This is a genomic window from Paraburkholderia sp. JHI869 (genome assembly GCF_038900775.1).
Taxonomy (GTDB): domain Bacteria; phylum Pseudomonadota; class Gammaproteobacteria; order Burkholderiales; family Burkholderiaceae; genus Paraburkholderia.
Window position 1 is genome coordinate 1 of the sequence record NZ_JAYMSC010000030.1, and the last position, 55,810, is coordinate 55,810.

Genomic DNA, 55,810 nt, shown 5'->3' on the forward strand with positions numbered 1-55,810 from the left:
ACCACCGCCCGCCCCTCCCCCACAGGCGCCGAAGCGCCGCCGGCTCGGCCCGCTCATTCTCGCCATCGTCGTGATCCTGCTGATCGTGCTCGTGGTCGTGCACATCATGCGCAACAAGAAGACGGAGCATGGCGCGGCGCCGCAAGTCGTGACCGTGGCCGCCGCCACGCTCGGGCCCATGCCCGTTACGCTCAACGCGCTCGGCACCGTCACGCCGATCGCCACTGTCACGGTTCTGCCGCAAATCAGCGGCTACCTCACCGAGGTGGGCTACAAGGAAGGCCAGGATGTCGTGAAGGGGCAGTTCCTCGCGCAGATCGACCCGCGCCAGTATGAGATCAGCAAGGAACAGGCGCAGGCGCAGCTCGCCAAGGACCAGGCCTTGCTCGCCCAGGCGCGTGCCGACCTCGCGCGCTACACGCAGTTGAACGAAAAGCGGTCGATCGCCGAGCAGACCTACACGGACCAGAAGTTTCTTGTCATGCAGTACGAGGCCGCGGTGAAGGCCGATCAGGCCAACGTCAGGCTGTTCGAACTCGATCTCATCTATTGCCGCATCACCGCGCCGGTGTCGGGGCGCGTGGGCCTGCGGCTCGTCGATCCGGGCAACTACGTGACCTCGTCCAGTTCCACGGGCATTGCCGTCATCACGACGATCAAGCCGACCACCGTGCAGTTCGCCATACCGCAGACCTCGCTCGGCAGCGTGCTCGATCGTGTCAACGCCGGCGCGAAGCTGCCGATCACCGTGTTCAGCAGCGACAACACGCGCCAGATCGCCACCGGCACGCTCTTCGCGCTCAGCAACCAGATGGCCACGGCCACCGGCACGGTCACGCTGCGCGCAAGCGTGCCCAACGACAACGAGGCGCTCTTTCCCAACGAGTTCGTCAACGTGAGGCTGCTCGTCGACACGCTGCAGAACGCGGTGCTCGTGCCCACGCCCGCGGTCCAGACCGGCGCGCCCGGCGACTACGTGTATCTCGTGAACACCGACAACACCGTGTCGGTCCACAAGGTCACGCTCGGGCCGAGCGACGGCCGCAACACCGTGATCTCCGCGGGGTTACAGCAGGGTCAGCGTGTCGTGACCGACGGCCTCGACCGCCTCAACGACGGCGCGAAGATCCAGCCCGCAGGGCCCAGGCCCGCCACGCACGCGGGCGCAGCCAGTGCTGCGCACCATGGCAGCGCGCCCAGCGCGTCGAGCGCCCCTGGCGCCACGGCGCCGAACGCCTCCGACGCGAGCGCCGCGGCCTCGCAAGCCGGTTAAGCCCCAGACCCAGCGCCGATGAATATTTCGCGTCTCTTCATCCTGCGGCCGGTCGCGACTTCGCTCCTGATGATCGCGATGGTGCTGATCGGCCTCGTCGCGATGAAGTTCCTGCCGGTTTCCTCGCTGCCCGCGGTGGACTACCCCACCATCCAGGTGCAGACCTTCTATCCGGGCGCAAGCCCGAACGTGATGGCGACCACCGTCACGGCGCCGCTCGAAGTGCAGCTCGGTGAAATCCCGGGCCTGCAGCAGATGATCTCGTACAGCTCCGAGGGCGCCTCGGTCATCACGCTGCAGTTCGACCTCTCGCTGAGCCTGGATGTGGCCGAGCAGAACGTGCAGCAGGCCATCAACGCAGCCAACAGCTTCCTGCCGAGCGGCCTGCCCGCGCCGCCGACCTACGCCAAGGTCAACCCGGCCGATCAGCCCATCCTCACGCTCGCGATCACGTCGAAGTCGATGTCGCTCACGCAGTTGCAGGACGCGGCCAACAACCGACTCGCCACGAAGATTTCCGAAGTGCCGGGCGTGGGCCTCGTCACCACGGCGGGCGGCAACGTGCCCGCCGTGCGCGTGGAGGCCGACCCGCAAAAGCTCGCCGCCTACGGCCTGAATCTCGACGACCTGCGCACGCTCCTCGCCAACGTGAACGTGAGCAACCCGAAGGGCAATTTCGACGGCCCCGAGCTCAACTACACGATCAATTCGAACGACCAGATCTCGGACCCGAAGGACTACGAAGACACCGTCGTCGCCTACCAGAACGGCTCGCCCGTGTTCATGCGCGACGTCGCGCGCGTGTCCACCGCCGCGCAGGACGTGGAGCGCGGCGCCTGGTACAACAAGGCGCCCGCCATCGTGCTGAACGTGCAGCGCCAGCCGGGCGCGAACGTGATCGCCACGGTCAACCAGATCATGAAGCAGTTGCCGCAGCTCGAAGCGGCGCTGCCGGCGGGCATGCAGGTCACCGTGGTGTCGAACAGCGTGGGCGTGATCCGCGCTTCGGTGAGCGACGCGGCCTTCGAACTCGTGCTCGCCGTGGCGCTCGTGGTGGCCGTGATCTTCGTGTTCCTGCGCAATCTGCCCGCCACCATCATTCCGAGCATATCGGTGCCGGTCTCGCTGATCGGCACGCTCGCGATCATGTACGAGCTGGGCTACTCGATCGACAACCTCTCGCTCATGGCGCTCATCATCGCCACGGGCTTCGTCGTGGACGACTCGATCGTGATGATCGAGAACATCGTGCGCTACCTGGAGGAAGGCGACAAACCGTTGCAGGCGGCGTTAAAAGGCGCGGGGCAGATCGGCTTCACGATTCTCTCGCTGACCATTTCGCTCATTGCCGTGCTGATTCCGCTGCTCTTCATGGGCGGCGTGATCGGACGGCTCTTCAGCGAGTTCGCCGTCACGCTCGCGGTGACCATCGTGCTTTCCGCTGTGGTCTCGCTCACCGTCGTGCCGATGATGTGCGCGCGCATCCTCCGTGCTCAGGCCGAGCGCCACCCCAGCCGTTTCGAGCGCATCAGCGAAGGGCTGTTCAACAAGACGCTCAACGCCTATGAGCGCGGCCTGCGCTGGGTGCTCGACCACCAGTTGCTCACGCTCATCGTATTCCTGGTGACGGTGGTGCTCACCGGGCTGCTTTACGTCGTGATTCCGAAGGGCCTTTTTCCGGTGCAGGACGTGGGCGTGCTGCAAGGCATCAGCGTGGCCGACAACTCCATCTCCTACCAGGCGATGGTGCGGCGCCAGTCCGCGCTCGCCGAGGAAATTCTCAAGGACCCCGATGTCGTTTCGCTCACTTCGTACGTGGGCATCGACGGCATCAACAACACGCTCAACAACGGGCGCTTCCTCATCAACCTGAAGCCGCACGACGACCGCTCCGAAACCGCCGACGAGATCGGGCGGCGCATTCAGCAGTCGGTGGCGAAGGTGGCGGGCGTGCGCCTTTACATTCAGCCCGAGCAGGACCTCACGCTCGACACCACGGTCTCGCGCAACCAGTACAACTTCGTGCTGCGCGGGCCGAGCCAGGAGGCGTTCGACCAGTACGTGCCCCAGCTGCTTGCGCGCATGAAGCAGATCCCGTCGATCCGCGACGTCACGAGCGATCTCAACACGGATGGGCTTTCCGTCAATGTCGAAGTGAACCGCCAGCTAGCGGCGCGTTACGGCATCACGGCCGCAACCATCGACAACGCGCTTTATGACGCGCTGGGCCAGCGCATCGTTTCCACCATCTTCCAGCAGTCGGACCAGTACCGCGTGATTCTCGTGGCGAAGCCCGAGGCGCTGCCCACGGTCGAATCGCTCGGCGACCTCTATCTGCCGAGCCAGACGAGCAGCGAAGGCCAGGTGCCGCTCAAGGGCATTGCGAAGATCAGCATCACGCGCTCGCCGCTCATGATCAGCCACCTCGCGCAGTTCCCGTCGGTGACGATCTCGTTCAATCTCGCCGACGGCGCCTCGCTCTCCGCCGCCGTGCGCGACGTACGCAAGGCCGAGGCCGCCGTAAGCCTGCCGCCCTCGATCACCTCGTCGTTCCAGGGCGCGGCGCAGGCGTTCGAGGATTCGCTCTCCAGCGAGGTGTATCTGCTGATCGCGGCGCTCGTGGCCGTGTATATCGTGCTGGGCGTGCTTTACGAGAGCTATGTGCACCCGGTCACGATCCTGTCGACGCTGCCTTCGGCCGGTATTGGCGCGCTGCTCGCGCTGATGATCGCGGGCAAGGATCTCGACGTGATCGGCATTATCGGCATCGTGCTCCTGATCGGCATCGTCAAGAAGAACGCCATCATGATGGTGGACTTCGCGCTCGAAGCCGAACGCGTGCAAGGCAAGCCGGCGCGCGAGGCGATTTTCGAAGCGTCGCTCTTGCGTTTCCGGCCGATTCTCATGACCACACTCGCGGCCATGCTCGGCGCGCTGCCCATGCTGCTCGGCAGCGGCACGGGCTCGGAGCTGCGCCGCCCGCTGGGTCTTGCGATCATCGGCGGCCTCACGCTTTCGCAGATGCTCACGCTCTTCACGACGCCCGTGATCTATCTGTACTTCGACCGCCTGGCCGAACGCTTTGGCCGCAAGCGCAAGCCGGAAAGCAATGTGGACGGTGACGCGCCAACCGCGCCCGAGGGCACGCCGTGAACCTCTCGGCGCTCTTCATCCGGCGGCCGGTCGCGACCTCTCTCCTCGCGATCGCGATCCTCATTTCGGGGGCGCTCGCCTTTTTCCGGCTGCCGGTCGCGCCGCTGCCCAACATCGCCTACCCGGTGATCGTGGTGCAGGCCAACATGGCGGGCGCGAGCCCGGACATCATGGCGTCCACCGTGGCCGAGCCGCTGGAGCGGCGCCTCGGCACGATCGCCGATGTGAGCCAGCTCACGTCGATCAGCAACACCGGCACGGCGATCATCGTGGTGGTGTTCGGCCTGAACCGCGACATCAACGGCGCGGCGCGCGATGTGGAAGCGGCCATTCAAGCCGCGCGCGCCGACTTGCCCACCACGCTGCGCAGCAACCCGACCTATCGCCAGTACAACCCCGCGAGCGCGCCGATCATGGTGCTCGCGCTCACGTCGGACACGCTCACCAAGGCGCAGCTTTACGACTCCGCCGATTCGGTCATCCAGCAGCAGCTCTCGCAGGTGGACGGCGTGGGCCAGATCACACTGGGCGGCGGCGCGCTGCCCTCGGTACGCGTGGAGTTGGAGCCGAGCAAGCTCAACAGTTACGGCATTGGCCTCGAAGACGTGCGCGCGGCCATTGGCGCGGCCAACGCGAACAGCGCGAAAGGCCATATCGACCAGGGCAACCAGCGCTATACGGTGCTCTCAAACGACCAGATCAGCAAGGCCGCGCCGTTTCGCGACGTGGTGATTGCCTATCGCAACGGCTCGCCCGTGTTCCTTCGCGACGTGGCTTCGGTCATCGACTCCAACGAAAACATCCGCAACGCGGGCCTCTACAACGGCAAGTCCGCCGTGCTCGTGATCGTCTACCCGATGCCGGGCAGCAACGTCGTGAAGACGGTGCAGCAGATCCGCGCGCGCCTGCCCTCCATCGAGGCCGCGCTGCCCGCCACGATCAAGGTGAACGTGGCGATCGACCGCTCCGAGTCCGTACGCGCCTCCGTGGCCGACACCGAACGCACGCTCTTCATCGCCGTGCTGCTCGTGATCGGCGTGGTGTTCGTGTTCCTGCTCTCGCCGCGCGCCACGCTCATTCCGGCCGTAGCGCTGCCGCTTTCCATCGTCGGCACGTTCGGGCCCATGTACCTGCTCGGCTACAGCATCGACAATCTTTCGCTCATGGCGCTCACCATCGGCACGGGCTTCGTGGTGGACGACGCCGTGGTGGTGCTGGAGAACATCGTGCGCCATATCGAGGCCGGCATGGACCCGAAGGAAGCGGCGCTCAAAGGCGCGGGCGAAGTGGGCTTCACGGTGCTTTCCATGAGCCTTTCGCTCATCGCCGTATTCCTGCCCATTCTGCTCATGCCCGGCATCGTGGGCCTGCTGTTTCACGAGTTCGCGATGACGCTCTCCATCGCGATCCTCATCTCGCTTGTGATCTCGCTCACCGTCACGCCCACCATGTGCGCCTACGTCCTCAAGCGCGAAGCGCTGCACCGCAAGCCCTCGCGCGCGGCCGTGTGGATCGACGCGCAGTTCGAGCGCTTCAAGCAGTTCTACTCGCGCACGCTCGACGTGGCGCTCAATCACGCGCGGCTCACGATCTTCATCCTGTTCGCGCTGCTGATCGGCAATGTGTTTCTCGCGCGGCTGCTTTCCGGCACGTTCTTCCCCGAGCAGGACACGGGCATTCTGATCGGGCAGATCATCGCGGACCAGAGCATTTCGTTCACGGCGATGGAGAAGAAGCTCGCGCAATTGCAGGCCATCGTGAAAGCCGATCCCGCCGTGCAATCCGTGGCGGGCTTCACGGGCGGACGCGCGCTCAATTCGGCCACGGTGTTCGTCGAGTTGAAGCCGATCGGCGAACGCCGCCTGTCTGCCACCGAAGTCGTGAACCGCCTGCGCCCCAAGCTCAACGCGGTTTCGGGTGCGCGGCTTTTCATGCAGGCGCAGCAGGACCTGCAGATCGGCGGGCGGCAGTCGGCGGCCGAGTATCAGTACACGCTCACGAGCGACGACGCCGACGCCCTCTTCACCTGGGTACCGCGTCTCGTGGACGAACTGAACAAGCACCGCGGCCAGATGTCGGATGTGAACTCGGACCTTCAGCAAAACGGTCTGGAGGCCTACATGACGGTGCAGCGCACGACCGCCAAGCGCTACGGTTTCGATCCGAACCAGGTGGACAACGTGCTCTACGACGCCTTCGGCCAGCGCACCGTTTCGACCATCTACAACGCGATCAACCAGTACTTCGTCGTGATGGAAGTGGCGCCGCAATACTGGCAGTTTCCGCAGTCGTTTCAGGATATCTGGCTGAGCACGGCGGCGGGCAATGCGAGCGGCGCCGCGCAAACGCAGATGCCGTCGAGCGTCATCTCGGGCGTCACGCCTTTTACTGCCGTGACCACGACCAGCAACACGAGCAGCAACACCAACGAGCGCAACGCCAACGCGGTCGCCAACCAGCAGAACAATGCGATCGCCAACAGCAAGGGCGGCAGTTCCAGCGGCAGCGCGGACAGCACGGCCGCTGAGACCATGGTGCCGCTCATGGCGCTCATGGACTGGAAAACGCGCCATACGGCCACGCAGGTCAATCACCAGGGCACGGAAGTGGCGGGCACGATCTCGTTCAACCTGCCCCAAGGCGGCTCGCTTTCCGAGGCCGGCACGATCATCGAGCAGGCCGAGCGCGACATCGGCATGCCCGCCTCCATTCACGGCGCGTTCGCGGGCGCGGCGCAGGCTTACGCGCAGTCGATGGGCGTCGTGCCGCTGCTCATTGTCGCCGCGCTCGCCGTGGTCTATATCGTGCTGGGCGTGCTGTACGAAAACACCATCCACCCGCTCACGATCCTTTCCACGCTGCCCTCGGCCGGCATCGGCGCTATTCTCGCCATGCTGATCTTCGGCACGCCGTTCTCGGTGATCGCGATGATCGGCATCATCCTGCTCATCGGTATCGTGAAGAAGAACGGCATCATGATGGTCGACGTCGCCATCCAGTTGCAGCGCAACGAAGGCATGGAGGCGCGCCGCGCGATTCACGAAGCCGCCGTGGTGCGCCTGCGCCCGATCATGATGACGACCTTCGCCGCCGTGCTTGGCGCGCTGCCGCTCGCCATCGGTATCGGCCAGGGCGCTTCGCTGCGCCAGCCGCTCGGCGTGACGGTGATGGGCGGCCTGCTCCTGAGCCAGGTCTTTACCCTCTACACCACACCAGTGATTTACCTGTTCCTCGACCGCCTGCGCGCGCGCCTCGCGCGCTGGGCCGCGCGCCTGCCGTGGAATCGCCAGGCCGATGAGAGCGCATCATGATGAAGACTTCCCTGACCCGATCGCTCACGCGAATGTTGATTTCCGCCGCTTCCAGAAACACGAGTACGCGCACGCGTCTGCTGCCGCTAAGCCCCCTCGCTGCTGCGCTGCTGCTCGCGGGCTGCATGGTCGGGCCGGATTACCACCGGCCCGAGGTCGCCACGCCCGCCACCTGGAAGGAGCTGCCCGGCTGGACCCAGGCCGAGCCCGAAGCGGCCCAGGGCCCCAAGGGCGAATGGTGGACCGCGTTCAATGACCCGCTGCTCGATGAACTGGAGCCGCTCGTCGAGGTATCGAACCAGACCGTGCGGCAAAGCTACGCGAACTACCAGGAAGCGCTCGCCGAAGTGCGTGTCGCGCGTGCGAGCCTCTTCCCGACCATCGGCGTTACCGGCTCGCTCGCGCGCGAGCGCTCCTCCACCGGCACGCTCAGCAGCGTGAGCAGCATCACTTCGACGCCGAGCGGCGCGCGCATCGTCAACGGCGGCACGCTCGAAGCGAACGCGAGCTGGGACATCGACCTGTGGGGCCAGGTGCGCCGCCAGATCGAGGAACAGTCGGCCACGGCACAGGCAAGCGAAGCGACGCTCGCCAACGCTACGTTATCCGAACAAATCGCACTGGCGAACGCGGTGATCAATCTGCGTATCGCTGACGCGGATATCGACCTGCTCACGAACACCGTTAAGGCGTACACGGACTTCCTGCGCGTGGTGGCCAACCAGGACCAGGCGGGCACCGTCCCGCCGTCCGACCTGATTTCCGCGCGCACGCAGCTCGAATCCGCACGCGCGAGCCTGATCGCGCTGGGCGTGGCGCGCGCGCAATACGAGCACGCCATTGCGGTGCTTGTGGGCCGCAACCCCGAAGAGGTCGATATCCCGCACAGCACGCAGCTTCCCGCGCTGCCCGCCATTCCTGCCGGCGTGCCCTCCACGCTGCTGCAACGCCGCCCGGACATCTCGACCGCCGAACGCCAGATGGCGTCGGCCAACGCGGCGATAGGCGTGGCAGTGGCCGCGTACTATCCGTCGATCTCACTCACCGCCCTCGACGGGTTCACGCAGTCGCCGCTTTCGGGCCTGCTGCATATCAGCAACTATGTCTGGTCGCTAGGCGCGAGCGCGACCCAGACGATCTTCGACGGCGGCCTGCGCAGCGGCCAGGTGGCGGCGGCACGCGCGAGCTATGACGCCGCGGTGGCCAACTATCGCGGCACGGTGCTCACGGCGTTCCAGGGTGTGGAGAACGATCTGTCGGGGCTGCGCATCCTCGCGCAGCAGGCTGAAGTGCTCGACGCCGCCGTGCGCGACGCCACGCACGGCGCGCAGATCGCGCAAAACGAATACGAAGCGGGCACCGTGGACTACACGACGGTCGCCACGGCGCTCGCCACGCAGGTGACCAATCAGCAGAGCGCGCTCAACGTGCACCAGCAGCGGCTGCTCGATACGGCTTCGCTGATCGGCGACCTGGGCGGCGGCTGGTCCGGGCAACTGCACGATGCGCAGCATCCGGCGCGGGCGGTGACGCCGGCTTCCGATGCGGCTGCGACGGGCGCGAGTGCGAGCGGCCCAGCAAACGTGGAAGCGAGCCGTACGCAGGGTGCTGCTGCGAGTCCCTGATCGAGAGAGCGAAAGCGCCCGCGCTACGCGCGCGGCTCCGCCTCCGAAGCGGTCGTCACCGGCATGGCGGAGGCCGGCAGGCCGAACACGGCATCGAAAATCAGGTTGTAGATGTAGTTGTAGACGAGAAAGAACACCGAGAGGCCGATATCCATCGCGAACGCCTCGATCAACGTGACTTGCAGCGTGAGCGCGATCATCGGCACGAGCAGCACCACGAGGCCGCCCTCGAAGCCGACCGCGTGCGCAATGCGGCGCGCGACACTGCGGCCGCGTTTCGTCTGGCGCGCTTCCCAGCGCTCGAACAGCAGGTTGTAGACGAAGTTCCAGCCCACCGCAACCAGCGACGAAAACACCGCCGCTGCGCCCGCGCGGTTCATGCCGCTGCCCGAGAGCGAAGAGAAGCTCGTGCCGGTAATCAGGATCGCGATGCCCTCGAACAACGTGACGTACACGATCCGGCGTTTGATTCCCTGCATGGACGAATGCTCCTGATGCGGCTGCCGCGTGGCTTCGGGCGACGTCAATCGCCGCGATTCTCACGAATGCGGCGCGATGCTTCGCCTCTCAACCGAGATCGGTGAATACCGAAGCCGCGGTCAAACGCGACTTGGGCAGCTTCGCGTTGAAGTCATCGGTGCTGCGGTAGCCGAGGCCGACCACCACGAGCGCCGTGAGGCCTTGCTCGCACAGGCCCAGTTCCTCGTCGAGCGCCTTTGCGTCGAAGCCTTCCATCGGGCAGGCGTCGATTTCGAGCGTCGATGCGCCGATCAGCAGCGTGCCGAGCGCGAGATACGCCTGCTTCTCCATCCACGCCGGCAGGTCGTTGCGCTCGCGATGCAGGTTCACGTAGAACGAGCGCGTCTTTTCCTGACCCGCCTTCGCTTCGGCGTTCGCGAAACGGCCGTCCGCTTCTTCCTGCGCGAGCACTTCGGCGAGGTGGGCTTCGTCCATGTCGGTGCGCACGCACAACACCACGACGTGCGAGGCGCGCGTGACCTTCGGTTCGTTGTACGCGAAACCTTCCATGCCCTTGGCGATACGCGCGCGCGCAGCGTCGCTTTCCGCCAGCACGAAGTGCCACGGCTGCGAATTCACCGACGAGGGGCTGAAGCGGATCAGCTCCTTGAGTTCGTCGATGACAGCGGCGGGAATCTTGCGGGCGGGATCGAACGCCTTGGTGGCGTGGCGGGCTTTCGCGAAGCGGGTGAGGTTCAAGCGGTTTTCTCCTTCGTATCGATCTATGGCCGAGGTTTGATCGGCAAGGCCGACATCGTACCAGCATCGCACGCGAGCAGCGGGAGCGCTCTGCGCGCCGGGCGCGCCTGCGCTATGCTTAAAGGCTGCAATCGCCGCGACGGCTCACTAGCTGCGCGCCGCCGCCCGCCAGGAGAATAACGATCATGCGCCAGGCTATCCATCATCTGCCGGTGAGCACGCGCACGCGCGGGCTCGTCGAAATCAGCCATGAGGTGCGCGCTTTCGTGCGCGAGCAGCGCATCGCCACCGGTTTGCTCACCGTCTTTTGCCGCCACACTTCGGCGTCGCTCGTGATCCAGGAAAACGCCGATCCCTCGGTGCGCCGCGATCTCGAACGTTACTTCGAGCAGCTCGCCCCCGAAGATCCGCAGCGCTACGAACACGACACCGAAGGCCCCGACGACATGCCCGCGCATTTGCGCTCGGCGCTCACGCACACGCAGCTCTCCATTCCGGTCGAGCACGGCGGTCCCGTGCTGGGCACGTGGCAAGGCATCTATGTATTCGAACATCGCCGCGCGGCGCACACGCGCGATATCGTGCTGCATCTGATCGGTGAATGAGCCCGTCATGAGCACCGTCAGGTGCATACACACAAATCCCGTGAGCAAGCGCTATGCTTGCGTCTTTCGTTCAACCGATTCACCGAGGGTTGCCCCAAATGAAACAGTCCGCCGGTTCCATGATTTCCTTTACCCGCCCTGACGGCCAGTCGCTCCAGGGTTATCTCGCCAAGCCGGAAAAGACCGAAGGCGCGCCCGCCATCGTCGTGATCCAGGAGTGGTGGGGCTTGAACGACCAGATTCGCGGCGTGGCCGACCGGCTCGCGCAGGCGGGCTACCTCGCGCTCGTGCCCGACCTCTATCGCGGCAAGATGACGGTCGAACAGGAGGAAGCCCATCACCTGATGACGGGCCTCGACTTCGCGGACGCGGCCTCGCAGGACGTATTCGGTGCGGTCAATTACCTGAAGACGCTCACGGACCGTGTAGGCGTGACGGGCTACTGCATGGGCGGCGCGCTCACGCTGCTCGCGGCGACCATGATCCCGGGCCTGTCGGGCGCCGTAGTGTGGTACGGCTTCCCGCCGCTCGAATATATCGACGCGAGCAAGATCACTGCGCCGATCCTCGGCCACTTCGCGACCCAGGACCAGGCGTTCAGCATCGAAACCGTGGCGGAGCTCGAAACGAAGCTCAAGGGCGCCAACGTCGACGTCGAATTCCATCGCTATCTCGCGCACCACGCGTTCGCGAACGAGACCGCGGTGGGCCCGACCCGCATCGCCATCACGCAGTACGACCCGATCTGGGCGCAACTCGCGTGGGACCGCTCGCTGACGTTCTGGGGCCGCACGCTGTGGCCGCAACGCGCGGCGAAGTGAAGCGCTGACAGCGGCGCGCGTTCACGCGCGGTTCTGTCGTAGAATCGGCGTCGCCCCGCCTCGCGCGGGCGACGCCGATTTGCATTGCAGCGCCTTCGTCCCTCTCACGCCCTTGCGGAGACTCCATGACGCCGCTCATCCTTCAGCGCCCCGCGCTTCTGTTCGTCTTCCTGATTCTGGTGCTGCCGCTTGCCGCCGCGCTGGGCGCGAGCGTGCTGCACCGATACTTCCCGCTCGCCGAGGAGGCGCGCGAGAACTACAAGATCGTGCAGGGCGCGACGCTCACGCTGCTCGCGCTCTTGATCGGCTTCACGCTTTCGATGGCCGTGAGCCGCTATGACCAGCGCAAGAACCTGGAGGAAGAGGAAGCCAATGCGATCGGCACGGAGTACCTGCGCGCCGACCTGCTCGGCGGCGAGGCGGCGGCCAAAACCCAGGCGCTGCTCGCGCGCTACCTTCAGGCGCGCGTCCAGTTTTACGTAGTGCACGAACCCGGCGCACTCGACCAGATCAACCGCAACACCAGCGAGCTACAGACGCAGCTCTGGGCGAGCGTGCGCGACGCCGCAAAGGCGCAGCCGAATCCGATCATGGCGCTCGTCGTCGGCGGCATGAACGACGTCATCAATTCGCAGGGCTACACGCAGGCCGCGTGGATCAATCGCATTCCCGTCGCCGCGTGGGCGCTGATGATCGTCATCGCCATCTTCAGCAACCTGATGCAGGGCTACGGCGCGCACGGCCAGGTCGGCAGGCGCGTGCTGCTGCTCGTGCTGCCCATTACGGTGACACTGTCGCTCACGCTCATCGCCGATATCGACAGCCCGCGCGGCGGCTTGATTCGCGTCGCGCCGCTCAATCTGATGAGCCTGGCTCAATCCATCCCTGCGACTCCTTGAGCGCCAGGTACTGCAATGAAAGTCATCCGCTCGAAAACCTTCACCGCCAGCCGCCCCTGGGGCGCGCTCGACATCGCCAACATGAACGGCACCACGGTGCGCCTGCACTGGACCGACCAGCCGTACAAATGGCACGTCAACGACGGCGAGGAAGTGTTCGCCGTGCTCGGCGGCGTGGTCGACATGCATTACCGCGAAGACGGCGCTGAGCAGGTCGTGGTGCTCGAAGCGGGCGACGTGTTCTTCGCGGGCGTGGGCTGCGAGCATGTCGCGCATCCGCGCGGCGAGGCGCGCATTCTCGTGGTCGAGCGTGAAGGCAGCGTGTAAGCCTCGAAGTTCACGCAATGTGGTCAAAAGACGGCGCACGCCATTTCCACTAAACTTGGCGGCCTGACTCCACTCCCGCCTCTCGATCTGGCCGCGGCGCGCCTTCCAGCGCCCTCGTCCCGCCGCCGAAGGCCTTCCAGGACCTCGCATGAACGACCTTTCCGCGTTTCCCATCACCCGCAAGTGGCCGGCGCTTCATCCCGAGCGCATCCAGCTCTATTCGCTGCCCACGCCCAATGGCGTCAAGGTCTCGATCATGCTGGAGGAAAGCGGCCTGCCCTACGAGCCGCATCTGGTGCGCTTCGACACGAACGACCAGATGTCGCCGGAATTCCTCTCGCTGAGCCCCAATAACAAGATTCCCGCGATCCTCGATCCGAACGGCCCGGGCGGCGCGCCGCTCGCGCTCTTCGAGTCGGGCGCGATCCTCATTTATCTCGCCGACAAGTGCGGCCGCTTCCTCGCACGCGAAGGCGCGGCGCGCTACGAGACGATCCAGTGGGTCATGTTCCAGATGGGCGGCATCGGCCCGATGTTCGGCCAAGTGGGCTTCTTCCACAAGTTCGCGGGCAAGGAGTACGAGGACAAGCGTCCGCGCGACCGCTACGTCGCCGAATCGCGGCGCCTGCTCGCCGTGCTCGACCAGCGTCTTGAAGGGCGCAAGTGGATCATGGGCGACGAGTACACCATCGCCGACATCGCCACGTTTGGTTGGGTGCGCAACCTTGTTGGCTTTTACGAAGCCGGCGACCTCGTGGGTTATGCCGACTTCAAGAACGTTGCGCGCGTGCTCGCGGCATTCGTCGCACGGCCGGCGGTCGAGCGCGGGCTCAACATTCCGCCGCGCGGCTAATCACGCTGGACACTCGCGGCGTCATTGCGGCGCCGCTTTCACGCGCGCCGCGACCGAGTCGGCCACTTCGGCTGCCGCGCGGTCCACGTTCTTGCGGTCGTCGGCGCGCGCGAGCACGAATTTGGCCGCGGCCACATAGGGATTGAGCTTGATCGCCGCGCCGGCGCCCGGCTTCGCGTGGCTCGACTCGCTGTCGATCACCTGATACAGCGGTTGCGGCGCTTGGGTGGCGAGGTCGTCCACGGCCACCGCCAGTTCGATCTGGCTCGCACCCGAGCCGAAGCCCACCACCGCCCGCCGCATGCTGTTGCCTTCGTCCACGCTCAGGAATACGCCGCGCACCAGCCAGCCCTGCGCGGGCAGCGGCGCGCCAGCAGGCAGGCGGCGCGCGTCGAGGCCCTTCGCGCGCAGGTCGCTCACCAGCGCATCGGCCATTTTCGTGACGACCTGACCGGCTTGCTGCTGCGGGTCCCGGTGGCGCAGGAACGGTCTTGGCAGCAGCCCGCCCGCGTGCTCGCGCGCACTCTCCACAGGATTCGAATCCTGCTTGACGTTGGCCGCGTCGAGTTCAAAATCCGTCACGTAGACGAGCGGCGCGCCGGGCTGTTGCGCCGGGGCGAGCGGCGCGAACGCACACAGCCAGAGCGCCGCGACCAGGTTCCAGTGCCATTGCATCTTCATCACAAGCTCCCGTATGTTCGTCATCAACCGTCGATCAACCCGAGGCGCGCAAGATCCTGCGCGAGCGTGCCGGCCTCGATGAAGTGGCACGCCTGCAAACCCGCGTCGAGCGCGCCCGTGACGTTCGCTTCGCTGTCGTCGATGAAAAGCGTTTCCTGCGGCTGCGCGCCAAGCTGCGCCACGCAGCCAAGATAGGTCTGCGCAGCGGGCTTGACCGCGCCGAACGTCGCCGACGAATAGATCTGCGAACCGAAAAGCCGCGCAACCGGCGGATTCAGATAGTCGAGGTGATGCGTGACAAGCGAGCAGTTGTTGGTCAGCACGGCAATGCGGCACCGCGCGGCCACGCGGTGCGCGAGCGCTAGCGCCGCCTCGTTCGGCGTGATCGAGGCACGCCGCGAAGCGAGCCAGACGTCGCGCCCCACCTCGCAGCCGAGCAAGGCGCCAAGTGCGCGCAGATAGGCGTCTGGGTCGAGTTCACCCGCGTCGGCGCGCGCTTCGAGGCCCGAGCCCCAGATCGCGTGACGCACGGCTGCGGGCTGCGCGCCGGTGGCCGCCGCGAGGCTCGCCACACGCGCGTCGCGGTCGTAGTGGGAGAGCACGCCTTCCATGTCGAACAGGACTACGCCGATCGCCGCCATCTGCCGCTCCCGCCACGCAATGTCCAACCACGGTCCGCCCGCATCCGCAGCCGATCATACCGCCGGCCCGCGCCAGGCGGCGCAAAAGCAGGCACAAGCCCGGCACGCGATGATCGCGCCCCCAAACCGTCAATCGATTTTGGGTAAACTGGAACGCATGGACACCTGCCGTTACTGCGGAAAACTGCGCGACGAATGGGATTGCCACGGGCCAGCGTGCCGCCAGGCGATCGCGCAGGCGCTGCGCCGCCAGCGCAAGGGGCTGCCGATGGTCGCGAACGTGATTCGCAACGAAATCCCCGCCGACGCCACCACCGGCCAGATCATCACCGTGCTTTCGCGCCAGCGCCAGCGTGCGCGGCGCGGTAACGAGGAACGGCGCGAGCGCAAGGCGCTCGATATCCCCGAAAGCGAGTAAGGCACCCGCTGAACCTCGTTAGCGCCCGCTCTCGTCCTCGCCGCTCTCGTTTGGCGGCGCGGAAATGCCGATGCGCGCGAACGTTTCCTCCAGATGATTCACGCACACGCGCACTTTCGCGGACTGCGCGAGCCGCGCCGGGTACACCGCCCAGACATTGGCCGGCTGCGTGACGCCGGGCAGCACGCGCTGCAAGCGCCCGCTTTCCAGCAAGGGCGCGACATCCCACATCGAGCGCAGCACGATGCCGCGGCCCGCCAGCGCCCATTGCACGGCCACTTCACCATGATTGGTGGAGAGCGGCCCCGCCACCTTGACCGAGACCGTTTCGCCGTGCACGTTCAAACGCCACATGCCGAACGGATGATCCCGCTCCTTGATCGCGAGACACGCGTGCTCAGCGAGATCGGCGACCTCCTGAGGCGCGCCGCGCCGCGCGAGATACGCGGGCGCTGCGCATAGCACGCGATAGTTCGCGGCGAGACGCCGCGCGATCAGATGGCCGGGGATCTCGTCGCCGATCCGCACGTCGAGATCGAAGCCCTCGCCTGCCACGTCGACGAGCCGGTCGAACAATTCGAGCCGCACGTTCAGCTGCGGATACCGCTCTGAAAGCCCCGCGAGCGCAGGCGCGACGAAGTTGCGGCCAAAGCCAAAACTGCTCGACACGCGCAGCGTGCCGCGCGGGATGCGCCGCGTGGTGGAGACGTCGTCCACGAGCCGCTCGACGTCATCGAGAATCTTGCCCGCCGACGCATAGACGCGCTCGCCCGCCTCGGTCATCGCGACGCGCCGCGTGGAGCGGTGCAGCAGGCGCGTGCCGAGGCGCGCCTCGAGCACGCCCACGCGCTTGCTCACATACGCCGGCGACGCCGAAAGTGCTTCGGCCGCCGCGCTGAAGCTCGCCTTGCGCGCGACCATGCAGAACACGCGCAAGTCGTCGAGCTCAGGCGACGCTAAAGATTTTGGCGCTTTCGGCGCGTCCGGCATTTTCGTCACAGCGCGGCGGCGACCGCTTCGCCCAACACGGTGGTGTTCGCCGTGCCGCCCATGTCGGGCGTGCGCGGGCCTTCCACGAGCACCTTCTCGATGGCCTGCATGATCGCGTCGTGCGCGGCCTTGTATTGCGCGTCGCCGTTGCCGAGGAAGTCGAGCATCATCGCGCCCGACCAGATCATCGCGATGGGGTTGGCGATCTTCTTGCCGAAGATGTCGGGCGCGGAGCCGTGCACCGGCTCGAAGAGCGATGGAAACTTGCGCTCGGGATTCAGGTTCGCCGAAGCCGCCAGGCCGATCGTGCCCGTGCACGCAGGACCGAGGTCCGAAAGAATGTCGCCGAAAAGGTTGGAGGCCACGACCACGTCGAAGCGGTCCGGTTGCAGCACGAAGCGCGCACAAAGAATATCGATGTGCTGCTTGTCCCACTTCACGTCGGGATACGCCTCGCCCATCGCGGCCACGCGCTCGTCCCAGTACGGCATGCTGATCGAAATGCCGTTGGACTTCGTGGCCGCCGTGAGCTTCTTGCGCCCGCGCTGGTTCGCGAGTTCGAACGCGTACTTGAGGATGCGGTCCACGCCGTGACGCGTGAACACCGACTCCTGCAGCACGAATTCGCGCTCGGTGCCTTCGAACATCTTGCCGCCCACCGAGCTGTACTCGCCCTCGGTGTTCTCGCGCACCACGAGAAAGTCGATGTCGCCGGGCTTGCGGTTGGCGAGCGGGCACGGCACGCCGGGCAACAAACGCACCGGACGCAGGTTCACGTACTGGTCGAACTCGCGGCGGAACTTCAGCAACGAGCCCCACAGCGAAATGTGATCGGGCACCTTGTCGGGCCAGCCGACCGCGCCGAAATAGATCGCGTCGAAACCCTTGAGCGTGGCGAACCAGTCGTCGGGCATCATCTTGCCGTGCTGCAGGTAGTAGTCGCAGCTCGCCCAGTCGAAATGCGTGAATTCGAGCTTCAGGCCGAACTTCGCTGCCGCCGCCTCGACGACGCGCACGCCCTCGGGCATCACTTCCTGGCCAATGCCGTCGCCGGCAATGGCGGCGATTCTGAATATCTTGCTCATGACGCGTTCTCCGTTTCTGTCTGTCCTGATGCGCCAGCATGCCTGAAAACCCGCCAGCAACCAGCCCCGCAGGCGTGGATAGATTCAACACGAAACGTGAATAATCGCACGCCGGCGCGCTACGGTCCATGCAAGAGCCGTATTCCGCGCCCGGCGTTTTTCCTGCCCATGCCCAATCTCGCCTAAACTCACGGTTGGCTCCACCGCGCCTTTCGCTGTACCGGCGCATATCCTGATCGACCGACTTATGTTCTCGCTTTCCGACACCCTCCCCTCCGACAAACCCGCCCTCTACGCATCGCTCGCCGCGCAGGCGCGCTCGCTGATCGAAGGCGAAACCGACGTTATCGCGAACGCGGCCAACTTCGCTTCGCTCGTGTTTCATTCGCTCGAAGGCCTGAACTGGGCGGGCTTCTATTCGTTCGACGGCACCGAACTCGTGGTCGGTCCGTTCCAGGGCAAACCGGCGTGTGTGCGCATTCCCATCGGCCGGGGCGTATGCGGCACGGCGGCGGCCACACGGCAAACGCAGGTCGTGCCCGACGTGCACGCGTTCGCGGGTCACATTGCGTGCGATTCGGCTTCGCAGTCGGAAATCGTCGTGCCGCTCGTCACGCCGGAGGGCGAACTGATCGGCGTATGGGACGTGGACAGCCCGCATCTCGCGCGCTTCGACGAAGAGGACGCGAAAGGCATGGAATTGCTGTGCCGCACGTTTATCCAGTACGGCATGAAGCGCGCCTAAAAGGCACCCTTTGGCGCGTTGCCCGATGTCTGCGGCAACGCGCCGTGGTTGAACCCATGCAGGATCGCCAGCAAGGCGAGCACACCCACAAAAGTCCAGGCGCCGCGCGCCCGCTATACTGCGACAACTGAGCCACTTGTTCAGGATACCGAATCGTCTTGTGCATTCTCTTTGACGAAATCGACGAACGCCCGCAGCGGCGCCGGCAGGTGCCGCCGCCCCGGATAGTAGAGAAACGGCCCCGGAAACGACACGTCCCAGTCGTCGAGCAGGCGCACGAGCGCACCGCTGCGGATATGCGGCAGCAACATCTCTTCAAACAGATACACGACGCCGACGCCGTCGAGCGCCATGTTGATCAGCAGGTCGAGCGCGGCGCCGGGACGCACGACGAGCGGCGTGGGCGGGTCGAGGCGCAGCACTTCGCCGTCGCGCTCGAAGTACCACAGCGGTATCGCGCCGCCCGCGAACTGCACGCGCAGGCAGGCGTGCCCCATCAGATCGCGCGGATGTTCAGGCCGCCCGCGCGCCGCGAGATAAGCGGGCGAAGCGACCGTCGCGAAACGTTCCACGCGCGGGCCGATGGGAATCGCGATCATGTCCTGCTCCAGCCGCTCGTCGTAGCGGATACCGGCGTCGCAGCCGATCTGCAGCACGTCGACGAAGCCGTCTTCCACCACCACTTCCACGCGGATCTCGGGATACGCGCGATGAAAGGGCGCGAGCACGCCGGGCAGGATGGTGCGCGCCGCGCTCGCGGGCACGTTGAGCTTGAGCGTGCCCGCGGGCTTTTCGCGGTAGCCGTTGAGCACGTCGAGCGCTGCTTCCATCTCGCTGAAGAGCGGCGTGATCGATTCGAGCAGGCGTTGCCCCGCCTCGGTCGGCGCGACGCTGCGCGTGGTGCGGTTCAAAAGGCGCAGCCCGAGCTTAGCCTCCAGCCTGCGCACCGCGGCGCTCAGACTCGACGCCGAAACGCCGCCTACGCGCGCCGCATCGCGAAAGCCGCCCGCACGCGCCACCGAAACGAAAGCGGCCAGATCGTTCATTTCCATCGCCATGATTCACTCCGCGCGGTTCGATCGCATTGTTCGAAATAATGCACAGCCTGTTCCGATGAGATGGGATTATCGGACAATCCGAACGCGCCCATACTGCGGACATTCGCTAACCGAGGAGTACGCAATGCCGAACCGCAAACCCGCAAGCACGTATGAGCTGGCCGGCCGCCAGGTGAACCGCATGGGCTACGGCGCCATGCAACTGGCCGGCCCCGGCGTGTTCGGGCCCCCGAAGGACCGCGCGCAGGCCGTCGCGGTGCTGCGCGAGGCCCTGGAACTGGGCGTCGATCACATCGACACGAGCGACTTCTACGGCCCGCATGTGACGAACCAGATCATCCGCGAGGCGCTGCACCCGTATGCGCAGAACCTCACGATCGTCACCAAGGTGGGCGCCGTGCGCGACGACAAGGGCGCCTGGCTGCCCGCGCTGGAACCCGCCGACATCGAACGCGCCGTACACGACAACCTGCGCAACCTGGGCCTTGAAGCGCTCGACGTGGTCAACCTGCGCATCATGGGCGACGTCCACAAGCCCTCTGAAGGGCCGGTGGAGAAGCAGGTCGAGGCGCTTGCCCGGCTGCGCGAGCGCGGTCTCGTGCGCAATGTGGGCATGTCCAACGCCACGGCTGCGCAAATCGCAGCGGCGCAGCGCGTCGTGCCGGTCGTGTGCGTGCAGAACCACTACAACCTCGTGCACCGCGACGACGACACGCTGATCGACGCACTGGCGGCGCAAGGCATTGCCTACGTGCCGTTCTTTCCGCTTGGCGGATTTACGCCGATCCAGTCGTCGGCGCTTTCGACTGTCGCCGCGCGCCTCGAAGTCACGCCGATGGCGCTCGCGCTCGCGTGGCTCCTGCAGCGCTCGCCCAATATCCTGCTGATTCCGGGCACGTCGACGCTTTCGCATCTGCGCGAGAACGTGGCGGCCGCTCGGCTCGATCTGGACGATGAGGTGCTCGCCGAACTCGACGCCATCGGCAGCAGCGGCAATGGCGGTAATGGCGGCGGTCCTCACGCCTGAGCGGACGATGCCGCGCCGTCACGCCATTTCGGCCGTCTCAAGCTTGCTCGCGAGCGCGTCGCGGATGAGCGCGACCGGCCGCACGAGGCGCCCCGGCAGCGCGCCGTGCACGAGCCACACGTTCAGGCCCGAGCGGAAGTCGGTCGCGTCGATGATCTGCAACTGGTCGCGCAACGGACTGCGTGCGAGCGCCTGCGGCGCGGCGAGCCCGACGCCCATGCCGCGCGCGACCAGCGAAAGCTGCAGCTCCGAGCCGAACGCCTCGACCGCGACGTTGAACGGCAGACCCGCCATGCCCATCGCGCGGCTCAGCGCCGAACGCATCCCGCAGCCGTCCTGGTTGAGCACCCACGGGTGATGCGCGAGCGCGGCGAGCGTGGTGGGCTCGTCGGGCAAGCCGAACGAGCGCGCCGCGACGACGAGGGTCGGCGTGTAGCCGAGCTGGGTCGCGATGACACCGGGCGGCGGCGGCACCGCGGCGGGCAGCAGGATGACAGCCGCGTCGAGCCGCGCGCGCTCGACCTCGTCGAGGAGCCCTGGCGACCAGCCCGCCCTCACGCGCAGCGTCAGCTTCGGAAACTCGCCACGCAATTGATCGACGGGCTGCTCGAGCGCCAGCTCCGAGAGAAACGGCGGCACGCCGAGTTTGAGCTCGCCCGCCGGTTCGGTTTCCGGCGAGGCGACCGACATCAGGTCGTCGACCGCGCGCAGGACCGAACGCGCGAGGCTGTACACCTCGTTGCCGGCGGCCGTGGGTTTGAGGGGCTTGCTCTGGCGGTCCAGAAGCTCGATGCCGAGCGTCGTCTCCAGGTTCTGCACGCGACGCGTGAGGCCCGGCTGTGTGAGGAACAGCCTCTCCGACGCCCGCACGAGCGAGCCGCTTTCGACCACCGCCACGAAGGCTTCCAGATCTCGGGTGTTCACAACGACTCCGCATAAAGATTATCGCGATATTTCAATTGTCGCATAACGTGACGCTCCCTACGATACGTGGACTTGCCACGTTGCGGAGCCAATCGATGGAGCACCCTGCGCAAACCTGTACGCGTGTAATAGCGCACGACGCCACCCCGCCAAATCACACCAGTCAGGCCGGTCACGCCACGCTCACACTGCCGATGACGCTGTTCTTCGCCGCCGCCGTCGGCGTGATCGTCGTCAATCTCTCGGCGGCCCAGCCGCTCGCCGGGCTCGTGAGCCATTCGCTGCGCTTGCGCCCGGAGTTCGTCGGCGCGGTCGCCATGCTGCCGCAGCTCGGCTATGCAGCGGGCCTGCTGCTGCTCGTGCCGCTGTGCGATCTGCTCGAGAACCGGCGACTGATTTTCCGCACGCTGCTCGCCTGTTCCGTCTTTCTGGCCCTCGCGGCCCTGGCGCGCTCGGGCCCGCTTTTTCTCGCGGCCGCGTTCCTTGCGGGCGCAACCTCCAGCGTGATCCAGATGCTGGTGCCGATGGCCGCCTCGATGGCGCCCGAAAGCCAGCGCGGGCGGGCCGTGGGCAACGTGATGAGCGGCCTGATGCTGGGCATTCTGCTGTCGCGCCCGCTCGCGAGCCTGATTGCGGGAACGCTGGGCTGGCGCGCCTTCTACGGTATCGAAGCGGCCGCGGATGCCCTGCTTGCGGTGGTCCTCGTCCTGCGCACGCCGCACCGCATGCCAGCCGTGAACGCGCGCTACGCCGAGTTGCTTCATTCGCTCTGGACGCTGCTGCGCACCGAGCGCGTTCTACGACGCAGCGCCTTCCTGGCGGCGCTCGCGCTGGGCGCCTTCTCGGCGTTCTGGACCGCAAGCGCGCTGCTGCTTGCACAGCCGCCGTTTTCGCTGGGCATGAACGGCATTGCCGCGTTCGCGCTGGCCGGCGCAAGCGGCGCGATCGTCACGCCGCTCGCGGGCAGGCTGGGCGATCACGGCGCGGGGCGCGCGGTTCAATACGCCGCGCACGCGACCATGCTCGGCGCAGTCGTGCTGCTGGGCGTAGCGGGCGCGGGCTGGGGCGGCTTTTCGCCCGCCGCGCATCCCGCGCTGGCGCTCGGCCTGCTCGTGGCGGGCGCGGCTGCGCTCGATGCGGGCGTCATCGCCGACCAGACGCTCGGGCGGCGCGCCATCAATCTGCTCAACCCCGCCGCGCGCGGCCGGCTCAATGCGATTTTCGTGGGGATGTTCTTCGTCGGCGGCGCGGCCGGCGCGCTCATGGCCGGCGCGGCGTGGGCCGCGGCGCGCTGGAGCGGCGTGTGCCTTGTCGCCCTGGGCTTCACGGTTGCGGTCATCGCGCTCGGCTTCGTTTATCGCGCGTCGCCGGTTTCCGGTCGCTAGCCCTCAGGCAGGCGCACAAATGAAAAAGCCGCGGCTGTTCGGCCGCGGCTCTCCTGTATCCCCAGTTGACACTCGCGTATCACGCGCGCATCGAATGATGCGAAGCGCGCCCGACTCCCTGGTCAATCCGTCATGCGCGCGGGCGTTGCAGTCACGTCTGCTGATCCGACCCATCCGCGGGCTGCGCGGTGTTGTCGTCGGCGGGCTTTTCGTCTTCCTTCTTCTCGACTAGCTGCTCGACTTCCTTGGCGCCCTCGAAACCGGCAACCGCGGCGGCTGCCTTGGTCAGAAAGCCTGCGTTCGGATCGAGCTTTTCGGCACCTTCCACAGCGGCTACCGCACCGGCAATTTCACCTACCTTGTCCAGAATGCCCATTTCACCCCTCCAGTTGAAACCCGCTCCGGGCTGACGAGGCGATGTCTCGCCTCCCGTGCGCCGCACCTTCCATCCAGCGAGCGCGCCGCTTCATTGTGTGCCTGCTCGATGGTCGCATCAATCACTAACTCATTAATCTGACAATGCTTAACGATGTTATATACGAACGTATATTGCGACGCGTCAATGGTTTGACTATAGTGAAGTTGTCTCCTCCATGTCTCCATTGGCATGGTTCAAGCCCACACTTGCTGCGGGCTTTTCTTTTTCCCGCACCCCATTCTCGCCGGACGCACGTTCAGCGCCTGTTCTGCGGGCCGCGGCCAGGCGCACGCCGTCCGCTGGCATAATTCTCCCTTCGCCGTTTTTCCAGCCCTCTTTTATCTCGCCGCTGCAATGAATCTGCATACCTGGTGGCTGTTCCTCGTCACCGTCTTCGTCGTTTGCGCCATCCCCGGTCCCAACATGTTGCTCATCATGTCGCACGGCGCGCAGTACGGACTGCGCCGCACGAGCGCGACCATGGCTGGCTGCCTTTCCGCACTGGTGCTGATGCTGGCGGTATCGGCGGCCGGGCTCGGCGTGTTCCTCCAGGCGTGGCCGACCATGTTCAACGCGCTGCGCTTTATCGGCGCTGCGTACCTCGTCTACCTGGGCGTCAAGGCGTGGGGCGCAAGCGTGCCCGAGGCCACCGCCGACGTTGCCGAGCGCGTGGCCGCGCGCCCCGTGCGCTCGCCGCTCGCGCTCTATCGCAATGGCTTTTTCGTCGGCGGCAGCAACCCGAAGGCGATCCTGTTCGCGGCGGCGCTCCTGCCGCAGTTCATCGACGCGACCCGCCCGGTGCTGCCGCAGTTCGGCGTGCTCGTGGCAACCTTCGCCGTGTGCGAGGTGAGCTGGTATCTCGTCTACGCGGGTTTCGGCACGCGCATCGGCGCGACGCTCAAGAGCCGGCGCGTGGCAAAAGCGTTCAATCGCGTGACGGGCGGTGTGTTCGTCGGCTTCGGCGCGATGATGGCCTTGCTGCGCCAGTAAGCCTTGTCGAGGGGCGCGATGGCCGGCGCGCAGCCCGCTTGCGCGCCCATCGTGCTTCTTCTACGCTTTTTGAATCCCCTTTTCGCTTCGAGCCTGCGATGAAGTCCCATCGGCATACCATCTTCACCGCGCTACTCGCAGCCGCGCTGTTCGGCATCACCACACCGCTCGCCAAAGCACTGCTCGGCAGCGTGTCGCCGTTCATGCTCGCGGGGCTCTTCTATCTCGGCAGCGGCTCGGGGCTCGCCGTCGTCCTGCTGGTACGCCGCCTCGCGGCGCGCCGCGGCGGCTCAGACGCCGCGCGCGAGCCGGCACACGATCCGCTGCGCCTGGCCGAATTGCCGTGGCTCGCCGGTGCGATCGCCGCGGGCGGCGTGGCAGCCCCCGCCCTGCTCATGCTTGGCCTGAACACCACGCCCGCCGCGACGAGTGCGCTGCTGCTGAACCTCGAAGGCGTGCTGACGGCACTCATCGCATGGGTGTGCTTTCGCGAAAACTTCGATGCGCAAATCGCGCTGGGCATGCTGGCGATTGTGGCGGGCGGCGTGCTGCTCTCGTGGCCCGGCGCGCACACGGGGGCGGTGACCGGCGCCGCCGCGGGCGTTGCGCCCGGTGCGCTGCTCGTTGCGCTCGCGTGCCTGTGCTGGGCCATCGACAACAACCTCACCCGCAAGGTCTCGACCAACGACGCGATGGTCGTGGCCTGCACCAAGGGGCTCGTGGCTGGGCCCGTGAATATCGGCATTGCGCTCGCTGCGGGCGCGCACTGGCCCGCCTGGCAGGCGGTCAGCGGCGCCATGGCCGTGGGTTTCGCGGGCTATGGCGTGAGCCTCGTGCTCTTCGTCGTCTCGCTGCGCCATCTCGGCACGGCGCGCACCGGCGCCTACTTCTCCGTGGCACCGCTCTTCGGCGTGGCGCTTTCGCTGCTGCTGTGGCCGGAGCGCCCCGCGCTCGCCTTCTGGCTCGCCCTCGCGCTGATGGCGTTTGGCGTCTGGCTGCACGTGCGCGAGCGCCACGACCACACGCACACGCACGAACCGCTCGAACACACCCACGCGCACCGGCACGACGAACACCATCAGCACGAGCACGATTTCGCCTGGGACGGCACCGAGCCGCATACGCATGCGCATCGTCACGTGCCGATCACGCATAGCCACGCGCACTACCCCGACGTGCACCATCGGCACGCGCATTGAGCGCGGCACGAGTCACAGCCACTTTTGCCGCAAACGACGGCCGCAAACGACGTCAAGATTTCCCAGGACCGCCGCACTTTGCGCGCGCACGATGCACTCGTCACACAAAACGAAGGAGACAAGTGCGATGGCTACCGTTTATCGGGACATTCCCGTTGAAGCCGCGGCGGACGACGTCTGGGCCGCGCTGCGCGATCCCGCCAATGTCGCCCGCGTATTCGCCGGCGTGCTGACCGGCGCGCGCATGGAAAACGACGTGCGATGGGTGACGTTCGCCGATGGCACGGTGATCGAGGAACGCGTGATCGGCGTCGACGACGCACACATGCGTCTCGCCTACACCGTCGGCGGCGGACGGTTCGAGCATCATCACGCGACGCTCCAGGTGATGCCGGATTCGCCCCAGCGTTGCCGCGTAGTCTGGATCAGCGACTTCAAGCCTGACGAGCGCATCCAGATGGTCGAGCCGCTGACGGATGCGGGCTGCGAGGCGCTCAAGCGCAATCTCGCACGGCGATAGGCGGGGCCGCCGGTAAATCCGCGTCGCGGCCCAGGCACGCGCCTTCAGGCGACTTCTCCCCTCGCTCTGGAGGCGGGGTGTGATGGTCCATCAATGCCGAAGTTCTTTAGCGGTTGAGCCGGCCAAATTTGAGGGTGGCGAGCGGGCTTGACAGTTAGTTGCGAACGTTGTTTTAGCCTGGCTGGTGAAAGCCTGAAGGAGGCGCCGTGCTGCCGCGACGCGCACTGTGCGACGGCGCCCATACCGGCACGCCAATTGCGCTCAGAATAGTGCCAGATGACTCGACAAAGGGAGCCGCAATGGGGGTAGGTAGATTAACGCTGGCCGTGCAATACGTCGCCGTCTGCGCAGGCCTTGCGGGCGCACCGGTCGCACATGCGGCAGGCACTTTCGACGGCGACTGGAACGTGACGCTCACATGCCCCAAGACCGCCGACGGCACGTCGGGCTACCGCTATCAATTTCCCGCCGAAATCCAGCAAAACGTGCTGCACGGCGAACATGGCGAAAGAGAAGCGGGCGGTTGGCTCTCGCTGGACGGCAAGCTCGAACCGGACGGGTCGGCCACGCTCGTTGCTCAGGGTCTGAACGCCTCATCGCCCTACGCGATGGGGCACGCCAACACCCAGGCGCCCTATTCGTACGAAGTCAGCGCGCAATTCGACGCGACTTCGGGCAGCGGCTCGCGCACGACCGCGCGCAAATGCGACTTTGTGTTCGTGAAGGAATGACTGGCGAGGACGTCCGGCGGCACGTACAACCCGGCGCCAGAAAAGAAAAAGCCCGCTTGAGAGAGCGGGCTGAATCCATATCAGGAGGAGACATGGAGGAGACATGGAGGAGACGAGTTAAGTATAGGGTTTTCCCCTAAGCCGTGCAACTGTTTTTTTAATGAACTTGCCGCAGTCGGCTTCTGCCTCGATCAGCCATCCATCAGTTCTCAAGCGGCACGCTTTTCCCGCTGAACCGCGCCGAAGTGAAACGCGAGAAAAAGCCCCATCACGAGCCCGCCCGCCAACACCGCCACGGCGGCTTCGCGCGTTACAGGCTGCTGAAGACGGTGCGCGCACAGCGCCAACGCGATCACGATATTCACGAAGCCCCAAACCACGTTCACGACGGGCGACGAGTCGCCCCGCCCTCGCGGACGTGCGAACGGCGTGGGAAAAGGCAGCCCTTGCAGACCCGATGCCAGATGCGGGATCGCGTTGCAAAAGAACGCGCCAGCGAAAAAGAGCCAGACGTACGGCATGTCGCAACCTCAAAAGTTCGAATAGAAAAGGATGGCGCCATCAGCAGTGAACGCCGCCCAGAAATGCGAGGATAGCCTCGCAAATAATAGTAGAGAATAGCCTCGCATAAGTCAATTTGCCCGAGACCGGCTGGCGCACTCCGTGTTTTCTGTCGCTTGGCCGTGCGCAAGAATCGCGCATGCTACTATGCGAGGGATTCCTCTCATATCCTCGCATTTGAAGATATCACCATGACGCCCACCACGCCTGTCGCGAAACCCGCGAGCCCCACCGAACCCAAACGCGAACGGGGCCGCCAGCGTGTGGCCGCGATCATGGACGCCGCCGTCGCCGTTTTCACGGAGAAGGGTTACGACGCCGCCACCATGACCGAAATCGCGGCGCGTTCGTCGACGGCGATCGGCTCGCTCTACCGCTTCTTCCCGACCAAAGAGGCGCTCGCCGAAGCGTTGTTGCTGCGCTATGCACAGCAGGCAAAGAACGGACTCGCCGAACTCGAGCAACAGGTTCCGGAGATGACGCTCGAGGCCGTAGCCGATGCGCTCGTCGATTTCGTGCTGCTGTTGCAGTCGCAACGCAGCTTTGCGGTTGCACTCGTCGACGCCCGCAGCGGCAGCGACGACCACCGCAAGCGCTTTCGCGAGGCGATGCGCGGCGGCGTGGCCGGCATCCTCACTCGCGCAATTGCGCATCTCAAGCCGGCCCGGGCAAAAGTCATGGCGATCGTGCTGATCCACATGCTCAAGGGCGTCGCCGGCATCGCAAACGAAGAACCCTCGGCGCGGGCCGTGCTGATGGCCGAACTGCGCGATCTCGTGCGGCTGTATCTCGTTTCGGCTTCACAGCGCGGCGTCGGCAATTAGCCTGCTCACGAAGGAAAAATGGCGTCGGGCGCGCATGATCTTTGTGCGCTACCATCGCTGCATGTCTGAACCGCTACCCGCACGCGCGGCTGCCGCGCCGCCTGCCGCCAAGGCACAGCCCCACAGCCCCTATGCCACCGCATTAGCGGGTACGATCGCGCTGCTCGCCTGGGTGGCGCTCGCCGCGCAGACCGACATTACGATCCAGCGTATGGTGCTGCGCGGCTTCGATACGTTCGAGGCCATCGGCCGGCTTTCGGCCTACCTGACCAATCTCACGGTGCTGCTCGTCGCGCTCACATTCACCTGCATCGCGCTGCGCGTGCGCTCGTGGCCGGCTCGCTACTTCAGTGCTCCCGGCACAGCGAGTGCGGTAACGGTGTATATCGTATTCGTTGGCATTACTTACAATGTGTTGTTGCGACATCTCTGGACGCCGCACGGCTATCGTGCGCTGCTCAACGAGACCCTGCACAGCCTGATTCCGCTGTTATGCGCGGCATACTGGCTGCTGTTCGTGCCGCGCTTCACCCTCACTGCTCCCGATCGCCTCGCCTGGCTCGTGTATCCGCTGGGCTACCTTGCCGTCACCTTCTGGCGCGGCAGCGAAACGGACTTCTATCCCTATCCGTTCATCGACGTCGCGCAGCTCGGCTATGCGCACGTGCTCGTCAACAGCGCCTTGCTGCTTGCCGCCTTCATGGTGCTGATGGCGATCTTCGCGACGATCAACGCGCGCAGGCGCCCCGCCATCGTGGCAAACGAAGGACTCGCCGCAACGGACTTGCGGCGTCCAGACTAACTCGCCGCTTCAAGATCGATCCTGATGCCCGTCTATATCGCCCTTCTACGCGCCGTGAATGTCGGCGGAACTGGCAAACTGCCTATGTCCGAACTCTGCGCCATGTGCGAAGCGCTCGGGTTCACGCGCGTTCGCACCTATATTGCGAGCGGCAACGTGGTGTTCGAGAGCCGGCTGGCCGAAGCGTCGGTGAAAAAGAAACTCGAGCAGAGCCTCGAGGTTTATGCCGGCAAGCCGGTCGGCGTAGTGGTGCGTACGGCTGCGGAAATGGGCGCGGTGCTGCGAGGCAATCCGTTTCCCGCTGCCGCGCCCGATCGCACTGTCGCCATCTTTCTGGATACTCCGCCACCCGCGGATGCACTCGACAACGTGAGCGGCCAACAGGAAGAGGAATTCCGCCTGGGCGCCCGTGAGATCTACGTGTTTTACAAAGACGGTATCGGTCGATCGAAGCTCAAGATCGCTGCGGCGAAGGCTGGAACGTCGCGCAACATGAATACGGTTGCGAAGCTTCTGGAGATGGCGCAAGCGTGAGCCGCGCGTTGAAACACCGTGCAGGGCCTTATTTCAACGACCTTCAAAAAACCATGATTACCTGCTATCTGCGTTATGTCATCGATCCGTACCGGCTAGAAGAATTCGAAACGTACGCCAGGATGTGGATTCCGCTCGTGGAGAAGTTTGGCGGCAAGCATCACGGCTATTTCCTGCCTTCCGAAGGCGCCAACAATATCGCGCTCGCGCTCTTCTCGTTTCCGAGCCTCGCCGCCTATGAAATCTACCGCGCCGATTCGATGAAAGACGCCGAATGCCAGGCCGCATTTCGCTATGCCGCCGATACGCACTGCATCGTGAGTTACGAGCGGAGTTTTTTCAGGCCGGTGCTGGCGTAGCCGTCGTCGCACGAGCGCTGCGCTTCACCCCCTGCCCGCCGCCGCGGCCAAAGCACCCTGCTGCGCCTCCCCGCTCGCCTGCGCCGGATCGCCTACGCTCGTATCGTGCAGACGATCGGGAATGAACAGCGCCATCACGCCGCTCAGGAAAAATACCGCGCCGACCACAAGAAAGCCCATGCCGATCGAAAACTGCGTAGCGATATAGCCGATCACAACAGGCGCCGCGCCTGAACAAAAACGCCCCACGTTATACGACCCGCCCACGGCCGTGCCGCGGATACGCGTTTCGAAGCTCTCCGACATGAATGTGCCGACCGTCCCCAGAGGCACGCCGTAGAGAAAGCCGAATACGAGCATCAGCCATGCAATGTTTTCGCGCGTATGGAACAGCACGATCACGGGCAGAAAGACCGCCGCGCCAATACAGCCCAGCACATACACGCCGCGCCGGCTCCAGCGGTCGCCGAGCCACCCTGCCACGATCTTGCCGATGAACGCGACGACCCACGTCGCCGTCATGTACCCCGTCATCGAGCTGAATTTGATGTGCAATTCGCTTTCCAGATACGTGGGCAGCCAGTTGTTCAAGCCATAGAACCCGGAAAGCGCAAACACGGAAGCGAGCGACCAGAAGATGAACATCCTGCGCGCCTGGCGGTCCGCGAAAATCAAGGCGTAGCGGTTGTCGTGCCAGCGGCGGCCGCTCGGGCGCGCCACGGCCTCGCTCATGCGCCAGCTCGGTGGCTCGGGCACGAAGAAGTGAATCGCCACAGCGAGCAACACAGGCGCGGCCGCCACATAAAACAGCATGCGCCAGCCGTAATGCGGCAGGATCCAGGTGCTGAGCGCAATCACCGTGATATAGCCCGCCGATATCGCCGTTTGCAGCACGCCGAGTATCAGCGAGCGCCGCGCCATAGGGACGTATTCGGCCACGAGCGTGCTCACCAGCACCATGCAGCCGATACCCATCGAACTGATGAAGCGCACGACCGCGAATTCGAGGAAGCTGTGCGTAAGTCCAAGCAGCCCCGCGCCTGCCGAGAACAGCATCATCGCCCAGACCACCACGCGCACGCGCCCGAACGAGTCGCTCGCCCAGCCGCCAAGAATGCCGCCAATCGCCATGCCGAGCAGCGTCAGGCTGCCGAGCGCGCCTGCCTCGACATTGGTCAAGCCGAATTCGCTCTTGATGCGCGTGAGCGTGAGGCCGTACATCATGACGTCCGCGCCGTCGACCAGCAGCGCGAGATAGCCGAGCGCGAAGACGAGCAGCCAGCGGTTGGCGTTTCCTGTGAATGTCGTTGTCTTCATCAACAAAGGTCCTGCAATCAGGGGCTTGAATGGGCTGCGAAAGACTGGCTGTGCGCGACGAGCGCCGCCGCGAGAAACGCACCGAGCAGCAGACCCTTTTCCTCGTGCTGCGGCGTGTACCAGCCCTCCACGTGCGTGAGGTTCATCGTGCCGACACAGCGGCCGTCGTAGGCAACCGGTATGTTCAGAATCGAGCCGAGCCCCATTGCGGTCATCACCGCGTGATCGTCGAAGGCTTCGCGCAGGCCATGGGGCGTCGTCGCACGAAAAGGTTCGAGGTCCGAAAGAATTCGCTGCGCCCACGGCGTGCCGCTTTTCCTCTTGCGTCCGCCCGGCGGGTAGACGTCCGGCATGTTCGAGAAGACGCGCTCCACCTCCTGGCTCGCGGCGTCGTAGGCCATGATGGTGAAAAGGCGAAAGCCGATGGCTTCGGAGGCGACGGCACACACCTCGCGGAAAATCGCATCCGGTTGGCCGGGCTGGCGATTCACGCGCGAAAGGCGCGCGAGATCAGCGATTTCGCGCTGCAGCGCATAGGGTTCGTTCACAAGGGAAAGGGGCGTTTGCATGGGGCGTCCAGAAGTGACATTGGCGTGCGCTCAGCCTTGCAGCCCATCGCGGGCGAGCGGCTTGTGCGCTTCGAAGGCCGCCTGTGCGCCGCTCGCCTCGATGTCTTCGAGCGAGCGGTTGCGGGTTTCGATACCGAGGAAGAACACGACGCAGGCACCCGCCAGCAGCACGGCCGTCGTCATGGTGAACACGCCGGCAAAGCCGAACGCCGGATACACAAGGCCGACGAGAATAGGCGCGCTCACCGAGCCGATGCGGCCGAACGACGACGATGACCCTGTGCCGGTGGTGCGCACGGCCGTCGGGAAGACCTCCGGCGTATAGGCATAGACGCCTGCGAACGCGCCATTCATGAAGAACGAGAGACACACGCCCGCCACGGTGATCTGCAAGCCCGTATGCGAGAAAGCCAGCGCGATTGCGGCGAGGCCGCCCAGCGTCATGTACGAAGCGACGACGCCTTTGCGGCCAATACGCTCATTAAGCCATGCCGCAGAGAAATAGCCGGGAATCTGCGCACCGTAGATGGCGATTGAATAGCCGAAGCTCTTCGTGAGCGTCAAGCCTTCCTTGACGAGCAGGCTCGGAATCCACGAGAAGAACGAGTAGTAGGCAAACGCCACGGAAAACCACATCAGCCAGCTCACCGCCGTCGTGCCCACGAGCCGGCGCGAAAACAGCGTCAGCACGTTTTGCAGCGCACTACCGCCGCCCTGCGCCGCGGCGGGAATGGCGCCCACCGAACCCGGTGGCGCCAGCGCAATGCCCTCTTGCTCGTAGCGCGACTCGATCGCCCGCACGATGCTGTCGGCTTCAACTGAGCGACCGCGGCTTTCGAGCCAGCGCGGCGACTCGGGCAGCGTTCTGCGCCACCAGAGCAGCATCACCACCGGCAGCGAAGTCAGCACGGCGAGATAGCGCCAGCCGTCCGCGAAATTGCGCACGACGGTATAGCCAAGAATCGATGAACTTAGATATCCGAACGACATGAAGCCGACAAGCGCGCCGCAGAACATGCCGCGATAGCGCCGCGGCACGAATTCTGCGAGGAACGGTGCGATCACGACCGTTTCCGCGCCCGAGCCGATGCCCGCGACCATGCGCAGCGCGAAAAACGTGTGCCAGTCGTGCGCCGTGGCGCTCGCCATGGATGCCGCACAATAGATTGCGAGCGCGCTCATCATGATGCGGCGGCGGCCAATCACGTCGGCCAGCACGCCCGAGAGGAACGCGCCGAAAAAATAGCCGATATACGTGCTGCTCGCGACGAGCCCGGTTTCGGCGCTCGTCAAATGCCAGAGCTTGCTCACGACCGGCAGCAAAAACGCTAGCGACGACGAGTCGAGCCCGTCGAACATATAGCCGAGCCCGCCAATCAGCAGCAGTTTGCGATGGAAGCCTGCGAGCGGCAGTCTTTCGAGTCGGACAGCGACGTTGGACATGGCGGGTCGGTTCCGGTTGAGCGTGGCGCGTGTTCAGCGGCCGATTGCGTAGGCCTGCATCTGGCGCGGCGTGGCTGCGCCGCGCATGAGGCCGTCGCGGATGCCTACTGCGCATACGCGCCCGAGCCCCCACGGCTCGGCCACGGTGAGGTCGTGGCCGCGTGCGCACAATGCCGCGAGCGTGGCTTCCGGAAAGCGCGACTCGGCCGACATCTTGCCGAGTTGCATCGCGCGCGGATAAAACGACCCTGGGAAATGCGCGGTCTGGAACGAGGGGGCGTCCACGGCGGCCTGCAGGTTCATGCCCGCATGCACGTGGCGCAGGAACAGTTGCATCGACCACTGATCCTGCTGATCGCCGCCCGGCGTGCCGAACGCCGCAAAAGGCTTGCCCTCGCGCGTGACGAGCGTGGGCGAGAGCGTCGTGCGCGGACGCCGGCCCGGTCCGAGCGAAGAAGGCAGGCCCTCTTCCATCCAGAACATCTGCGCGCGCGTGGTGACGTTGAAGCCGAGGCCCGGCACCGCGGGCGACGCCTGCAGCCACCCGCCCGAGGGCGTGGCCGACACCATGTTGCCCCAGCGATCGACCACGTCGAGATGCACAGTGTCGCCGCGCAATTCGGGCAGCGGCGCGAATGTCGGCTCGCCCTGCCCGAAGCCGCCCGGCTGCTGCCGCCCAGCGTTCGCCAGAATGCGCGCGGCACGCGCTTCGCTGTCGAGCAGCGCGCCCGGACGGAATTCGAACGAGGCCTTGTGCGGATCGACAAGACGGCGGCGTGTGTCGTTATAGGCGTCGCTCAGCAGCGTCTGCATGGGAACGTCGGCAAAGCGCGGATCGCCGTAGAACACGTCGCGGTCGGCAAACGCCAGCTTCGACGTTTCGATGACCGTGTGCACGAAATCCGGTCCGAACGGATCCATGGCGTCCAGATCGAAACCCTTGAGCAGCGCGAGCTGTTGCAGGAACATCGGCCCCTGTCCCCACGGTCCTGTCTTGTGCACGCGCAGGCCCCCATAGTCGTACGAGAGCGCTTCCTCGTAAGTGGGCTCCCAGCGCGCGAGATCGTCCGCGTTGAGCAGGCCGCGATTGCGACGGCCCGAGGTGTCGAGCACGTCGGTCGAGCGGAAATACTGATCGATCGCGTCGGCCACGAAGCCGCGGTAGAACGCCGAGCGCGCGAGTTCGCACTGCTCGGCGCGGTCGCTTTTCGCGCTCGCCTCGCGCAGAATGCGCCGGTACGTGGCCGCAATGGCGGGATTCGCGAACAGCTCGTTCGGTGCGGGGGCGTCGCCGTTGCGCAGCCATTGCCCGGCAGAGGTCGTCCATTCGCTGAGAAAGAAGTCCTTGATCGCGAGAATCGACGCGCACATGCGCGGCAGCACCGGATAACCGTTCTCCGCATAGCCGATCGCGTAGCTCAGCACGTCGTTCAGCGGCAGTTGCCCGTAGTCGCGCAGCATCGTCATCCACGCGCCGAACGCGCCCGGCACCACGGCAGGCAGCAGGCCGGTGCCCGGCACGACCTCGAGCCCGAGCGCGCGCATGCGCTCGATCGTCATGGCCGCCGGCGTCACGCCCTGGCCGCACAGCACGCGCACGCGATCTTCCCGCGCGCTGTAGAACACGACCGGCAATTCACCGCCTGGACCGTTGAGATGCGGCTCGACGATCTGCAGCACGAATCCGGCCGCGGCGGCTGCGTCGAACGCGTTGCCGCCCTTCTCGAGCACCGCCATCGCCGACGCGCTGGCGAGCCAATGCGTGGACGCCACCATCCCGAAGGTCCCGATCAGCTCCGGACGCGTTGTAAACGACATCTGCCACTCCCTGTGCGAAAGGCTCGGTTTATGGTCGAACCATTAATGATTGGTTCCATAACCGCTCATGTTCAGCTTACGAAGGAAGATTTTTGGCCGCACCCAGTGTTAACCCTGAAATTTCGGCCGATTCCCCGGATTTCCATCAATTACCGTAACCGGGAGGTCGCACGCCGCGGCACGGCTGCTAGAATCGAACCAATCAAAATTGGTTCACTCTACATCATGGAAAGGTCCGCGCTCGACAGCCTGCTTGCCTACATTGCCCAACACCGGTTGAAGGACGGCGACGCGTTGCCGCCCGAACGCAAGCTCGCCGACGACCTGGGCCTGAGCCGCCGGGAACTGCGCGCGGCGCTGGCCTCTCTGGAGGCATCGGGCCGAATCTGGCGCGGCGTGGGGCGCGGTACGTATCTGGGCGCGCGGCCGCTGAAGTTCGCGCCGACGCTGCGCGGCCTGCGCTCGCGCACGAGCCCGGCCGACATCGCGGAAATGCGCCTCATGTTCGAACCCGCGTTAGCCGGTCTTGCCGCGGCAAAGGCCACGCCCGAGGATCTGACCGAACTGGAGAAGTGCGCCAAAAGAAACGCGACGGCGAAAAACGATGAGGAGTGGCAACTATGGGACCAGCGCTTTCACCTGCTGATCGCCCAGGCCTCGCGCAATCCCGCGATCATTGCCCTCATGGAAGTGATCAACGGCATGCGGGTCAAGCCAACGCAGCGTGAAAAGACCACGGATCAGGCCACGCGCGATCATTTCGCGCAGCAGCACCAGGCAATCGTCGATGCCATTCTCGAGCGCGACGGCGAGACTGCCGCGCGCTGTATGCGCGAGCATCTGCTGAACGTGCAAGGGTATGGCGCGCCGCATTGACCGGGGAAACTGGGGGGAAACTGCGGCGCCTCGCGCACTCACTTCACGGTGGAAGCCGCGGCATTGCACGTTACGGCATCCTGATCACCCGTGCCGCCGCTGCAACCGATGGCACCGATCACCTTGCCGCCCTCGATGAGCGGAAAGCCGCCGGGCGAAGCCACGAGCCCCGGTTCGAGCGTGGCGACGTAGGCATGACCGCTCTCGAACTGGTTATAGAAAACGCGGGTCTCGCGGCGAAAACGTGCAGACGTGCGCGCCTTGTTCTGCGAGACTTCGACGGAGGCGTATTGCGCGCCGTCCATGCGCTCGAAGGCAACGAGATCGCCATGCGTATCGACCACGGCGATGTTCATTTTCCAGTCGTGCTTGCGCGCCTCGGCTTCAGCAAGCGCTAGCAGATGCTTCGCTGCATCGAGAGCCACAGGCGAACCGTAAGGAATATCGTAAGGCATGCGCTCGGGCACGGCAGCCGCCGGCGGCGTGGAAGCTGACGTTTGAGCCTGCACCGAGGTTACAAAGACGAGACAGGCCGCGCCTGCGATCTGAACAGAGTGATGCATTGCACCCTCCTTCGTCGACGGGCCCAGGGCGCAACGCGCGTCCAGCCCTCGCCAGCCAACATACTCGTGCAATGCGCTCTGTGCAAGGCCGATGAATCAGCCCTCCTTACCATCGACACGCGGTGCGACGAGCCAGCCGGCGTAGCGATAGCAATAGGCTGCGAACGCAACGACCCAGCATGCCCCCGAGGCTTCGATCCAGAACGCGAGCCATTGCGGCGCGAGCCATGGCCCCGCCACGCGAATCAACGCGGCAAGCACGAGCAATCCGTAACACGCGATATCGAAGCGGCCCGCCGCGAGCTTGCGGCCCGTATGTCCGCGCGCCGTGCGAGTGATCATCGCCATGATCGCGCAACCGATGGCGCCCACCGTGAACGCGTGAATAGCGAGCGTATGGGCAACCCAGCCCAACGCGGCGAACGCAAGCAGCACAAAGCCCACAGGTATCCACGCATAGGCGATGTGCAGGATGGTCAGGATCGGCCGGTTGCCGACCCGCCACGAACGCCAGCCCCAGATTCGCGCGCCTTGCGCGCATGCCGCCGCGAGTGCGGCTATCGCGACGAGCACGCCGGAGCCGAGCGCTGCGTCGAGCACGAACGCCAGTACGCTGAGCGGCATCACCGAGCGCTCGACCGCATTCCAGCGCTGGGCCGTATAGCCGGGCACGGCGTTGGCGGTGAACGACGGAATGATGCGCCCGCCGATGATCGTGATGAACAGCACCAGCATGCCCACGGCGAGGTAGGCGCTGTGCAGCGCCCAGTCTGCGCGACCGGCCAGCATCGACAGATGGAACGCTACGTTCAGTGCAGCGAGCATGCCGAGCGCGACCGGCAAAAAGATGTTGTGACTGTTCTTTGCGCCGACGAGCACGCGCAGCAGCACGAGCGCACACACGGGGAGAAAGAGGCTGTCCACCACGGCGGCCACGCCAGGCGTTGCGTAGGCAACGGTGATGCGCCCCGCGAGCCACAGCAACCAGAGCGCCGCCAGCGACTTGCCCTGCGCCGGCGTGATCGACGTCCACGCGCGCACGGCGGTCAGCAAAAAGCCCGCCACGATCGCCGCGCCGAAACCGAAAATCATCTCGTGTGCGTGCCAGAACATGCCCGGCAAATACGAACTGAAACCCGGCAACGGATGGCCGGCATACGCGGCCATCCAGGCCAGCAACGCCGCGCCCCCAAAGAGCGCACCGCCAAGATAGAACGGCCGGAAGCCGAGCGCCCACAGCGCGAAACCGCCGCGAGCGGCGGGAGTGGGTTCTTCGATTCGAAAGACGGTCATGATCGCCCTCGCCAATACATACATTTCCAATGCATCTTATATCGACCAACGAGGGAATGCCGCTGGGAAATGGGAAACGCGATGTAATGCCGCAGGTTTGATTCTGGCCTCTCATGACGCAGAGGCAGGCGCGCTCATGCGATTTTCTACGTTAGCAAAGGTCGCGCCGTGCGAAGACCGCTGCAAACATGCCTACTTGTTTGCAGCAAACCACTTTTTGTAGATCTGTTCGTACGTGCCGTCTTCGTACATGGCGAGCAGCGCCTCATTGATGGACTTTCGAAACTGGCTGCCGCCTGCCAGGGCAATGCCGTACTTCTCCTGCCGAAAAATCGGTCCCACGACGGCCAGCTCGCCATTGCCCAATCTTGCCGCCCAGTATTGAAGAGTCGGCGCGTCATAGACGATCGCCTGCACATCGCCTTGCGACAGCAGCCGGAATCCCTCCGCGGCGCTGTTCACGCTCTGGAACGACATGCCGCGCTGCTTGAGGTAGTCGGCTGCAGTCGTCCCCGGCACCGTGGCGATCGATTTACCAGGCAGATCGTCCGGGCCTTGTATGGTCGACTGGAGACGCGCCACCGTCTGCGAAGACGTGACGGTCGCAGTCAACTGGGCGACCAGCACCACACCGATCAGCCACATCGTCGGCACGAGCACGCGCTTCCACACGCCCGGCGCGTCGCGCTCGCCATACTCACCTGTTGCAATGATCAGCATGGTCACCCAGATGCCTTCCCCAATGGCTTGCCAATAGGGCTTCTGAAAGCTTCGATCGTCTTTTCGCCCCATGAGCCAGACAAGATTGGCAAGCAGAAAGACGACGGCGGCCGCAACGCCGACGAACTCGGCGATCGCAAGCCAGGGAACGGCGCGCAAGGAACCCAGAAAAGAGTTCTCGTTTTGCGTTCGCACCATGATCTGCAAGCCGGAATCGAAATAGGGAAATGAAAAATCCACGATTCGTTCGCGCTCGGGCGTCATCGTGATCGCCGCAATCGCGACATCCGCATTTCCACGCTGCACGGCGGGCAGCAATTCAGCCTGCGTCGCGACCTGGCGCCAGGCGAAGTCGAGATGAATGCGGCGCGCCACTTCGTTCCAGATGTCGATACTGAATCCCTCAGGCACATCCGTTTGCGGCAGCACAAAGGGCGCGACCGTCGCGATGGCAACACGTACGGGACCGGACTGACTGGAACCCGTCGGAGCAGTTGTCGTCGCGGCGCTCGCTGGCAATGCCACCGGTTCGTCGGCGTGAGCGCGCGCGCCCGCCGCGATCGATGCGACAAGAACAATGCTCGACAACACCCTCGATACAATTGGCTTGCGCATTCGAACACTCCAGAAACCGGGCTTGTCAGTTTGTGGCGCCTCGCAATGAACCAGGCATTCTCTGCATAATTTAACGGCTGACGCGACGAAACAAAAGCCGTCCCGCCCGAACTGCCCCAAAGGGCAACCGGCTTGCCCCAACTCCCTATCGAATCTCGCCCGCGCCTCGGCAACACTTGGGCTCTATGCCGGCCGAACTCTGACCGCGCATCCGAACGATTCGATGCTAGACTGATTTTCGCCGACTCCGTCTTCCGGGAGCCGCTCGCGCAGCGAGTCGCAGCTCCTGCCGGCCGCGCGATAACGTTTCGGATAACAAACTGTGAGGTGCGCAAATGGCGGAAATCCAGAGTCTGGAAACCCGGCAGGCAATCGGCCGCGAGGCGCGCGAGCAGGCCAAGCGCTCGCTGCACGCGAAAATCGGCGACACCGAGCGCGATCCTGTGGCGCTACTCAAGCAAAACAGCGCGGGCCGTGTCGAGTCGCTCGTTCCGCTTCGCTACGGGCGTATGGCGGTTTCGCCATTCACCTTCTATCGCGGCAGCGCGATACTCCAGGCTCACGACCTCGCCGGAACCATCAATACCGGCATTGTCTTTCCAATCTGCGGCGACGCGCATTTGATGAATTTCGGCGGCTTCGCCACGCCCGAGCGCCAACTCGTCTTCGACCTCAACGACTTCGACGAAGTCGCCACCGGGCCCTGGGAGTGGGACGTCAAGCGGCTTTGTGCGAGCTTCGCCATTGCCGGACAGCACATGGGCGTAGGCCGCGGCACGATCAGCGACCTCGTTTCCACGGCCGTCCTCGAATACCGCAACCGCATGAACGAGTATTCGAAGTGCAGCACGCTGGAGCTTTGGCACGACATGGTGACCTTCGAGCGCATGATTGACTCCGCGGCCACTGAGGAAGGAAGGCGTCTGCTCATCAAAACGAAGGAAAAGGCAGAGGGACGCACGAACGAAAGCATGCTGGCGAAAATGGCGGTCGAAGCCAACGGTCGCTGGACCATTCAGGACGCCCCGCCCGCGCTCTTTCACCCCGGCGGTCCCAATACGTTGCTCGGCAAGGAAGAGGCGTGGTCCAATACCGAGGCGTGGCAAGGCAAGCTCGCCGCCGCATTCGACGATTATCTCGGCACGCTTTCCTCCGAACGGCGCGCGCTAGTCAACGAGTTTCAGTTGCAGGACATCGCATTCAAGGTGGTGGGCGTGGGTAGCGTGGGCACCTTTTGCCTCGTCCTGCTGATGGTGGACGGCTATGGCAAGCCACTATTCCTCCAGGTGAAGGAGGCGCGCGAGTCGGTCATTGCGCGCTATTTCAAAGCCGAAGGGCCGGCTCACCAGGGCCAGCGCGTGGTGATGGGCCAGCGCCTGCTGCAGGCCGCGAGCGACGCTTTTCTCGGCTGGACTACGGGTCCGGCCAAACGCAACTTCTATTTCCGGCAGTTGCGCGACATGAAGGTTTCGGCGGAAGTGGAGCGCATGAGCAATACGGTGCTGCAGGGCTACGCACGCCTGTGCGGCTGGGCGCTCGCCCGCGCACACGCGAAGGCCGGTGGCAAGGCCGTTGAAATTTCCGCCTATCTGGGCAGCGGCGAACGCTTCGCCGAGGCGCTGGTCGACTATGCGTTCGCGTATGCCGAGCAGAACGAAAAGGATTACGAAACGTTTATGCGTGCATGCCGAACGGGCAAGCTGGAAGCGCGCACCGACGAAGACATGGCGGCGGATTTTCGCGTGTGACACTACGCACGCGCTGGAAGTCGCCGCCGGGTCGGAGCGACGTCCAGCGCGGCGCCAGCGTGACACTACGGCGATCGCGCCGGCGCCGCGGAAAACACCGCTTTCCAGTCCTGCTTCATGCTCACCACGACCCAGCCACGCGCCGCCGCTTCGTCCCAGGCCTTGTCGAGACTCGCCGATCCGGCGTGCCGGTCATAAGCGAATTCGCGCCCGGCATCGTCGTGATGCAGCAGCAGTCCCAGCGAAGGACCGGCGCCGCCTGTTGCGTACTCAAGCATTTCCCGATCGCCATCCGAATTGCCGAACGCGAGAATCGGCCGCCGGCCGATCGCGCGGAAGATGCCAACCGGTTTGCCTGCGCCGTCGTCATTGAACTCGATGCCAGGCTCCCGATACAAGGCAGGCTTGCCGTCGCGCCACACGTACTTGAGCTTTTCCTGTGTGCCGACCACCTGCTCCGGCGCAATGCCATACGCCGCCGTTACCCATACGCGCATGAATTCGGCCGTTCCGCCCGAGACGATCCAGATCTGGAAACCATTGGCGCGCAAGAAGTCGAGCAGTTCGAGTTGCGGCTGATACACGAGCGAGGTGTAGGGTCTGTCGAGTGCGGGATGACGCGCGCTGGCGAGCCATTGGCGTATCGACTGGTCGTACTGGTCCGTCGTCATGCCGCTGTTGGCGACCTCCAGAAGTTGCAGCAAGGCCGTTTCGTTTCTGGCGAGCGCCGCGGCGTCGTTCGCCATCAGCGCCTTGAAGGCCGGGTTACGCTTCCACTCCGGGTGCTGCGGTGCGGCCGCCTTGAGTTGATCGATCATGAAAATGAGCTGAAACGGCATGGGCCGTTCGCTCCAGAGCGTCCCGTCGTTGTCGAATACCGCGATACGGGCTTCCGGTGGCACATAGCTGGGCGAGCCATCGCGCGTCACGTCGTTCACGAACTTGAGGATCGCATTGCGCACCGCACCGTCTCGCCACGACGGCAATGGAGCGCTCACGAGAGCACCGGCTGACGGCGGCTGCGTGGCTGGACTCGGCGCAGGCGGCGACGGCTGGCTGACGCAGGCCGAGAGCGCGAAACATGCGCATAACGCGTGTATGGCCAGTTGACGCAACCCGTTGCGCCAGATCCGAACATGCACGATGCAACGCGTTGGGTTCATTCTCGAGTCGGAGAACAATGATCACTGATGGAAAACCGCACTTCAACCTCCGTGCTGCATCGCCTCGTTCACTGCGCCAAGCAGCGCCGCGCCCAAAAACGGCTTGGTGAGCAACGCATGATCCCCAAACCCATCGACGGCCTGCCGCGTAGCAGGCCCGTCATACGCCGTGATGAACACGGCCGGCGGCCGCGGCAGTTGCAATGTTCCATAGAATGCGGGACCCGATACGCCCGGCAGCTGCACATCCACGATCAGGCAGCGCGCTGAGGACGCACAATCGGAAGCGCCAAATTCTTCCGCACTACGAAACGATCGCGTTTTGAATCCGGACAGGCGGCACAGACGCTCGATGGCGCTGCGCAATCCACTGTCGTCTTCGAGAATCACGATCAGGTGGGGTTCTCCGTCCATGCGCCACCCAAGTAGTCTTTGACCGAGTGCTGACGTGCCCCTTGCAATGCAGGTCACTTATGCATCGTTGTCCAGAATGGGCAGCGCAACCATAGGGACTTCGGGCAACGCCACTGCCCTTTTGGGCAATTTTGGGCAGAACGCTTTTCTTTCATTGCGCCGGCCACTACATTACGCACTGCGTGCGCGCCATGCCTTCGTGCAACACGTGAGGCGCGCCGCGACACTTCGACGTTATGCGACGGCTCACTCGCGCGCCGGGAGAACATGATGAAGCAAAGAGCATTAAGCCTTGCCATACTGGCAGCTACATTCATCGCGCCGCATGTCGGCGCGCAAACCGCGTCCGCGCCGGCGGCTAGCAGCGAAGCCGTTGCCGTGGACCCAGCCGCCGTCGAGGCGCTGCATAAAATGGGGACCACGCTCCAGTCGCTCAAGCGCTTTACCGTCACCACCCAACTGACCGGCGAGCGTGTGCTCGAAGACGGCCAGAAGTTGCAGCACACGGCAACCGCCGTTCTCGACGTCGACCGGCCCAACCGCATCCGCGCCGTCATGAAGAGTGCGCGCAGCAATCGCGAAATCGTGTTTGACGGCAAGAACGTCACGCTCTTTACACCCGCGCAAAAGTACTACGCCACGGCGGCCTTCACCGGCAACATCGATGCGCTGATCGATCAACTGGGTGAGCGCTATGGCGTGGAAGTCCCGCTCGCCGATCTGTTCGTCTGGGGGACGCCACAAGCGCCCACCGGCCAGTTCGAGTCCGCAATGTTCGCCGGTCAGGACTACGTGGGATATGACCTCTGCGACCACTACGCATTCCGGCAAAAGAACATCGACTGGCAAGTCTGGATCACGACTGGAGAGCACCCGCTGCCACGCAAGATCGTGATCACACGCCGCGACGACGACGCCCGCCCGCAATCGGTCTCGGTCATCGACTGGACGCTTCGCCCCGACTTCAAGGACGCGATATTCACGTTCAAGCCGCCAGCGGACGCGAAGAAGATCGATTTCGTTCCTGTCGCAGCGAAGAAGGGGTAAGCCGATGAAAACCGCATTCAACCAGCATCGCACGGTACTCATTCCGACCCTTCTGGCCGTCTGCCTTGCCATCGCGGCGCCGCTACCCGTGAACGCAGCGGGCCGTGGCGGTGGCGCTCACGCCGCCCGCGAACATGCCGGCGGTGGCCCGCGCGGCGGCGGCGGCGGTCCGCACGGTGGCGGCGCGCAAGTGAACAGCGCGCGCGCCGACGCACGCACACGCAACGTGCGCAACACGAGCGTGAACAACGTCAACGTGAATCGCAACGTCAATGTCAACGCCAACGTCGACCGGCACGGCGGATGGGACGACGATTACCATCCGGTCGCAACGGCGGCCGCGGTGACGGCTGCCGTTGGCGTAACGTCGGCCGTCGTCGGGTCGATCGTGCACTCCGTGCCCTCGAATTGCGTGCCGGTCAATTACGGTGGCATGGTCTATCAGCAATGCGGGAGCACGTGGTATCAGCCACAGGGTGCGCAATACGTCGTCGTGAATGCACCGTACTGAGGTTGAGAGCGTGCCAGCCACATGGACCATCGGCTGGCGCGCGATTGCCTTAAATGCGCGTGCTGCGGGGCGCGGCAGGCTCAGGTCGAGGTTTGCTGGGTCGCGCCTTCGGCGCGGCCCAGCGCTCCCGCAGCCCGCTGCGCATGAGACGCGGCAACGTGCGCCGTCTCGCCAGTGGCGCGGGCACAGGGCAGCCAGACCGTGAATGTCGTACCGCCGCCCTCACGCGCCGCCACGCCAACGCTGCCGTGGTGCGCCTCGACTATCGAGCGCACGATGGACAAGCCCAACCCCATGCCATGCGGCTTGGTCGTATAGAACGGCTCGAACAGGCGCTGCGCCAAAACGGCACCGAAACCACAGCCGTGGTCGGCTATGGTGAATTCAACGCCACCTGCCCGCCGCTTCGTGGCGAGCGTGAGCACGCGGTTGAGCGCAACGGTGTCATGCATCGCGTCCATCGCGTTGATCGCCAGATTGAGCACCACTTGCTGGAGCTGGACCGCATCGCCCATGATCTCGGCATCGCCGGCATCGAAATCTGTCTCCAGACTGATCGCACGCCGCTTCGCTTCCGGCGCGACCAGCGTCAATGCGCACTGCAGGGTGCGCTCCAGCGGCAACGGACCGAAGGCGCCGCCCTGCTTCTGCAGCAAGCTGCGCAAACGCTGCACCACGTCGTTGGCGCGCAGCGCGTCGCGCTTCACATCGGAGAGAATCTCTTCAAGCTCCACTGTGTCGACGCGCGAGGCCTTGACGAGGAGTTCCGCGGCGTCGGCATTGCTCAGGATCGCGCCCAGCGGCTGCCCCACTTCATGCGCGATCGAGGCGCTCAACTCGCCCACCGTCGCGAAGCGCGCCGCGCGCGCGAGTTCGCCACGCCGTGCGGTGGCGTCTGCTTCCGCAAGCCGCCGGCTGCGCCGCTGTGCCAGCAGCGCGACAATCGTAATGGTCTGCAACAGCAGCACCGCCAATGCGCTCAGCACCACGCCGTGATACTCGCGAAAGATCGAGCGCGGAAAATCGATCAGTTCGCAATCGGCAGGCAGTGCGGAGGTCGAAAGACCAAAGCGCTCCAGTTGCGTCACGTTCGCCGTACAGCGTGTGGACAACGCTGGGAACTTAAGCCCCTCCGTGCGCCCGCCGTTGTGCAGGATCGCGAGCGCCGCCTGCGCACTCAGGCGCCCATTTTCCTCGAAGTCGTACATGGCCCCAGCGGTCACACCGCCTTCGAGATAGGTCGAGTACCACCCGTAGATCGGTGCGCCCGTGGCCGCGACGATGCGAGGCAGAAGCTGATTCGGAAAATAGCGATGTCCTTCCCGGTCTCGATAAAAGGTCGTATAAACCACAGCCGATTGGCTGTCGAGGCGCGCAAGCCGTTCCTCGATCTCGTGTGGAAGCAGCCCGCGCCACACTTCGACCGAAGTCCATCGGCCCGGATGCCTCGCCGCCGCGACCACGCGATCGATGAACGAATAATCCACATCGGTCGCGCCGCCTATGACCACAAGGTGATGGGCGTCCGGTTGCAGATCTTCGGCTATGGCCAACGTCTTCGAGACATCGATGCGAAACGGCACGTGAGCGAAACCGGCTGGCAGGGTGTGCTGAGTGAACCAGCTTTCGGGAACGCTCGTGAGCAGGACGGGTGCGCCGGGCCAGAGTTGCGCGTGATATTGCAGTGCAAAGTCGGCGGCATGGTTGCCGATCCCGACCAACAGATCGATACGCTGATTCGCGTACTTCTTCTTCATCAACGCAAGAAACTCGGGCGTGAGATCTTCGGCGCCGAAGCGAAAGCCGTCGAGTGCCTCGAGATAGACTTCCGCACCGTGCGGCGCGGACGTTTCCAGCATGTTCCTGATCTGCTTGATCTGCACCAGTGCGGCGGGCTGTATGGGATCGGTGCCTGTGAAGATCACCACATGGGCCGGTTCCGCCGCGAGCGCGGCGCTCGACACGCCGAGCAGGCAAGCCGCCGCCGAATGGGCCAAGGCGCGCAGGAGTCGGGTGGCAAATACCGATCGATACATCACGAGCGCAAACACACTGCGTAGCGCGGCGAGTGCGCCGTTCATCCGATGTCCGCAAACATACGTCGGCAGCCTTCCAGGCACAGTGCGCGGCAAAGCGTTTTTCTCCATTTCAGGTCAGGCCTGAAATTGAAAACCAGATCGCCATCATGTGGCGAGCCAAATACTGGACATTTTCGGAGCACGCGTGCCTCTATTCGGTAAATATCGGATAAAGCAAAGCATTCGCCGTCCGGTTTTCGCTAAATGACAAGCAATTTTTCCTTACCCCGGCGAATATTTCCTGTTTCAGCAGTTAAACCAGACTAAAAGGCACGGTGAACGGCGGTAAATGGTGCGCATAAATGAATAACGGTTCGACGCAGACATTCGCTGGCCAATAATCGTGGTTCTGCGCCTTGCGACGCGACGCATGCACGCCGACACGCTACGCCGCCACCGCCAACCCATCTGCGCGCCGCAACAGGTCGGCGAGCGAATCCGCACCGAATTTACGCATGAGTTCCGCGCGGCAACTCTTGATGGTCCGCTCGGAGAGGCCGAGATCGGCCGCGATCTGCTTGTTGCGGCGCCCCGCGACGATGCCCCGCAAGACGGTGCGCTCGCGCTCGCCTAGGTTGAGCCCGGAGGCGCACGAGGCGCGCGCATGCGGCTCTTCCGCACCTATGTCGAGCGCCGCTTCGAGCGCATTCAACAAGGTTTGGCGTTCGAACGGCTTGACGAGAAAATCCACGGCGCCGGCCTTCATCGCCTGCACGGTCCTGGGCACGTCGCTGTACGCGCTCATGAACACGACCGGGAGCGCACGCGGCTGGCGCCGCAATGCCTGCTGGAGATCCAGACCGCTCGGGCCGCCCAGTTCCAGATCGACCAGCAGGCAGCCAGACCATTCCCCGGGTTCGCTCACGAGGAATTCACCGGCCGAAGCATAATCGCGGACCGAATAACCCGCACTGCTCAAAAGTCTTTTCAGTGCCGTGCGCATGGATACATCGTCTTCTACAACGTGGATCGTCCTGGCGGAATTGTTATGCACAATAACACTCCATTTAGCGTAAATGGATCCGTATTCGAGCAGCAGGCACCGAGATTCCCTGCCGCATTGGCTTGAGTTGCGAATACGTATGATTGCGTTATAGCAATTTCGTGAGCTGCTTGTCTCCTGACTGTACTGAAAGGATGATAACTACCGTTCTTTCAGGCAATACGCATATTCAAACGAAGAGGCCGTCCGCCACTGCGGGGCATTTACATCGAAATTCCGGTCGAAGCTATCGAATTGAATTGAAGCGAATGAATAGACAAATATTCAGAATGGATTGCAAACCTTCGTCTTTCCCCCCTGCACCACGCAATGAAGATCCGCTCACGCGATCCACTTCGGCGCGGACACATCACTCAGGGTTTGGGGCAACGCTCTGTCACGATTGTTCACGATAAGATGAAGCCGTCGGTTCGCAAACCGTAACAGGCGATCCGAGCGGCGAATTGGCGCCCGCCTTGTGCGGGTTTTTTTGTGGGTAATCGCCGGGGACCGCAACGCCCAGCCTCCTTGGGCCGCGTTTGCGGATCGATCCGAAGCACGATCTGGAGTGCGTATCTCGCAGGAGCATGAACGCCAGCGGCGATACGCCCCACTTCCTGGGAGCCGTAATGACGCAGCTTATTCATCATCCCGCGTATCTCTTCATTACGCTGATCGTCCTTCTTTCCCTTGCGGCCGCGCTCGGCGCCATCCTGATGCAGCGCGCCATTCCGCTTACTGACGACGCGCGCGACAACTACAACGTGGTTCAGGGTGCCACGCTCACGCTGCTCGCACTCCTGATCGGCTTTACGCTCTCGATGGCTGTGAGCCGCTACGACCAGCGCAAGAATTACGAGGAAGAAGAAGCCAACGCCATCGGCACCGAATACTTGCGTGCCGATCTGCTTGGCGCCCCGCAGGCGGCCAGGGCGAAAGCCCTGCTGGCTCAATACCTCCAGTTGCGCATTACTTTCTACAAGACACGCAACGCGCAGGAACTCGACGTCCTCAACACCAGGACCTCAGACGTTCAAGGACAGCTATGGGCGACCGTGCGCGAGGCCGCCGAAGCCCGGCCTACGCCGATCACGGCGCTCTCGGTGGCCGGCATGAACGACGTCCTCAACACGCAAGGGTATACACAAGCCGCCTGGCTCAACCGTATTCCCGTTTCCGCCTGGACCCTCATGATCGCCATCGCCTTCTTCAGCAACCTGATGCAGGGCTATGGCGTGCGGGGCAAAGCCGGGCGGCGCGTGCTGATGTTCGTGCTGCCCATTACCGTCTCGCTCTCGCTTTCGCTGATTGCCGATATCGACAGCCCACGTGGCGGCCTGATCCGCGTCGTGCCGCAGAACCTCCTCAGCGTGCAGCAATCCATGCCGTCGAATTGACGCTACCAGCCATTGAGCCCATCTAGAACCGGAACGTCAGATTGGCGCTCGGACCGTTGAAGCGCAGCGTTTGCACGAGCTGGTCGCCTGAGCCGTAGAAGGCCAGATACCGGTAGGTCACGCTGACGTCTCCCCACTTCAGCGCGTAGCCAATCCCGGCCAGCGCCTGCCACGTGAACCGGGAGGTTCCGGCGCCGATGTCCAGGTAGTACGGCGCGTACCAATGTCCATCGCCGCTCAGCAGCACGCGCCCACGCACGCCCACAAAACCGTCGACGATGTTCTGGGTTTGCGAAGCATGAATGTCCGGCGTCGCCGACGCGCCGTTATCGAGGCTCGCCGAGGCCGACGCGTCCAGCGTCGCCTTGATGCCGAGGTATCGCAAACCCAGGATGGCGTCGGCGTTACCCCACGACTGGCGCAGCACGGTGCGCCCGCCACCCACCTGGACCAGCCAGCCCTTCAGGCTCGTTTCGACGTCGTGTTGCGCCTCGCCGGATGCCGCCGCAGTATCGAACTGGTTGAATGCACTGCCATGCCGCCCGAAGCTCAGATAAATCGAGTCGGCGAAAAGACTCCAATCGCCTTTTCTGGCTTCGCCTTGCAGCATGAGCGCTAACCGCAGGTGCTGCAGGTAATCGTATGGGCCGGTCGATGCATCGGCGCCGCCCTCCGGAAGCGTGAACCGCAAGGTGCCGCCCACGCTCGGCAGCCACAAATACGGTGTGATAGCGAACTGCCACGGCGTGTCCGCCGTATTGGCGGAACCCGATTGTGCAGCCAGCGCCGACGAACCCGACGCGGCAATCCATACCGCAACGATCACGCTAGCGCTACGATTCCTCATGCTGGCTCTCCATCAGGCAACCCGTTCCCGGAAAACATCAAAAGCTGAGCGCCAGCCCCAGCGACGCGCCCGTAACGTCCTTGCCGAACGCGTAGCGCGCCACGATCCGCAGCCGCGAAAAGAGTTTCGTCACCGCGCCCGTGTCGATTTCGAGGCCCACGCCCAGCGATGTGAGCTGATTGAAGCCGAGGACGTCCGCCTGGCTCCCGAGATAGGTGGAGTGCGAGAGTTCGAGGACGTAGCGCAATGGCCGGTTCAGCGCCAGCAAACCGGTCGGCGCACGCCAGCGCGCATAGAGATTGGTCGACTGGGCATCGGCCGTGCCGCGCACACCGCTCGACGAGCCAAAGCTTTGCAGATAAATATTCGTATAGCGCAACTCGAGGTCGAACTCATAGGGCTCCTGGCGCGGATACCAGCCGATCATCAGCGACCCGCCAAGCCCATAGGCGTTGAGCGAGCCGTTTTCGATGAAGGCAACGTTCTTGTCGGTACGGCGATTGATCAGAAACTGGGCTGCCGTAGCGTCGCTGAACACTTCGCCTAGCGAAAAATTGAAGATCGGCCGTATGACCAGGTCTCCCTTTTCGTTGAGCGGAAAATCCCAGCCGATGCCGCCGGTCGCCGCGACGTTCGTCCAGCGCGTGGGCAGCGCACGCTGCTCCTGGCCATCCGAGACGACGAAGGTGGGATCGTAGCGAGAACCGCCAATGGCGCCTTCCAGATAGAGCGGGAAGCTTTTGCTCATCGTGAAGCCGCCGCCGACCTGGGTCATGCTGAGCGAGGGATCGCCGGTGGCCCCATTGCGAATGCCGAGCGAACTCGCGGAGAGGTCCGGCGTGACGGTAAAGCTCAGCAGCGCAAGCACCCCGTTGGCACGCTTTTGTACATCGGGCCCGGTGAAAGTCGGCAACGACGGCGTACTCTGCGCACGCGCCGCCGCCGGAAAAAGACAAGCACCGCTGAAGGCAATGGCAATCCCGGCGATCAGGGTGGCGCGCATGCGCCCGCGTCGATCGCCGGCATGCCGAAAGTCGCGTCCCGACTTCGCAGACATGGTGGTCCTCACCCCTGAACACATCAACAGGAACCGACTGCCGTACCGCCGCAGAATGCGGACGAGCGAAATGAACTGCGGCCTGGCGGTCACGAAATCGATCTGGCTATTGGCGCCTGCCCTGACGGTGCGGTCGTTGCGTTGCCAACGTTCGCGGCATGCAGCGGCGCACGCCGAAAGCGCAAGCGCACAAGCCGCGAAAGCGCCACCCGCGAGTTTCATCCAGGCCGCAGCGCCATGCCATAGGGGCGCGGGGCAATCGCGTTGCCCAAAGGGGCAGTGCCACTGCCCCAACTCCCGATGGCAACACCCCCGTAGCACTGGAACAATAAGAGAGGGGTGATGTGCCCCGGTGAATGGAAGACCACTTCGCCGCTACGGCGCTTTTCGGGTTACGGGAACGGCCATGTCCTACCACCGCCTCGCCGAACGCATCGAACGCATCGAACGCGGACTTCGCATTGCCGCGTTCGGCGCCCTGCTGCCGGTTTGCATCGCGTTGCCGGCCTGGTCGGCGGACACTGGCTTCATGCGCGATGTGCGGATCGAGGGCCTCGATCCGCACGACATCGAAGCGCTGGACAGCACGGTGCGGGCCGTGCTGAACACGAGAGACGACGGAGAAGCGAGCCAGTGGACCAAGAGCGGCCCGGACGGACAGGCCACGGTCAACGCGACGCTCACGCCGGAAGGCACGTCGATCAAGCATCAGAGGACCTGCAGATACGTCGTTGTCGCCGTGCATGCCGCAAGCCGGTCGGTCACCTTGCGCCCTAAATACTGCAGGGCCAGTGACGGTACCTGGAGCCTGCAAGCGCCGGAGTGAAGCACAGCCCTCACCCGCTGGATAGCGCGCTACTGCAGTCGCGTTTGCATACATCGAGCCACGTCGATGTTTTTCGCCGGCTGCATCGCGTGTACAGGCCCCTGATTGCCCTTGAGGGCAACATCGTTGCCCCTTGTACCGATAGCGCAACCGCTGTACCGCTCCGATACTGACCATCGCTACGTTGTTTGCGGGGCGCGCGGCGAACGAACGGACACGCAATGCGCCCGTGCCGCTGTGGCCCGCTATTTCCGCCGACACAGTCCAACGCCCTGCCACGATCATGGTCCATCCCGCACCTGAAGCGCTCAACGACACGTGTGATGCTGCCTCGCCGGCAGGGCCGCCTGGCATGGTCCGCATTGTTGGCGGCACCTTCGTCATGGGCTCGAATCATCACTATCCCGAGGAAGCGCCCGCGCACAAGGTGCGCGTTGCCGGCTTCTGGATGGACAGCCACACGGTGACGAACGCTGAGTTCAAGCGCTTCGTCGACGCCGCCGGTTACGTCACGTCCGCCGAACGTCCTGCGAATCCCGAGGACTATCCGGGTGCGCTGCCCGAGCTGCTGGAACCCTCCTCGGTGATGTTCGCCAAGCCGCCTCATCGCGTGGATCTGCGCAATCACTACAACTGGTGGGTCTATACGCGCGGCGCGAACTGGCGGCATCCGCGCGGGCCGGCCAGTTCGCTCGAAGGGCTCTGGGACCATCCCGTGGTGCACGTCAGCTACGAAGACGCCGAGGCGTATGCACGCTGGGCGGGCAAGGCGCTGCCCACCGAAGCCGAATGGGAATTCGCCGCGCGCGGCGGCCTGGACGGCGCGGAGTTCGTGTGGGGCGACGAGTTCGCTCCGCAAGGCAAGCAGATGGCCAACACGTGGCAGGGCGAATTTCCGTGGCAGAACCTGCTCGAGGACGGCTACGAATGGACCGCGCCGGTCGGCTCGTTTGCGCCCAACGGATACGGACTCTACGAAATGGCAGGCAACGTCTGGGAGTGGACGAGCGACTGGTACCAGGACCACGGCAAGATCGTGAAGGCGTGCTGCACGCTCGACAATCCGCGCGGCGGGTCCGTCGAAGCCAGCGTCGACCCGCGCACGCCGCAGGTCAAGATACCGCGCAAGGTGATGAAGGGCGGCTCGTTCCTGTGCGCACCGAACTACTGCAGGCGTTACAGGCCTGCCGCCAGAATGGCGCAGCCTGTCGATACGTCCACCTGCCATGTGGGCTTTCGTTGCGTAGTCCGCGATATCGCTTCCGGTTGAGTCCGGCAGGAGAAGTGACCTCACGCAAACCCGTCGACGACGGGCTCCCCCCGCTACCGTCAACGGTAGCGCTATGCAAATTCAGCGCAAAGGAGTGTTCCATGGCGGGCAAGAAGAAACCCAACTTCCTGATCCTTTGGGGCGACGACATCGGTCAGTCCAATCTCAGCATCTTCACGAAGGGGCTGATGGGCTATCGCACACCCAACATCGACAGCATTGGCGAAGCCGGCGCAGTGTTCACCGACTACTACGGCGAACAGAGCTGCACAGCTGGCCGTGCGTCGTTCATCACGGGACAGTGCGGGCTGCGCACGGGCCTGACCAAGGTCGGCCTGCCCGGCGCGCCGCTCGGCATGCGCGCCGAGGATCCGAATATTCCCGAACTGCTCAAGGATCTGGGCTATAGCACCGGACAGTTCGGCAAGAACCACTTCGGCGACCGCGACGAGCACCTGCCGACGATGCACGGCTTCGACGAATTCTTCGGCAACCTCTATCACCTCAATGCCGAAGAAGAACCGGAATTGCCCGACTATCCAGACGCGCAGGAATTTCCCGACTTCCGCAAGAAGTACGGCCCGCGCGGCGTGATGCACTGCTGGTCCGACGGCAAGGGCGGTCAGAAGATCGACAATACCGGGCCGCTGACCAAAAAGCGGATGGAGACCATCGACACCGAGTTTCTCGCGGCCGCGAAGGAGTTCATCCAGAAGGCGCACAAGGAAGACAAGCCGTTCTTCCTCTGGTTCAACACCTCGCACATGCATTTCCGCACGCATATCGAGGACCGCATTCGTGGCCAGGCAGGTCGTTGGCAGTCCGAATATCACGACTGCATGGTCGAGCACGACAAGCATATCGGCGAGATGCTCGCACTGCTCGACGAATTGGGCATTGCGGACGACACGATGGTCATGTACAGCACCGACAACGGTCCGCACATGAACTCGTGGCCCGACGCCGGCATGACGCCGTTCCGCAACGAGAAGAACTCCAACTGGGAAGGCGCGTACCGCGTGCCCTGCCTCGTGCGCTGGCCTGGGGTCATCGAACCGGGCACGGTGTGCAACGAGATCGTGAGCCACCTCGACTGGCTGCCCACCATCGTGGAGGCGGCGGGCAACCCCGACGTCAAGGAAGAACTGAAGAAGGGCTTCAAGGCCAACGGCAAGGAGTTCAAGGTCCATCTCGATGGCTTCAGCCTCTTGCCCTACTTCACGGGCAAGGCAAAGAAACCCGAGCGCAAGGGCTTCTTCTATTTCACCGACGACGGCGACCTCGCGTGTCTGCGCTTCGACAACTGGAAGGTCGTCTTCATGGAGCAGCGCACAACCGGCACATTGAGGATATGGGCCGAGCCGCTAGTTACCCTGCGCGTGCCGAAGATATTCAACTTGCGCACGGACCCGTACGAGCGCGCCGACATTACGTCCAACACCTACTACGACTGGCTGCTCGATCACGTCTTCATTCTCGTGCCCGCGCAGGCCGGCGTGGCCGAATTCCTTCAAACCTTCAAGGAATTCCCGCCGCGCCAGAAGGCGGCCAGCTTCGGCGTTGACCAGGTGATCGAGAAGATGATGGACGCGGCCGGCGGCGGCCATCGCTAGGCGCTCGATGGGGCGCCCCACTGCGGCGCAATAGTACGGCCCTCGGGCGGCGTTCAACCGGACGCACCCCGGGGGCCACTCGAAGTCCCGTGATTGCCACGTACTCCCAGGTAATACCCAGGCACCACCACGACTCGCCAGGATATCCATGGACGCGAAGGACCTGATTCTGCTCGCGCTCAAGTGCGCCATCGCGGCGACGGTGTTCACCTACGGCCTGCAGGCAACACGGGACGACCTGCTCTATATCGCGCAACGGCCCGGGCTGCTTCTGCGCTCGCTCATCGCCATGCTGGTGATCATGCCGCTCCTCGTGGTCGGCTGCGTGTACTACCTGGCGTTGCCGCAACCCACGGCCGTCGTGCTCACCGCGCTCGCCATCTCGCCGGTGCCGCCGCTGCTGCCGAAGAAGCACAAGAAAGCGGGTGGCGTCGCGCCCTACGGTCTGGGTCTGCTCGTGGTGCTCGCGCTCGTGTCGATCGTCACGATGCCGCTTTCGGTAGCCCTCTTCAACTGGCTCTTCGCGCAGCCTCTGGCGGTCGGGCCGCTCTCGATCATGAAGACCGTGCTGACCATGATCATCGTCCCGCTCGCGGCGGGCATGCTGGTCTCGAAGCTGATGCCGCAGGCCACGCGACTGCTGCTCACACCGGTGCGCCGCCTGGCCACCGTGCTGCTGTTCGCGAGCATACTCGTGCTGCTGGCCGGCACCTGGCGCGGGATCTTTTCGGCGACCGGCCACTGGACGGTGGTGGCCATCGTCGCCTTCGTGCTCGCCGGCCTCCTGGTGGGACACTTGCTGGGCGGCCCGGAACCCGAGCACGCGTCCGTGCTTGCGCTATCCACCGCCTCGCGGCATCCGGCCATCGCACTCGCCATTTCAGCAGCCAACTATCCCGGGGAGCAGTTCGCGCCCACCCTGGCGCTCTATCTGGTGCTTTGCACGTTGCTGGCCATTCCCTACGTGAAATGGCAACGCAGACGTGTTTCCCTCTCCTCCGGCACGCTATGAAGGTTACGCCATGCCCAACCCTCGCGACCAGGACACCGACATCGTTCCGGACACAGACCCCTCAGCGCCCCTGAAGCCCGATGAGGGCACGCTGCAGACTCGCGCACGCACTTCGCTCGCGGTCGAGCGCACCTTCCTCGCCGCCGAACGCACGCTGATGGCATGGCTGCGCACCGCGCTCTCGATGATCAGCTTCGGCTTCACGCTGGCGAAATTCTTCGAGTACGTTGCGGGCCAGCGCGGCACGCCCATTGTTGGACGCTTCGGTGCGACGTGGTCGCCGCGCACAGTGGGCACCGCGATGGTCGTGATCGGCACCGTGGCCCTGCTCGTGGCGGTCGTGCAGCACAAGCGGCGCGTAAACGCGCTGCGGCGCGAAGGTCTCCTGCCGCAGTGGAATCTCGCTTACTGGGTCGGCATTGCCGTTGCCGCGCTGGGCGCGTTTGCGCTTGGCTCGCTGGTACTGGACTAAGGGGGCTGTCGTACCGCTGTACCGCTTAACGAAGCGAGCCGCTAATGTGCGGCTCGTTTCGTTCACGTCGATCAGGCATTCACCGTGGCCGTCAATTCCGCCCTGGCCAGCATCTGCTTCAGCGCTTCGGCATGAGCCTGAGGCGCGTCGATCATCGCGAGCGAGTCGCCGAACGCCCGCTC

The 55,810-nt window shown here is 64.5% G+C and carries 55 protein-coding genes (1 of these 55 cut by a window edge); 31 read left to right on the forward strand and 24 right to left on the reverse strand.

The window, feature by feature from the left end:
- From VSR72_RS34460 to VSR72_RS34475, 4 genes are all read left to right on the forward strand, one after another.
- A partial coding sequence (locus VSR72_RS34460) for an efflux RND transporter periplasmic adaptor subunit (protein ID WP_342956730.1) occupies positions 1-1,273 on the forward strand: 1,273 nt, incomplete at its 5' end.
- A gap of 18 nt (positions 1,274-1,291) precedes the next feature.
- Complete coding sequence (locus VSR72_RS34465) at positions 1,292-4,426, forward strand: efflux RND transporter permease subunit (protein ID WP_342956731.1); 3,135 nt, start codon at positions 1,292-1,294, stop codon at positions 4,424-4,426.
- A complete protein-coding gene (locus VSR72_RS34470; protein ID WP_342956732.1) occupies positions 4,423-7,737 on the forward strand; it encodes an efflux RND transporter permease subunit in 3,315 nt (1,104 codons plus the stop codon). The genes VSR72_RS34465 and VSR72_RS34470 overlap by 4 nt, the downstream gene beginning before the upstream one ends.
- Before the next feature lie 32 nt (positions 7,738-7,769).
- Positions 7,770-9,362: an efflux transporter outer membrane subunit gene (locus tag VSR72_RS34475; RefSeq protein ID WP_342956813.1), complete on the forward strand. Its 1,593-nt coding sequence runs from the start codon at positions 7,770-7,772 to the stop codon at positions 9,360-9,362.
- A gap of 23 nt (positions 9,363-9,385) precedes the next feature.
- Here the strand turns inward: VSR72_RS34475 and VSR72_RS34480 are convergent, their stop codons facing one another.
- Complete coding sequence (locus tag VSR72_RS34480) at positions 9,386-9,841, reverse strand: PACE efflux transporter (RefSeq protein ID WP_342956733.1); 456 nt, start codon at positions 9,839-9,841, stop codon at positions 9,386-9,388.
- An 88-nt stretch (positions 9,842-9,929) separates the two neighbouring features.
- Positions 9,930-10,580, reverse strand: coding sequence for an oxygen-insensitive NAD(P)H nitroreductase (gene nfsB / locus VSR72_RS34485; RefSeq protein WP_342956734.1), 651 nt, complete (start codon positions 10,578-10,580; stop codon positions 9,930-9,932).
- Positions 10,581-10,765: 185 nt separating this feature from the next.
- On the opposite strand from nfsB, the gene VSR72_RS34490 reads away from it, so the two are divergent.
- The 5 genes from VSR72_RS34490 (at position 10,766) to VSR72_RS34510 (ending at position 14,085) form a co-directional block, all read left to right on the forward strand.
- Positions 10,766-11,185, forward strand: coding sequence for a secondary thiamine-phosphate synthase enzyme YjbQ (locus VSR72_RS34490; protein WP_342956735.1), 420 nt, complete (start codon positions 10,766-10,768; stop codon positions 11,183-11,185).
- A gap of 98 nt (positions 11,186-11,283) precedes the next feature.
- Positions 11,284-12,006 (forward strand): dienelactone hydrolase family protein, encoded by a 723-nt coding sequence (locus tag VSR72_RS34495; protein ID WP_342956736.1) that lies wholly within the window; start codon positions 11,284-11,286, stop codon positions 12,004-12,006.
- Between the two features lie 125 nt (positions 12,007-12,131).
- Entirely contained in the window at positions 12,132-12,905 is a 774-nt protein-coding gene (locus VSR72_RS34500; protein WP_342956737.1) for a hypothetical protein, read from the forward strand.
- Between the two features lie 15 nt (positions 12,906-12,920).
- Positions 12,921-13,232: a cupin gene (locus tag VSR72_RS34505; protein WP_342956738.1), complete on the forward strand. Its 312-nt coding sequence runs from the start codon at positions 12,921-12,923 to the stop codon at positions 13,230-13,232.
- Positions 13,233-13,380: 148 nt separating this feature from the next.
- A complete protein-coding gene (locus tag VSR72_RS34510) occupies positions 13,381-14,085 on the forward strand; it encodes a glutathione S-transferase N-terminal domain-containing protein (protein WP_342956739.1) in 705 nt (234 codons plus the stop codon).
- A gap of 21 nt (positions 14,086-14,106) precedes the next feature.
- Here the strand turns inward: VSR72_RS34510 and VSR72_RS34515 are convergent, their stop codons facing one another.
- Both VSR72_RS34515 and VSR72_RS34520 read right to left on the reverse strand, forming a co-directional pair.
- Positions 14,107-14,766, reverse strand: a complete 660-nt coding sequence (locus tag VSR72_RS34515) for a DUF4410 domain-containing protein (RefSeq protein WP_342956740.1) — start codon at positions 14,764-14,766, stop codon at positions 14,107-14,109.
- 23 nt (positions 14,767-14,789) lie between these two features.
- Positions 14,790-15,407 (reverse strand): HAD family phosphatase, encoded by a 618-nt coding sequence (locus tag VSR72_RS34520; protein WP_342956741.1) that lies wholly within the window; start codon positions 15,405-15,407, stop codon positions 14,790-14,792.
- Positions 15,408-15,564: 157 nt separating this feature from the next.
- On the opposite strand from VSR72_RS34520, the gene VSR72_RS34525 reads away from it, so the two are divergent.
- Entirely contained in the window at positions 15,565-15,825 is a 261-nt protein-coding gene (locus VSR72_RS34525) for a hypothetical protein (RefSeq protein ID WP_254339899.1), read from the forward strand.
- Positions 15,826-15,843: 18 nt separating this feature from the next.
- Here VSR72_RS34525 and VSR72_RS34530 read toward each other — a convergent pair whose 3' ends face one another.
- The gene (locus VSR72_RS34530) at positions 15,844-16,815 is read right to left on the reverse strand and encodes a LysR substrate-binding domain-containing protein (protein ID WP_342956814.1); all 972 of its coding nucleotides are present in this window, start codon (positions 16,813-16,815) and stop codon (positions 15,844-15,846) included.
- 5 nt (positions 16,816-16,820) lie between these two features.
- Complete coding sequence (locus tag VSR72_RS34535; RefSeq protein WP_342956742.1) at positions 16,821-17,900, reverse strand: tartrate dehydrogenase; 1,080 nt, start codon at positions 17,898-17,900, stop codon at positions 16,821-16,823.
- Positions 17,901-18,147: 247 nt separating this feature from the next.
- On the opposite strand from VSR72_RS34535, the gene VSR72_RS34540 reads away from it, so the two are divergent.
- The gene (locus VSR72_RS34540) at positions 18,148-18,645 is read left to right on the forward strand and encodes a GAF domain-containing protein (RefSeq protein ID WP_342956743.1); all 498 of its coding nucleotides are present in this window, start codon (positions 18,148-18,150) and stop codon (positions 18,643-18,645) included.
- Positions 18,646-18,785: 140 nt separating this feature from the next.
- Here VSR72_RS34540 and VSR72_RS34545 read toward each other — a convergent pair whose 3' ends face one another.
- The gene (locus VSR72_RS34545; protein WP_342956815.1) at positions 18,786-19,697 is read right to left on the reverse strand and encodes a LysR substrate-binding domain-containing protein; all 912 of its coding nucleotides are present in this window, start codon (positions 19,695-19,697) and stop codon (positions 18,786-18,788) included.
- Between the two features lie 130 nt (positions 19,698-19,827).
- On the opposite strand from VSR72_RS34545, the gene VSR72_RS34550 reads away from it, so the two are divergent.
- A complete protein-coding gene (locus tag VSR72_RS34550; protein WP_342956744.1) occupies positions 19,828-20,730 on the forward strand; it encodes an aldo/keto reductase family oxidoreductase in 903 nt (300 codons plus the stop codon).
- 18 nt (positions 20,731-20,748) lie between these two features.
- On the opposite strand, the gene VSR72_RS34555 is transcribed toward VSR72_RS34550, so the two are convergent.
- Positions 20,749-21,654, reverse strand: coding sequence for a LysR family transcriptional regulator (locus tag VSR72_RS34555; RefSeq protein WP_342956745.1), 906 nt, complete (start codon positions 21,652-21,654; stop codon positions 20,749-20,751).
- A 95-nt stretch (positions 21,655-21,749) separates the two neighbouring features.
- Here VSR72_RS34555 and VSR72_RS34560 point away from each other — a divergent pair, with 95 nt between their 5' ends.
- Positions 21,750-23,039, forward strand: a complete 1,290-nt coding sequence (locus VSR72_RS34560; RefSeq protein WP_342956746.1) for an MFS transporter — start codon at positions 21,750-21,752, stop codon at positions 23,037-23,039.
- A 151-nt stretch (positions 23,040-23,190) separates the two neighbouring features.
- Here VSR72_RS34560 and VSR72_RS34565 read toward each other — a convergent pair whose 3' ends face one another.
- Positions 23,191-23,415 (reverse strand): hypothetical protein, encoded by a 225-nt coding sequence (locus VSR72_RS34565; RefSeq protein WP_028205419.1) that lies wholly within the window; start codon positions 23,413-23,415, stop codon positions 23,191-23,193.
- 396 nt (positions 23,416-23,811) lie between these two features.
- Between VSR72_RS34565 and VSR72_RS34570 the strand changes: the two genes are divergently transcribed.
- From VSR72_RS34570 to VSR72_RS34585, 4 genes are all read left to right on the forward strand, one after another.
- On the forward strand, positions 23,812-24,447 hold the full coding sequence (locus VSR72_RS34570; protein ID WP_342956747.1) for a LysE family translocator: 636 nt from the start codon (positions 23,812-23,814) through the stop codon (positions 24,445-24,447).
- Between the two features lie 98 nt (positions 24,448-24,545).
- On the forward strand, positions 24,546-25,646 hold the full coding sequence (locus tag VSR72_RS34575) for a DMT family transporter (RefSeq protein ID WP_342956748.1): 1,101 nt from the start codon (positions 24,546-24,548) through the stop codon (positions 25,644-25,646).
- 127 nt (positions 25,647-25,773) lie between these two features.
- Complete coding sequence (locus VSR72_RS34580; protein ID WP_342956749.1) at positions 25,774-26,166, forward strand: SRPBCC family protein; 393 nt, start codon at positions 25,774-25,776, stop codon at positions 26,164-26,166.
- Between the two features lie 299 nt (positions 26,167-26,465).
- Positions 26,466-26,897: a hypothetical protein gene (locus tag VSR72_RS34585; RefSeq protein ID WP_342956750.1), complete on the forward strand. Its 432-nt coding sequence runs from the start codon at positions 26,466-26,468 to the stop codon at positions 26,895-26,897.
- A 209-nt stretch (positions 26,898-27,106) separates the two neighbouring features.
- Here the strand turns inward: VSR72_RS34585 and VSR72_RS34590 are convergent, their stop codons facing one another.
- Positions 27,107-27,418: a hypothetical protein gene (locus VSR72_RS34590; RefSeq protein WP_342956751.1), complete on the reverse strand. Its 312-nt coding sequence runs from the start codon at positions 27,416-27,418 to the stop codon at positions 27,107-27,109.
- Between the two features lie 231 nt (positions 27,419-27,649).
- Between VSR72_RS34590 and VSR72_RS34595 the strand changes: the two genes are divergently transcribed.
- The 4 genes from VSR72_RS34595 (at position 27,650) to VSR72_RS34610 (ending at position 29,977) form a co-directional block, all read left to right on the forward strand.
- On the forward strand, positions 27,650-28,282 hold the full coding sequence (locus tag VSR72_RS34595) for a TetR/AcrR family transcriptional regulator (protein ID WP_342956752.1): 633 nt from the start codon (positions 27,650-27,652) through the stop codon (positions 28,280-28,282).
- A gap of 61 nt (positions 28,283-28,343) precedes the next feature.
- Positions 28,344-29,084 carry a Pr6Pr family membrane protein gene (locus tag VSR72_RS34600; protein ID WP_342956753.1) on the forward strand — a complete coding sequence of 247 codons (741 nt, stop codon included), beginning with the start codon at positions 28,344-28,346 and terminating at the stop codon, positions 29,082-29,084.
- 24 nt (positions 29,085-29,108) lie between these two features.
- Entirely contained in the window at positions 29,109-29,618 is a 510-nt protein-coding gene (locus tag VSR72_RS34605; protein WP_342956754.1) for a DUF1697 domain-containing protein, read from the forward strand.
- A 53-nt stretch (positions 29,619-29,671) separates the two neighbouring features.
- The gene (locus VSR72_RS34610) at positions 29,672-29,977 is read left to right on the forward strand and encodes an NIPSNAP family protein (RefSeq protein ID WP_342956755.1); all 306 of its coding nucleotides are present in this window, start codon (positions 29,672-29,674) and stop codon (positions 29,975-29,977) included.
- A gap of 24 nt (positions 29,978-30,001) precedes the next feature.
- Here VSR72_RS34610 and VSR72_RS34615 read toward each other — a convergent pair whose 3' ends face one another.
- From VSR72_RS34615 to VSR72_RS34630, 4 genes are read right to left on the reverse strand one after another with little or no spacing between them, the layout of a single operon-like run.
- Entirely contained in the window at positions 30,002-31,294 is a 1,293-nt protein-coding gene (locus tag VSR72_RS34615) for an MFS transporter (RefSeq protein ID WP_342956756.1), read from the reverse strand.
- Positions 31,295-31,311: 17 nt separating this feature from the next.
- Entirely contained in the window at positions 31,312-31,863 is a 552-nt protein-coding gene (locus tag VSR72_RS34620; RefSeq protein ID WP_342956757.1) for a GAF domain-containing protein, read from the reverse strand.
- Between the two features lie 30 nt (positions 31,864-31,893).
- Positions 31,894-33,306 carry an MFS transporter gene (locus tag VSR72_RS34625; protein WP_342956758.1) on the reverse strand — a complete coding sequence of 471 codons (1,413 nt, stop codon included), beginning with the start codon at positions 33,304-33,306 and terminating at the stop codon, positions 31,894-31,896.
- A 33-nt stretch (positions 33,307-33,339) separates the two neighbouring features.
- A complete protein-coding gene (locus VSR72_RS34630; RefSeq protein ID WP_342956759.1) occupies positions 33,340-35,124 on the reverse strand; it encodes a gamma-glutamyltransferase family protein in 1,785 nt (594 codons plus the stop codon).
- Positions 35,125-35,154: 30 nt separating this feature from the next.
- On the opposite strand from VSR72_RS34630, the gene VSR72_RS34635 reads away from it, so the two are divergent.
- A complete protein-coding gene (locus tag VSR72_RS34635; RefSeq protein WP_342956760.1) occupies positions 35,155-36,000 on the forward strand; it encodes an FCD domain-containing protein in 846 nt (281 codons plus the stop codon).
- 38 nt (positions 36,001-36,038) lie between these two features.
- Here VSR72_RS34635 and VSR72_RS34640 read toward each other — a convergent pair whose 3' ends face one another.
- From VSR72_RS34640 to VSR72_RS34650, 3 genes are all read right to left on the reverse strand, one after another.
- On the reverse strand, positions 36,039-36,563 hold the full coding sequence (locus tag VSR72_RS34640; protein ID WP_342956761.1) for a heme-binding protein: 525 nt from the start codon (positions 36,561-36,563) through the stop codon (positions 36,039-36,041).
- A 96-nt stretch (positions 36,564-36,659) separates the two neighbouring features.
- Entirely contained in the window at positions 36,660-37,856 is a 1,197-nt protein-coding gene (locus tag VSR72_RS34645) for an NnrS family protein (RefSeq protein WP_342956762.1), read from the reverse strand.
- 192 nt (positions 37,857-38,048) lie between these two features.
- Positions 38,049-39,191, reverse strand: coding sequence for a transporter substrate-binding domain-containing protein (locus tag VSR72_RS34650; RefSeq protein WP_342956763.1), 1,143 nt, complete (start codon positions 39,189-39,191; stop codon positions 38,049-38,051).
- A 335-nt stretch (positions 39,192-39,526) separates the two neighbouring features.
- On the opposite strand from VSR72_RS34650, the gene VSR72_RS34655 reads away from it, so the two are divergent.
- Entirely contained in the window at positions 39,527-40,939 is a 1,413-nt protein-coding gene (locus tag VSR72_RS34655; RefSeq protein WP_342956764.1) for a DUF2252 domain-containing protein, read from the forward strand.
- Positions 40,940-41,004: 65 nt separating this feature from the next.
- Here VSR72_RS34655 and VSR72_RS34660 read toward each other — a convergent pair whose 3' ends face one another.
- Entirely contained in the window at positions 41,005-41,937 is a 933-nt protein-coding gene (locus VSR72_RS34660) for an HAD family hydrolase (protein ID WP_342956765.1), read from the reverse strand.
- Positions 41,938-42,144: 207 nt separating this feature from the next.
- A complete protein-coding gene (locus VSR72_RS34665; RefSeq protein WP_342956766.1) occupies positions 42,145-42,492 on the reverse strand; it encodes a response regulator in 348 nt (115 codons plus the stop codon).
- A 291-nt stretch (positions 42,493-42,783) separates the two neighbouring features.
- On the opposite strand from VSR72_RS34665, the gene VSR72_RS34670 reads away from it, so the two are divergent.
- Together VSR72_RS34670 and VSR72_RS34675 are read left to right on the forward strand one after the other, a co-directional pair.
- Positions 42,784-43,563 carry a DUF2092 domain-containing protein gene (locus VSR72_RS34670; protein ID WP_342956767.1) on the forward strand — a complete coding sequence of 260 codons (780 nt, stop codon included), beginning with the start codon at positions 42,784-42,786 and terminating at the stop codon, positions 43,561-43,563.
- Positions 43,564-43,567: 4 nt separating this feature from the next.
- On the forward strand, positions 43,568-44,074 hold the full coding sequence (locus VSR72_RS34675; RefSeq protein WP_342956768.1) for a hypothetical protein: 507 nt from the start codon (positions 43,568-43,570) through the stop codon (positions 44,072-44,074).
- Between the two features lie 80 nt (positions 44,075-44,154).
- On the opposite strand, the gene VSR72_RS34680 is transcribed toward VSR72_RS34675, so the two are convergent.
- Together VSR72_RS34680 and VSR72_RS34685 are read right to left on the reverse strand one after the other, a co-directional pair.
- Positions 44,155-46,155 carry an ATP-binding protein gene (locus tag VSR72_RS34680; protein WP_342956769.1) on the reverse strand — a complete coding sequence of 667 codons (2,001 nt, stop codon included), beginning with the start codon at positions 46,153-46,155 and terminating at the stop codon, positions 44,155-44,157.
- 382 nt (positions 46,156-46,537) lie between these two features.
- Positions 46,538-47,146 carry a response regulator gene (locus tag VSR72_RS34685; protein WP_342956770.1) on the reverse strand — a complete coding sequence of 203 codons (609 nt, stop codon included), beginning with the start codon at positions 47,144-47,146 and terminating at the stop codon, positions 46,538-46,540.
- Between the two features lie 617 nt (positions 47,147-47,763).
- Here VSR72_RS34685 and VSR72_RS34690 point away from each other — a divergent pair.
- Complete coding sequence (locus VSR72_RS34690) at positions 47,764-48,531, forward strand: hypothetical protein (RefSeq protein ID WP_342956771.1); 768 nt, start codon at positions 47,764-47,766, stop codon at positions 48,529-48,531.
- A 22-nt stretch (positions 48,532-48,553) separates the two neighbouring features.
- Here VSR72_RS34690 and VSR72_RS34695 read toward each other — a convergent pair whose 3' ends face one another.
- A complete protein-coding gene (locus tag VSR72_RS34695) occupies positions 48,554-49,378 on the reverse strand; it encodes a hypothetical protein (protein ID WP_342956772.1) in 825 nt (274 codons plus the stop codon).
- Between the two features lie 37 nt (positions 49,379-49,415).
- Positions 49,416-50,381, reverse strand: coding sequence for a hypothetical protein (locus tag VSR72_RS34700; protein ID WP_342956773.1), 966 nt, complete (start codon positions 50,379-50,381; stop codon positions 49,416-49,418).
- A gap of 460 nt (positions 50,382-50,841) precedes the next feature.
- On the opposite strand from VSR72_RS34700, the gene VSR72_RS34705 reads away from it, so the two are divergent.
- The 5 genes from VSR72_RS34705 (at position 50,842) to VSR72_RS34725 (ending at position 55,628) form a co-directional block, all read left to right on the forward strand.
- Positions 50,842-51,261 (forward strand): hypothetical protein, encoded by a 420-nt coding sequence (locus VSR72_RS34705; protein ID WP_342956774.1) that lies wholly within the window; start codon positions 50,842-50,844, stop codon positions 51,259-51,261.
- 352 nt (positions 51,262-51,613) lie between these two features.
- Entirely contained in the window at positions 51,614-52,531 is a 918-nt protein-coding gene (locus VSR72_RS34710; protein WP_342956775.1) for a formylglycine-generating enzyme family protein, read from the forward strand.
- Between the two features lie 101 nt (positions 52,532-52,632).
- A complete protein-coding gene (locus VSR72_RS34715) occupies positions 52,633-54,144 on the forward strand; it encodes an arylsulfatase (RefSeq protein WP_342956776.1) in 1,512 nt (503 codons plus the stop codon).
- A gap of 148 nt (positions 54,145-54,292) precedes the next feature.
- The gene (locus tag VSR72_RS34720; protein ID WP_342956777.1) at positions 54,293-55,156 is read left to right on the forward strand and encodes a hypothetical protein; all 864 of its coding nucleotides are present in this window, start codon (positions 54,293-54,295) and stop codon (positions 55,154-55,156) included.
- Positions 55,157-55,166: 10 nt separating this feature from the next.
- Positions 55,167-55,628, forward strand: coding sequence for a DUF202 domain-containing protein (locus tag VSR72_RS34725; RefSeq protein WP_342956778.1), 462 nt, complete (start codon positions 55,167-55,169; stop codon positions 55,626-55,628).
- 71 nt (positions 55,629-55,699) lie between these two features.
- On the opposite strand, the gene VSR72_RS34730 is transcribed toward VSR72_RS34725, so the two are convergent.
- Positions 55,700-55,810, reverse strand: the 3' portion of a protein-coding gene (locus VSR72_RS34730; RefSeq protein ID WP_342956779.1) for a hypothetical protein. It continues 381 nt past the right edge of the window; 111 of the gene's 492 nt are visible here — the last part of the coding sequence; its start codon lies off the right edge, out of view; the stop codon is at positions 55,700-55,702.

Coding starts and splice junctions, on each gene's coding strand:
- VSR72_RS34465 (WP_342956731.1), top strand. CDS start 1,292: ATGAATATTTCGCGTCTCTTCATCCTGCGGCCGGTCGCGACTTCGCTC.
- VSR72_RS34475 (WP_342956813.1), top strand. CDS start 7,770: ATGTTGATTTCCGCCGCTTCCAGAAACACGAGTACGCGCACGCGTCTG.
- VSR72_RS34480 (WP_342956733.1), bottom strand. CDS start 9,841: ATGCAGGGAATCAAACGCCGGATCGTGTACGTCACGTTGTTCGAGGGC.
- VSR72_RS34490 (WP_342956735.1), top strand. CDS start 10,766: ATGCGCCAGGCTATCCATCATCTGCCGGTGAGCACGCGCACGCGCGGG.
- VSR72_RS34495 (WP_342956736.1), top strand. CDS start 11,284: ATGAAACAGTCCGCCGGTTCCATGATTTCCTTTACCCGCCCTGACGGC.
- VSR72_RS34500 (WP_342956737.1), top strand. CDS start 12,132: ATGACGCCGCTCATCCTTCAGCGCCCCGCGCTTCTGTTCGTCTTCCTG.
- VSR72_RS34505 (WP_342956738.1), top strand. CDS start 12,921: ATGAAAGTCATCCGCTCGAAAACCTTCACCGCCAGCCGCCCCTGGGGC.
- VSR72_RS34510 (WP_342956739.1), top strand. CDS start 13,381: ATGAACGACCTTTCCGCGTTTCCCATCACCCGCAAGTGGCCGGCGCTT.
- VSR72_RS34515 (WP_342956740.1), bottom strand. CDS start 14,766: ATGAAGATGCAATGGCACTGGAACCTGGTCGCGGCGCTCTGGCTGTGT.
- VSR72_RS34520 (WP_342956741.1), bottom strand. CDS start 15,407: ATGGCGGCGATCGGCGTAGTCCTGTTCGACATGGAAGGCGTGCTCTCC.
- VSR72_RS34525 (WP_254339899.1), top strand. CDS start 15,565: ATGGACACCTGCCGTTACTGCGGAAAACTGCGCGACGAATGGGATTGC.
- VSR72_RS34530 (WP_342956814.1), bottom strand. CDS start 16,815: ATGCCGGACGCGCCGAAAGCGCCAAAATCTTTAGCGTCGCCTGAGCTC.
- VSR72_RS34535 (WP_342956742.1), bottom strand. CDS start 17,900: ATGAGCAAGATATTCAGAATCGCCGCCATTGCCGGCGACGGCATTGGC.
- VSR72_RS34540 (WP_342956743.1), top strand. CDS start 18,148: ATGTTCTCGCTTTCCGACACCCTCCCCTCCGACAAACCCGCCCTCTAC.
- VSR72_RS34545 (WP_342956815.1), bottom strand. CDS start 19,697: ATGGAAATGAACGATCTGGCCGCTTTCGTTTCGGTGGCGCGTGCGGGC.
- VSR72_RS34550 (WP_342956744.1), top strand. CDS start 19,828: ATGCCGAACCGCAAACCCGCAAGCACGTATGAGCTGGCCGGCCGCCAG.
- VSR72_RS34560 (WP_342956746.1), top strand. CDS start 21,750: ATGGAGCACCCTGCGCAAACCTGTACGCGTGTAATAGCGCACGACGCC.
- VSR72_RS34565 (WP_028205419.1), bottom strand. CDS start 23,415: ATGGGCATTCTGGACAAGGTAGGTGAAATTGCCGGTGCGGTAGCCGCT.
- VSR72_RS34570 (WP_342956747.1), top strand. CDS start 23,812: ATGAATCTGCATACCTGGTGGCTGTTCCTCGTCACCGTCTTCGTCGTT.
- VSR72_RS34575 (WP_342956748.1), top strand. CDS start 24,546: ATGAAGTCCCATCGGCATACCATCTTCACCGCGCTACTCGCAGCCGCG.
- VSR72_RS34580 (WP_342956749.1), top strand. CDS start 25,774: ATGGCTACCGTTTATCGGGACATTCCCGTTGAAGCCGCGGCGGACGAC.
- VSR72_RS34585 (WP_342956750.1), top strand. CDS start 26,466: ATGGGGGTAGGTAGATTAACGCTGGCCGTGCAATACGTCGCCGTCTGC.
- VSR72_RS34590 (WP_342956751.1), bottom strand. CDS start 27,418: ATGCCGTACGTCTGGCTCTTTTTCGCTGGCGCGTTCTTTTGCAACGCG.
- VSR72_RS34595 (WP_342956752.1), top strand. CDS start 27,650: ATGACGCCCACCACGCCTGTCGCGAAACCCGCGAGCCCCACCGAACCC.
- VSR72_RS34600 (WP_342956753.1), top strand. CDS start 28,344: ATGTCTGAACCGCTACCCGCACGCGCGGCTGCCGCGCCGCCTGCCGCC.
- VSR72_RS34605 (WP_342956754.1), top strand. CDS start 29,109: ATGCCCGTCTATATCGCCCTTCTACGCGCCGTGAATGTCGGCGGAACT.
- VSR72_RS34610 (WP_342956755.1), top strand. CDS start 29,672: ATGATTACCTGCTATCTGCGTTATGTCATCGATCCGTACCGGCTAGAA.
- VSR72_RS34615 (WP_342956756.1), bottom strand. CDS start 31,294: ATGAAGACAACGACATTCACAGGAAACGCCAACCGCTGGCTGCTCGTC.
- VSR72_RS34620 (WP_342956757.1), bottom strand. CDS start 31,863: ATGCAAACGCCCCTTTCCCTTGTGAACGAACCCTATGCGCTGCAGCGC.
- VSR72_RS34625 (WP_342956758.1), bottom strand. CDS start 33,306: ATGTCCAACGTCGCTGTCCGACTCGAAAGACTGCCGCTCGCAGGCTTC.
- VSR72_RS34630 (WP_342956759.1), bottom strand. CDS start 35,124: ATGTCGTTTACAACGCGTCCGGAGCTGATCGGGACCTTCGGGATGGTG.
- VSR72_RS34635 (WP_342956760.1), top strand. CDS start 35,155: ATGGTCGAACCATTAATGATTGGTTCCATAACCGCTCATGTTCAGCTT.
- VSR72_RS34640 (WP_342956761.1), bottom strand. CDS start 36,563: ATGCATCACTCTGTTCAGATCGCAGGCGCGGCCTGTCTCGTCTTTGTA.
- VSR72_RS34645 (WP_342956762.1), bottom strand. CDS start 37,856: ATGACCGTCTTTCGAATCGAAGAACCCACTCCCGCCGCTCGCGGCGGT.
- VSR72_RS34650 (WP_342956763.1), bottom strand. CDS start 39,191: ATGCGCAAGCCAATTGTATCGAGGGTGTTGTCGAGCATTGTTCTTGTC.
- VSR72_RS34655 (WP_342956764.1), top strand. CDS start 39,527: ATGGCGGAAATCCAGAGTCTGGAAACCCGGCAGGCAATCGGCCGCGAG.
- VSR72_RS34670 (WP_342956767.1), top strand. CDS start 42,784: ATGATGAAGCAAAGAGCATTAAGCCTTGCCATACTGGCAGCTACATTC.
- VSR72_RS34675 (WP_342956768.1), top strand. CDS start 43,568: ATGAAAACCGCATTCAACCAGCATCGCACGGTACTCATTCCGACCCTT.
- VSR72_RS34680 (WP_342956769.1), bottom strand. CDS start 46,155: ATGAACGGCGCACTCGCCGCGCTACGCAGTGTGTTTGCGCTCGTGATG.
- VSR72_RS34690 (WP_342956771.1), top strand. CDS start 47,764: ATGACGCAGCTTATTCATCATCCCGCGTATCTCTTCATTACGCTGATC.
- VSR72_RS34695 (WP_342956772.1), bottom strand. CDS start 49,378: ATGAGGAATCGTAGCGCTAGCGTGATCGTTGCGGTATGGATTGCCGCG.
- VSR72_RS34700 (WP_342956773.1), bottom strand. CDS start 50,381: ATGCGCGCCACCCTGATCGCCGGGATTGCCATTGCCTTCAGCGGTGCT.
- VSR72_RS34705 (WP_342956774.1), top strand. CDS start 50,842: ATGTCCTACCACCGCCTCGCCGAACGCATCGAACGCATCGAACGCGGA.
- VSR72_RS34710 (WP_342956775.1), top strand. CDS start 51,614: ATGGTCCGCATTGTTGGCGGCACCTTCGTCATGGGCTCGAATCATCAC.
- VSR72_RS34715 (WP_342956776.1), top strand. CDS start 52,633: ATGGCGGGCAAGAAGAAACCCAACTTCCTGATCCTTTGGGGCGACGAC.
- VSR72_RS34720 (WP_342956777.1), top strand. CDS start 54,293: ATGGACGCGAAGGACCTGATTCTGCTCGCGCTCAAGTGCGCCATCGCG.
- VSR72_RS34725 (WP_342956778.1), top strand. CDS start 55,167: ATGCCCAACCCTCGCGACCAGGACACCGACATCGTTCCGGACACAGAC.